This is a genomic window from Sporanaerobium hydrogeniformans (assembly GCF_002735925.1).
Lineage (GTDB): Bacteria > Bacillota > Clostridia > Lachnospirales > Cellulosilyticaceae > Sporanaerobium > Sporanaerobium hydrogeniformans.
This window is the reverse complement of sequence record NZ_PEDL01000001.1, coordinates 576715-621968: the sequence shown is the minus strand read 5'-3', so window position 1 is coordinate 621968 and position 45254 is coordinate 576715. Positions and strand designations below refer to the sequence as shown.

Annotated in this window: 50 protein-coding genes (1 of these 50 running past the window's edge); 1 reads left to right on the top strand and 49 read right to left on the bottom strand. The window is 40.5% G+C overall.

Annotated features, from left to right (window positions below; genetic code table 11):
• Positions 1–187, top strand: a 187-nt coding sequence (locus tag CS063_RS17560) for a hypothetical protein (RefSeq protein ID WP_180270651.1), incomplete at its 5' end; no start/stop codon positions are given.
• 7 nt (positions 188–194) lie between these two features.
• Here the strand turns inward: CS063_RS17560 and tnpB are convergent.
• The 49 genes from tnpB to CS063_RS02710 all read right to left on the bottom strand — a co-directional run.
• The gene (gene tnpB, locus CS063_RS02945) at positions 195–359 is read right to left on the bottom strand and encodes an IS66 family insertion sequence element accessory protein TnpB (RefSeq protein ID WP_099448180.1); all 165 of its coding nucleotides are present in this window, start codon (positions 357–359) and stop codon (positions 195–197) included.
• 140 nt (positions 360–499) lie between these two features.
• A complete protein-coding gene (locus CS063_RS02940; protein WP_099448179.1) occupies positions 500–2761 on the bottom strand; it encodes a hypothetical protein in 2262 nt (753 codons plus the stop codon).
• A gap of 476 nt (positions 2762–3237) precedes the next feature.
• On the bottom strand, positions 3238–3834 hold the full coding sequence (locus CS063_RS02935; RefSeq protein WP_408640883.1) for a recombinase family protein: 597 nt from the start codon (positions 3832–3834) through the stop codon (positions 3238–3240).
• A 21-nt stretch (positions 3835–3855) separates the two neighbouring features.
• Positions 3856–4014: a hypothetical protein gene (locus CS063_RS17795; RefSeq protein WP_308415408.1), complete on the bottom strand. Its 159-nt coding sequence runs from the start codon at positions 4012–4014 to the stop codon at positions 3856–3858.
• A gap of 84 nt (positions 4015–4098) precedes the next feature.
• Positions 4099–4656, bottom strand: coding sequence for a DUF3795 domain-containing protein (locus CS063_RS02930; RefSeq protein ID WP_099448178.1), 558 nt, complete (start codon positions 4654–4656; stop codon positions 4099–4101).
• Positions 4657–4718: 62 nt separating this feature from the next.
• Complete coding sequence (locus tag CS063_RS02925) at positions 4719–5066, bottom strand: hypothetical protein (RefSeq protein ID WP_099448177.1); 348 nt, start codon at positions 5064–5066, stop codon at positions 4719–4721.
• Positions 5067–5577: 511 nt separating this feature from the next.
• Positions 5578–6381: a lincosamide nucleotidyltransferase Lnu(B) gene (gene lnu(B) / locus CS063_RS02920; protein WP_002294514.1), complete on the bottom strand. Its 804-nt coding sequence runs from the start codon at positions 6379–6381 to the stop codon at positions 5578–5580.
• Positions 6382–6434: 53 nt separating this feature from the next.
• Positions 6435–7919: an ABC-F type ribosomal protection protein Lsa(E) gene (lsa(E), locus tag CS063_RS02915; RefSeq protein WP_099448176.1), complete on the bottom strand. Its 1485-nt coding sequence runs from the start codon at positions 7917–7919 to the stop codon at positions 6435–6437.
• A gap of 442 nt (positions 7920–8361) precedes the next feature.
• Positions 8362–9933, bottom strand: a complete 1572-nt coding sequence (locus CS063_RS02910) for a recombinase family protein (RefSeq protein WP_099448175.1) — start codon at positions 9931–9933, stop codon at positions 8362–8364.
• Positions 9920–10351, bottom strand: coding sequence for a recombinase family protein (locus tag CS063_RS02905; RefSeq protein ID WP_021401071.1), 432 nt, complete (start codon positions 10349–10351; stop codon positions 9920–9922). Before CS063_RS02905 ends, CS063_RS02910 begins: the two co-directional genes overlap by 14 nt.
• Positions 10352–11917: a recombinase family protein gene (locus CS063_RS02900; protein WP_099448206.1), complete on the bottom strand. Its 1566-nt coding sequence runs from the start codon at positions 11915–11917 to the stop codon at positions 10352–10354. It lies immediately after the preceding gene.
• Between the two features lie 52 nt (positions 11918–11969).
• The gene (locus CS063_RS02895; RefSeq protein WP_021401091.1) at positions 11970–12200 is read right to left on the bottom strand and encodes an SHOCT domain-containing protein; all 231 of its coding nucleotides are present in this window, start codon (positions 12198–12200) and stop codon (positions 11970–11972) included.
• 131 nt (positions 12201–12331) lie between these two features.
• Entirely contained in the window at positions 12332–13033 is a 702-nt protein-coding gene (locus CS063_RS02890; protein WP_021401060.1) for an N-acetylmuramoyl-L-alanine amidase, read from the bottom strand.
• Positions 13030–13440: a phage holin family protein gene (locus CS063_RS02885; protein ID WP_021401105.1), complete on the bottom strand. Its 411-nt coding sequence runs from the start codon at positions 13438–13440 to the stop codon at positions 13030–13032. Before CS063_RS02885 ends, CS063_RS02890 begins: the two co-directional genes overlap by 4 nt.
• 78 nt (positions 13441–13518) lie before the next feature.
• Positions 13519–15987, bottom strand: a complete 2469-nt coding sequence (locus CS063_RS02880; protein ID WP_456300486.1) for a glycosyl hydrolase family 18 protein — start codon at positions 15985–15987, stop codon at positions 13519–13521.
• A complete protein-coding gene (locus tag CS063_RS02875) occupies positions 15987–16568 on the bottom strand; it encodes a hypothetical protein (protein WP_099448173.1) in 582 nt (193 codons plus the stop codon). The genes CS063_RS02880 and CS063_RS02875 overlap by 1 nt, the downstream gene beginning before the upstream one ends.
• 9 nt (positions 16569–16577) lie before the next feature.
• Positions 16578–16772, bottom strand: a complete 195-nt coding sequence (locus CS063_RS02870) for a hypothetical protein (RefSeq protein WP_024400885.1) — start codon at positions 16770–16772, stop codon at positions 16578–16580.
• Positions 16773–16787: 15 nt separating this feature from the next.
• Positions 16788–19310: a phage tail spike protein gene (locus CS063_RS02865; protein ID WP_099448172.1), complete on the bottom strand. Its 2523-nt coding sequence runs from the start codon at positions 19308–19310 to the stop codon at positions 16788–16790.
• A 4-nt stretch (positions 19311–19314) separates the two neighbouring features.
• Entirely contained in the window at positions 19315–20088 is a 774-nt protein-coding gene (locus tag CS063_RS02860; RefSeq protein WP_024400887.1) for a distal tail protein Dit, read from the bottom strand.
• Positions 20089–20101: 13 nt separating this feature from the next.
• Entirely contained in the window at positions 20102–22660 is a 2559-nt protein-coding gene (locus CS063_RS02855; protein WP_099448171.1) for a phage tail protein, read from the bottom strand.
• A 214-nt stretch (positions 22661–22874) separates the two neighbouring features.
• The gene (locus tag CS063_RS02850; RefSeq protein WP_021401022.1) at positions 22875–23258 is read right to left on the bottom strand and encodes a hypothetical protein; all 384 of its coding nucleotides are present in this window, start codon (positions 23256–23258) and stop codon (positions 22875–22877) included.
• An 11-nt stretch (positions 23259–23269) separates the two neighbouring features.
• On the bottom strand, positions 23270–23872 hold the full coding sequence (locus CS063_RS02845) for a major tail protein (RefSeq protein ID WP_021401015.1): 603 nt from the start codon (positions 23870–23872) through the stop codon (positions 23270–23272).
• Between the two features lie 3 nt (positions 23873–23875).
• Positions 23876–24229, bottom strand: a complete 354-nt coding sequence (locus CS063_RS02840) for a hypothetical protein (protein WP_024400890.1) — start codon at positions 24227–24229, stop codon at positions 23876–23878.
• Positions 24226–24690 carry an HK97-gp10 family putative phage morphogenesis protein gene (locus CS063_RS02835; RefSeq protein WP_456300484.1) on the bottom strand — a complete coding sequence of 155 codons (465 nt, stop codon included), beginning with the start codon at positions 24688–24690 and terminating at the stop codon, positions 24226–24228. Before CS063_RS02835 ends, CS063_RS02840 begins: the two co-directional genes overlap by 4 nt.
• Positions 24650–24985 carry a phage head closure protein gene (locus tag CS063_RS02830; RefSeq protein WP_032507257.1) on the bottom strand — a complete coding sequence of 112 codons (336 nt, stop codon included), beginning with the start codon at positions 24983–24985 and terminating at the stop codon, positions 24650–24652. Before CS063_RS02830 ends, CS063_RS02835 begins: the two co-directional genes overlap by 41 nt.
• A gap of 3 nt (positions 24986–24988) precedes the next feature.
• A complete protein-coding gene (locus CS063_RS02825) occupies positions 24989–25297 on the bottom strand; it encodes a head-tail connector protein (protein WP_024400893.1) in 309 nt (102 codons plus the stop codon).
• Positions 25298–25314: 17 nt separating this feature from the next.
• On the bottom strand, positions 25315–25533 hold the full coding sequence (locus CS063_RS02820) for a Head fiber protein (RefSeq protein ID WP_024400894.1): 219 nt from the start codon (positions 25531–25533) through the stop codon (positions 25315–25317).
• Positions 25534–25548: 15 nt separating this feature from the next.
• Positions 25549–26748: a phage major capsid protein gene (locus CS063_RS02815; RefSeq protein WP_024400895.1), complete on the bottom strand. Its 1200-nt coding sequence runs from the start codon at positions 26746–26748 to the stop codon at positions 25549–25551.
• 12 nt (positions 26749–26760) lie between these two features.
• Positions 26761–27441: a head maturation protease, ClpP-related gene (locus CS063_RS02810; RefSeq protein WP_024400896.1), complete on the bottom strand. Its 681-nt coding sequence runs from the start codon at positions 27439–27441 to the stop codon at positions 26761–26763.
• Positions 27438–28694, bottom strand: a complete 1257-nt coding sequence (locus CS063_RS02805) for a phage portal protein (RefSeq protein ID WP_024400897.1) — start codon at positions 28692–28694, stop codon at positions 27438–27440. Before CS063_RS02805 ends, CS063_RS02810 begins: the two co-directional genes overlap by 4 nt.
• 72 nt (positions 28695–28766) lie before the next feature.
• The gene (locus CS063_RS02800) at positions 28767–29096 is read right to left on the bottom strand and encodes a hypothetical protein (RefSeq protein ID WP_021401040.1); all 330 of its coding nucleotides are present in this window, start codon (positions 29094–29096) and stop codon (positions 28767–28769) included.
• Positions 29097–29204: 108 nt separating this feature from the next.
• Positions 29205–30803 (bottom strand): terminase large subunit, encoded by a 1599-nt coding sequence (locus CS063_RS02795; RefSeq protein WP_099448205.1) that lies wholly within the window; start codon positions 30801–30803, stop codon positions 29205–29207.
• 65 nt (positions 30804–30868) lie between these two features.
• On the bottom strand, positions 30869–31054 hold the full coding sequence (locus CS063_RS02790; RefSeq protein WP_021401016.1) for a DUF5049 domain-containing protein: 186 nt from the start codon (positions 31052–31054) through the stop codon (positions 30869–30871).
• The gene (locus CS063_RS02785) at positions 31047–31505 is read right to left on the bottom strand and encodes a gamma-glutamylcyclotransferase family protein (protein WP_074441011.1); all 459 of its coding nucleotides are present in this window, start codon (positions 31503–31505) and stop codon (positions 31047–31049) included. Before CS063_RS02785 ends, CS063_RS02790 begins: the two co-directional genes overlap by 8 nt.
• A gap of 38 nt (positions 31506–31543) precedes the next feature.
• Positions 31544–32443, bottom strand: a complete 900-nt coding sequence (locus tag CS063_RS02780) for an amidoligase family protein (protein WP_012102990.1) — start codon at positions 32441–32443, stop codon at positions 31544–31546.
• Between the two features lie 145 nt (positions 32444–32588).
• Positions 32589–32816, bottom strand: a complete 228-nt coding sequence (locus CS063_RS02775) for a DUF4314 domain-containing protein (protein WP_039652078.1) — start codon at positions 32814–32816, stop codon at positions 32589–32591.
• A complete protein-coding gene (locus tag CS063_RS02770; protein WP_042679859.1) occupies positions 32813–33505 on the bottom strand; it encodes a virulence protein in 693 nt (230 codons plus the stop codon). The genes CS063_RS02775 and CS063_RS02770 overlap by 4 nt, the downstream gene beginning before the upstream one ends.
• A gap of 100 nt (positions 33506–33605) precedes the next feature.
• Positions 33606–34850: a site-specific DNA-methyltransferase gene (locus tag CS063_RS02765; protein WP_056975858.1), complete on the bottom strand. Its 1245-nt coding sequence runs from the start codon at positions 34848–34850 to the stop codon at positions 33606–33608.
• Positions 34831–36006, bottom strand: a complete 1176-nt coding sequence (metK, locus tag CS063_RS02760; protein WP_143452430.1) for a methionine adenosyltransferase — start codon at positions 36004–36006, stop codon at positions 34831–34833. The genes CS063_RS02765 and metK overlap by 20 nt, the downstream gene beginning before the upstream one ends.
• A 14-nt stretch (positions 36007–36020) precedes the next feature.
• Entirely contained in the window at positions 36021–36572 is a 552-nt protein-coding gene (locus CS063_RS02755; protein ID WP_009052899.1) for a P27 family phage terminase small subunit, read from the bottom strand.
• A gap of 111 nt (positions 36573–36683) precedes the next feature.
• Positions 36684–37043 carry an HNH endonuclease gene (locus CS063_RS02750; protein WP_039652074.1) on the bottom strand — a complete coding sequence of 120 codons (360 nt, stop codon included), beginning with the start codon at positions 37041–37043 and terminating at the stop codon, positions 36684–36686.
• A gap of 119 nt (positions 37044–37162) precedes the next feature.
• Positions 37163–37621, bottom strand: coding sequence for a hypothetical protein (locus CS063_RS02745; RefSeq protein WP_009052901.1), 459 nt, complete (start codon positions 37619–37621; stop codon positions 37163–37165).
• A gap of 4 nt (positions 37622–37625) precedes the next feature.
• The gene (locus CS063_RS02740; RefSeq protein ID WP_039652073.1) at positions 37626–38975 is read right to left on the bottom strand and encodes a DEAD/DEAH box helicase; all 1350 of its coding nucleotides are present in this window, start codon (positions 38973–38975) and stop codon (positions 37626–37628) included.
• Positions 38956–39237: a VRR-NUC domain-containing protein gene (locus tag CS063_RS02735; RefSeq protein ID WP_039652072.1), complete on the bottom strand. Its 282-nt coding sequence runs from the start codon at positions 39235–39237 to the stop codon at positions 38956–38958. Before CS063_RS02735 ends, CS063_RS02740 begins: the two co-directional genes overlap by 20 nt.
• A 257-nt stretch (positions 39238–39494) precedes the next feature.
• The gene (locus CS063_RS02730; RefSeq protein WP_099448169.1) at positions 39495–41840 is read right to left on the bottom strand and encodes a virulence-associated E family protein; all 2346 of its coding nucleotides are present in this window, start codon (positions 41838–41840) and stop codon (positions 39495–39497) included.
• The gene (locus CS063_RS02725) at positions 41837–42256 is read right to left on the bottom strand and encodes a DUF7768 domain-containing protein (protein WP_039652070.1); all 420 of its coding nucleotides are present in this window, start codon (positions 42254–42256) and stop codon (positions 41837–41839) included. The genes CS063_RS02730 and CS063_RS02725 overlap by 4 nt, the downstream gene beginning before the upstream one ends.
• Before the next feature lie 2 nt (positions 42257–42258).
• On the bottom strand, positions 42259–43050 hold the full coding sequence (locus CS063_RS02720; protein WP_039652069.1) for a phage antirepressor: 792 nt from the start codon (positions 43048–43050) through the stop codon (positions 42259–42261).
• An 86-nt stretch (positions 43051–43136) separates the two neighbouring features.
• The gene (locus tag CS063_RS02715; protein WP_099448168.1) at positions 43137–45071 is read right to left on the bottom strand and encodes a DNA polymerase; all 1935 of its coding nucleotides are present in this window, start codon (positions 45069–45071) and stop codon (positions 43137–43139) included.
• Positions 45068–45254: the 3' portion of a DUF2815 family protein gene (locus tag CS063_RS02710; protein ID WP_042679885.1), read on the bottom strand. The gene runs 374 nt beyond the window's last position; the window shows 187 of its 561 coding nt (coding positions 375–561); its start codon lies beyond the right edge, outside the window — the gene reads right to left on this strand; its stop codon occupies positions 45068–45070. The genes CS063_RS02715 and CS063_RS02710 overlap by 4 nt, the downstream gene beginning before the upstream one ends.

The window sequence follows — 45254 nt, the reverse complement described above, 5'->3', positions numbered from 1 at the left end:
TTTACTTAATGTTGATTTATATCAATTTTATGCAGTAAAGAAAGGGACATTACATAGCTATAGCAAACTCAGTGACATACTTTTAAGAATAGGTAATTTAGCTTTGCATGAGAAACGTATGAAACAAACTGCTTATTCTCGTATAGAAAGCTATTTAGAGGAACTTATTCAATTTGGAAAAACTTAGGCTTAAATTAACGCCTATGATTATAAAAAATAAAGGCACAGCTTTCAGAAAATGGATCTAATTTAAATTGCATGGTTACAAGAGCTACTAAACTATCGATTTGCTTACGAAAGTCAGTTGCCTGACAGGCAATATAAATGTGCTGTATATTTTGAATAAAGCTGTTTAACATGTTTTTTGCAGTTCATGAATAACAGCTACTGCAAACTCAATATCAGCTCTATTAAGAAGAGAAATCCTTATGTTTGCCGAAATATATCCAACGTTATTTGGATATTTTTTTATTTATCATATGGTACCAGGTACCATACACTACCACGATGGCGGTAGTACTTTGGCGGTTTTGTCACCCAAATAATCTTGTATGATCACTTTAGCTTTATAGTTGTCGATATTTTTGAATGCAGTTTTTCCTATTCTATCGTTTGTTGGTGATATATATGCAATTACGCCGTTATTGTTTTGCGCATAAACATTACCACTAAATACCGGTCTATTTTTGCCGATTGCGCCAAATTGCACTAGTGAATATTTGGCTTTGTATAGCACATTATTACTGACTGTTCCACCATTATTCCACAAAGGTCCCTCCCACCAGGTAATTGCATTTCCATCATACATTTTATCTATCCAGGTGTTGTAATGCTTGCTGCTACTCCAGCCATAACCACTGTACATAATGTAGTTGTCCGTAATGTTTATCCCACTAAACTTAATTTTACCTGCGTTACCCGCTTCTGTATCCTCATAATGTTCACCTACAAGTACACCTGACACACAACGTTCAATCAGGTTGCCGTCAATTGTCATACCATTACAGTTCCATGCCGTGTCAAAATAGTCGAATTCAACGGTAATGCCTCCATCGAAACAATCGTGTACATAGTTATTTATCGCTTTATTATTGTTTCCTTCCAGTCTTATTCCTTCACCTGAAGTCGGGACAAAAGGCTCACTGTATGCCGACAGCCAGGGTTCGTCAGATGCAGCACCCGCTCCGATTATATGAGAGCCACCACCGATCCAGGCCACTTCACAATTTTGGTATGTTATGTTATTTCCGCCTGAACGATCAAGCCCCATTGTACTGCGGTACATAACGCAGATATTATCAATTACGATGTTATTTCCTCCAAAGATAATACCTGTATAACCAGCCGCAGGCTGAACGGAGGACTGAAACTCAATCGATTTATAGAGCACTCCAGGATTTCCTTTGTCACATCGTAAATAGATTGAACCATTTGAGTCTACATTGTGTACTCCGAAGGGAATTTGATACCTGCTCATATCGAATGTTGAATAAAACTGTAAGTCATTCGCTAGCTCGCTGGCAATATTAAATTTTGTTTTATAATCTTTACAGGATAATGCCTCTTTACCGTTCCAATAGGAAAATACGCGTGTAGCATAACTTTGACCATCATTAAATACAATACCACCACAATCTGAAATATCTTTATAAAATTTCCATATTTTAACTCCTTTTTTATCGTACCACAAAAACCATTTCTCTTCGCCGGCACCATTTTCAGGGGAGCCGTAGATTCTAGGCTTTTTACCTTCTCCGTAAGCCGAATAAGTCACTCCGTCAACACCCCAGCACATGATACTTCCACGCCATAGACCACCGCGTTCAAGAAAAACTCCGTCACCTTTTTTGATGATCTGGTTGTCCAGCGCCCAACGGATTTTTTCAAGTGTTGCCCACGGTTTATTAGGTGATAGTCCGTCATTATTATCGTTGCCGCTATTGGAAACATAATATTTAGTGCCAGTTACAGTTACAGTTGTTGGACTACCTAGTATCGCTTGTTTTCGTTCCTCGGCTTTGTTGAGTATGATAATGTCGTCTGCATTTTGAACCCGCTCGGTAACAGGGAACACACTTTCAGAGGAATCATACAATCTCAACGCCGCGAGCAATGCTTCCGTATATAAAAGTTTATTATCGGGACGCATTGAGTTCTTTGCAGTGTCATAGTCAAAAAGAGTTTTGCCACTATAAAGTGACACTCTACCAAATGCATAGCGATATGCAACGCCACAATCGTCCCATTCATAGATATACTTGTCATTCTCAAATCCAACTCCACCATAAGGATAGTGGTTAGGAATATATTTATAAGGATTGTCTATTTTATCTATCTCGTCCCATACTTTTTCGCCAATCTTATCATTAATATTACTCCAATTAGTATAAAATTCAGCATAATCTCCACCAAGTGTATTGGCTGCGTTAAGGACAATCATCATTCCCTCAAACCGAGTCATAACCTTTTTTGACTTACGTGCGTTCGTGAACTTCGCTTTCCACCCAGCAAGTTTACTCTTGTTAGCCAATTTAACTGTCCTGTCAATCATACCCATAAATTGTTCATAGGTTACAGCTGGGTTGTCCGAACGGTATGTTCCGAGTCCGAGCGTCACAGCTCGAGCAAGTTCCGGATCAGAGTAAGATTTTGCTGCATACACCTGAGAGGGGGATAGAATGAGTACTATAACGAGAACTAATGAAACTATGCGTTTACGGAAGGACATATTTTTTACCAAGGTATGATTACACTTTTTCAAATAGACAACCTCCTATTGTGTAGTATATTTTGAAAAATTTTAACATTTCTTACCAATAGTGTCAATATGTACATCTACTACAGAAATAATAATCTCAAACTTTCATATACATAATATTTCAAGCCCAGTGTTGCTTTTTATTCTTTACAAGCCTTGGACCCCAGTATTCTCAAGGTTTCAGAGTCTCATTTTTTCGACATCAATACCAAGGTTTCGACATGTAATTTTTAGGCTATTTCCCACGCTTTGATTTTTACTGTGAAAATGCAGTATCTATGCAGGTTTAACATTCTTTTTGTCTTATCGAAACAATCAATCTCGATTAGGCTATTTTACTTTTTAGAACTGAATTTTTTGTTTTTCCTTTGCTTTCCATCCTGAGCTTGCGTCACATTACTTCGGCGAGCCTTTTCGATCTGCACTGCTTGATAGGTTTCCTTTGATATAATTGCAGGATTATTATTTTCCGAAACATACTATATTTCATGATTTCCAGAATCTAAGAGTCGAACGGTTCCAGTATATTTCTCAAGACTCAGCATTACATCAATGGAACGCTTACACCATTTATCTTTTCCTGATGGGGACTTAATTCCTCGTTGCTCCAATTCTTTAACAACACCTATAATACTTTTACCATGAAGGTAAAGATCGAAAATCAGCCTTACATTTTTAGCTTCTGTATCATCAATAATTAGACAACCACCAGCATCATGTGAGTAACCGTAACACTTTCTATCATACAGCTTTGAACTGCCATCAGCCACTTGCTGTTTGATACCCAATTTGATGTTTTCACTTCTTGATTCATTCTCTGCTTGTGCTATTGCTTCTGTGACAGATATTATTACGTCAGTATTTGTATTGGCAGTATCCAAATGCTCTCCATCAAATATTACACGAACACCAAGAACCTTTAGCTGATTCAAAGCCTCCAATATCTCAACAGTGTCTCTACCAAAACGGCTGATATTCTTGGTCAAAATAATTTCTATTTTATGTGCCTTGCAGTCTTCAAGCATACGAGCAAATTCTTTTCTTGCTGTGCCAGCTTTTCCGGATGCAACATCCATATAAACATCTACCAAAAGCCATTATGGAATAGAGGCTACCAATCGTGTAAATGCAGATACTTGTACAGCAAGGCTTTTTAATTGCTCAGCATCGTTTGTACATACCCTAGCATAAATAGCGATCCTTTTTTCTCGCTTCGGTACAGCAGATATGAAATGTATTTTAGGACTTCTCAACATACTGCACCTCTTTGGTATAAAATAATCTTCATGCTTCTGTTTGAAAAAACGGATTATTCGTGCTTGAAATTATGCTCTTTTTGATTATTTGCCTTTTGAAGGCTTTTTATTTAACTTTAGGATAATACCTTTCTTTAATGCTACATCTTCAAATTGCTTCGCAGCAATTATTGCTTTATCTTTGATTGTCATGTTCGGTGAAACTTTACTATCAATTTCTTGAATGACTACTTTGATGTCGGTAAGCTCTAAAAGATTAATAGCTAGACCAAATAAGGTTTTGCGTCTACCATCATTATAATTTTCGAGTAAGTACAGTAGAATTTTAGCTTTCTCAGATAATTCAGTATGATATGAACCAATACCAATATTCTTTACTTTTTCCATATCTTTGAGTTGATGACGGTGAGTTATAAAAGAATCAAACTCTTCAATTCCGTTATACTTGTCACACGGGTATTCACTACACTTAAAACAATAATCTAACCCGCCATATTCTAAACTACAACGAGCAATGGAACAGCCTTGATTTCCTGCTCCTCCACCGCAACCGGGACAATAATTATCTATCTTCATTGTACAAAGAGCACAGTTTAATCCACAAAGTGAAAACATCAAATCTTCTCGCTGAAAACCTTTCATCGATATCACTCCCCCACAAAAATACTGCTGAAATGTTGCAACTTTCTGTCTTGCTCATTTTTCTACACAATGTTTTCACCTAAAATAATTTTAGGCATTGTTGTCAAGCATCTGTTCCATCTTTTATAAAAATGTTCCAATCCTAGTTTTGACACTCTTGCATGAGTTTCTTCATCTCTAACAGTCCAATGTAAAACATATGTTACTTTACCCATAAACCTTGTCAAAGCAATTGGTAGCTCCCCTTGCTTTACTGCATTGAAATCGGCTTGACGATGTGTACGCTTGATATATTTCACATCAACGACACCCTCCTGTGTCATATAGAATTCTGCAACTTCTTTCATGAGTGCTTCGATTTCATCTTGCTTCTCGATCTTTGCTTCATAAATACAGATTTCATTAAACATTTAATCACCGCCTTACTTAACTAATATAAATAATTTTCACTTGTAAATTCAACTTCATCTACTTTTCTATACTAGTAGCCTAACTAACATTTTATTAATTAAGTTATATGATATTTAGGCTATTAAAGTGTTTTATTATAACATGTCTATCTCCACAACCTACCGAAAAGCAATCCTATCTACACAACCTTATGCTTTTTGAGAAGTGGATTTATTCCCGTAAACAAGCCATTAGACGCAATTCTGAAACTACCCTAAAATGGCAAATGCCCTTGTTTTCTACACTTTCAAGCCCTTTACTTTTCCGCCCTTGACATCATTACTACTGTCTCAACGTGGCTTGAGAGGATAGAATGAATGTCATTTGATTATGTCCGTTCTCGGAAACATATCTACTGCGTTTTTTACACTATCGGTAGACGGAAACATATCCATAGGCTTCGCTGTTTTTTGAAAAACTGAGGTATGCTGTTAATTTTCAGTACCCAATACTGTAAATAACGTTACTCTCCTATTCACTAATGTAATTCAACAATCTTTCTAAAATGTCATGTGTAACTTTTAAGTTGTATTGTTCAATAAGGTGACTTTGCAAATCCATAACTAATAGCAAAGAATTTTTATAGGCTTCAAATAATTCTACCTTATCTAATCGAGCAGTGGTCTTTGCAAATTTTTTATAATTTTCAAGGCTAATTTCTTTTTCAAGGTTTTTACTCATGTTTAGCCAATTATCAGCATTTTTTTCTGCCATACGTATAAGTTGTAGTGTATTTTTTTGAAGTTGTGATAAGAGTTCTAATGAACGAGCATATTCTCCTCTTTTTAGAACGTTGATTCCCATCAACCATAGATTAGAGAAATTACACAACAAAAAATTAGCATTTTCTTCAGTAAGTCTATTTGGTCTTGCACCACTTATCTCTGATAAATAATTTTCTAATTGCCCTGTTTCATCGTAAATAAGCATAGCCTTCGTATCAGGAATATAACCTGAATCTTTAAACGAGGGGATTATGTTCATATCTTTTTCAGAAAGGAAATGAAATTCCCCACGTATAAGATTATCAAAAATAACTACCTCTGTTCCGTACTCATTTTTATAAAGCATCAAGTACGGAGCTACGTCAAACAACCAGTTGGATGAATCAAAGTTCGAGGTTATACTATCTTTCAAAAATATATAGAACTCTATATCAGAGTATTGGTCACCTTCTCCTTTGGTAAACGATCCATACATCATACAAGCTGTAATTCGTTCATCTGACTCAGTAAGATTCTTAACGTTTGCAATTAATTCTTTTTGTTTTAACATTTCTTCACCCTTTCATGTAAATATCTTTTAGTTATTGTGGCAACTCAAAATCTCTACAAACCTAAATTAATATTTTTCGTACAAATATTATTGCAAAAAGCATCATCATGCTCCACAAACAATAGTGTAGGACAATATTCCAAAATCATTTTTTCAATTTGGATACGTGAAAAAATATCAATATAGTTCAATGGCTCATCCCATATATACAAATGTGCACTTTCACAAAGGCTTTTAGCAATTAGTACTTTCTTTTTCTGACCAGCACTAAAATCCACCATGTTCTTATCAAACTGCTCTCTATTAAAATCCAGTTTACGAAGAATCGTTTTAAATAGAGTTTCATCGATCTTATTATTATAGACAAATTCAGATAGATTACCTTTTAAATATGAAGTATCTTGCGAAATATAAGAAATTTTTAGTCCACTTGCTAGCATAAAATTTCCGGTAAATTTAATATCATCTCCATTAATCAATTTTAGGATACTAGACTTACCACTCCCATTTTTTCCGATAATGGCAACTCTATCACCAATATTGACTCTGAAATTAAGATTACTGCATACTTCTTTATCTCCATAAGACAATGATAAATCATTCGCTTCTATTAAGCACTCTTTGTGAAATTCAAGTGGTGAAATTTTTAAGTCATCATATTGTTCAATGTTGTGGAGCAGTTCTGATTTTTGTAAAACGGCTTCCTGATGTCTTGACTCAATATTTTTGGCACGTTTCATCGCTTTTGCAGCCTTATGTCCAACATAACCCTTATCCAGTTTTGAACCAGAATTTGTTGTTCCATATTTACTTTTTTCTACTTTATTTGACCAGTTTGAACTACGTTTTGCTGCATAAGACAACCTTCCTATTTCTTTAAGGAGTTTCTTGTTTTCTGCCAGTTCAAAATTATCTTGTAACGTTTTGTTCTCCCACCAAGAAGTAAAATTTCCCTTTTGGATTTCGATATTCGTTTTATTGATAGATAGTATATGGTCAACACATTGATCAAGTAAGCTTCTATCATGAGATACCAAAATAAACCCCTTCTTGCGTTTCAAATAGTTTTGCACTACATTACGTGCATCGATGTCAAGATGGTTTGTAGGTTCATCAATAAGCAGGAAACAACTCGCTGTAAGGAATAAAGCTGCAAGAAGGACCTTTGTTTGCTCACCATTTGACAATGTATTAAACGGACGATATAAAGCATCTTCTTGAACATCAAGCAATGATATTTCACGAAAAATCTCCCAATCCATACATTCCGTACAAATACTCTTCATTACTTCAATTGTATATAGACTCTTATCTTCCACATCATAAGGAAAATACTCAAACTTAACTGTAGAACTTATATTGCCGGAATACGCATATTTGCCAAGCAGTAAATTTAAGAAAGTAGTTTTACCGCGTCCGTTTCTTCCAATAAAACCGAGTTTCCAATCTGTATCTATCTGAAAACTTACATTTTCAAAAATATTGTCATAACTTCCTTCATATGAAAAAGTTAGATTTGAAACATTTATTAAGGACATATATTTCTTCCTCCTTTACATTATAAAAATTTTATAAGCAAAGTCGGTTTTCGGCATTAATTACTCTATAATGTTATCCAACTCTGCAAGGATTTTGTCATGAATGACATAGTATCATTGTCTATCACGTTTATCTTCCTTTCTTTTACAAATATTAAAAGCCACAAGAAAGTAAATTCTTACGGCTCAAAAACAAATACTATTATTACCTTTTGTTATACATAACATAAGGTTACTGTAATGTATTATTGAGTGTAGAATACTTAACTTTCTTGCAATTTGCATAACAAAACAAACGGTTCTATAGCCGTTTCTTTAAATATCTTATTATGCATCATATAATTAGCAAGAAAAGTTATACATTCTTCCACCTCCAAGTCGTTTTATTATATCATATTATCTTTAAAAATCCAATATAATTCTTCTGTTCTCTTTCTAAAGATTACCCTTCTACATCAATCTCGACTCCTGATTTGAATTCAACGGCGAACTTATCATGAAATACCGTAACTTTTTCTATAAGCCGCCTTACTAATTGCTCATCATACTCCTCTAACTCGCAGGATTGCTCATTCAAGAAATCACTCATTTCAGCGATTCGTTGCCTTTTCCCTTCTCGATCTGCATTCTCAACCAGTGCATTTTGCTTCTGCTCCCGCAAACGGTATATCTCTTCCGCCACTTCCTCATAATCTGTTTTGGAATTGGCAAGCCGCAAAAGTTCGTTTTGCAGTTCTTCCAGCTTGACGTCAATATCATTGGTAATTTTGTCGTGTTCTTCATTTAAAACTGTCTCGATATTGGCCTGTAAAGTGGAGAGAAAGGTATCCTTACTGGCCAGCAACTCATTGATGGCTTTTACAACTGCTGCCTGTAGCACTTCCTCATTAACTGTAGGGGATGTGCAATCAGACCCTTTTTCCTCTAGGCGGCTGACGCATCGCCAGACAATAGACCTGCAGCCTCGATTGTTCCAGTGGACTCTTCTATATATTTCACCACATTCTGAGCAGTAGACAATACTGGACAGAGCGTACTTGCTGCTATAAACTCGCTTCTTACCATTCTTTCCAGTATAAAGGTTAGCCCGCCTTACCAGTTCTTCCTGCACCTGCATGAAAATTCCACGCGGGATGATAGGTTCATGACTGTTCTCAACATAGTACTGAGGTACGATTCCATTATTGACTACTCGCTTTTTGGAAAGAAAATCAACGGTGTAAGTCTTTTGAAGCAAGGCATCTCCTATATACTTTTCATTCTGCAGTATTTTCTTAAGCGTCTCGGGTCTCCACTTAGGCTTTTTAGCTGCAGTGAGAATACCATCCGCTTCTAGGCCTCTTGCTATTTGTAGGAGACTTGCTCCTTCAAGGTATTCTCGATAGATTCGCTTTACCACTTCGGCTTCTTCAGGAACAATAACAAGCCTTTTATTTTCGTCTTTGGTGTATCCTAAAAACCGGTTGTGGTTGACTTGAATTTCACCTTGTTGGAAGCGGTACTGAATGCCTAGCTTTACGTTTTGGCTTAAGGACTGGCTTTCTTGTTGGGCCAGTGAAGCCATGATTGTCAGCATGATTTCACCCTTGGAATCCATAGTATTGATGTTCTCTTTCTCAAAGAAAACAGGGATATTTTTATCCTTTAGCTGCCGGATGTATTTCAAACAATCCAGCGTGTTTCTGGCAAAACGGCTAATGGACTTGGTAATGATCATGTCAATTTTACCTTCCATGCATGCTTCAATCATCCGGTTAAACTCTTCGCGCTTTTTAGTATTGGTTCCTGAAATCCCGTCGTCCGCATAAATTCCTGCCAGCTCCCATTCAGGGTTCCCTTTAATGTAGGAAGTGTAATGTTCAATCTGAACCTCATAACTGGAGGCTTGTTCTTCACTATCAGTTGAAACTCTACAGTAAGCCGCCACTCGAAGTTTGGTTTTACTTTCAGTTTCTTGGTTATTACCCACACGAGCTCGTGCTGGTATAACTGTTACATTCCTACTCATCGTCATTATCAATCGCCTCGCTTTCTATAAGGCTATAAACATATTCTGCTTGTTTAAATGGGTCATCATAAAGCTCATCCGGTGTTGGCATGGCGAACTGGTATTTCTTAATACTATTTTCCTTTGGTTTATGCTCCCAAATTCTGCCGAGCATTTGTGCCCGTCTTAACTTTTCAGCCTCTACCTTTTCAAAAGTATCCTCATCAATAATCTTGGGATAATAGTCATCCCCAAGGTATCGCTTATTTGTGAGCATATTCGCAATAGTGGCATGATATCTAACAATCCCAGCTTTCTTAGCCGCATCCTTCAAGGAAAGACCTGAAAGATATGCTTTGAATAGCTTCTTTAGCTGCTCTGCTTGTAGCTGGTCAATCACCGCTTTTCCATCTTGAATCGTATATCCATATGGTACATGAGGCATCTATCTCTCCATCCTTTCCTTAAGTAATAAGCCGCACTTTAGGCTAAAGCCTATTTCTGTTGGCGAAAAAGCAACTATCTTTTCAACAAACTGCTCGAATACTTCCTTGTTAAAACTTTCAATATTCTTTGACTTTGAAACATATTTGATAAGTCTTTCTAATTCTGTTATTTTAGCCATTCCACCATTGATGAAACGGTAGAGTGCTTCTTTTTGATCTTTCAGCTTCTCTGCTTCAGAGCGAAGCTCATTGTTTTGCTTATTAAAAAGAGCAGGCTCCAAGTATCCCTTTGTCATGAGGTTAATCAATACCTGAAGTTGCTCTGTATTTTTCTCCATCTTCGATTCAATTTCCTGAACCCGAATCAGATTATCTGAATAATTCATGAGTTTCAGTTTCTGAAGCAAAGGCCTCAAAACAACTTTGTGACTAAAGATGAGCTTATTTATCATCGTCACAAAGCCTTGATGGATGCTATCCTCCCGAATGTAAATCATGGAGCATTCCTCTATATTAGTGATATGTTTGGAGCAACACCAGGCAATATATTTATTGTTCTTAGTTCCATGGATTCTTCGCTTGAAAGTACTCCCGCATTCAGAACATTGAATCTTTCCAGAAAGGGGATAGCGATTTAAATACTTGCTATTGCCACTCTTGATGCCTTTTTCTTTTCCTCGCTGTTCGATTGCAAGATTCACTGCCTTAAACTCTTCATGACTAATAATTGCCTCATGATTATTTTCGATAAGAAACTGATCCTTCTCTCCCTTATTGGTTCGTCTAGTGAAATTATCGTCAGTGTATGTTTTTTGAAGGATTACATCTCCAGTATATTTTTCATTCCGTAAAATACCTCGGATAGTACTTCCTCTCCATTGACCGCCTTTTTTAGTACGTACACCCTCATCGTTTAATTCTTGTGCAATTTTCTGCGTTCCTTTACCTGCTAAGGCATCTGTAAAAATCCGTTTAACAACCTCGGCCTGTTTTTTATTCACTACAATCTGCCCATCTATATAATCATAACCGTAGGGAGGATAAGAAAGCTTGTAGGTTCCATTTCTAAACCGTTTTTGAATGGACCATTTATTATTCTCAGAAATTGAGATAGATTCATTCTCTGCTAGGCTACTTAGAATGGTCAGCATAAGCTCACTTTCCATAGACTGTGTGTTGATGTTCTCTTTTTCAAAATAAATGAACACTCCAAGATCAGTTAGCTTCCTTACAATCTCTAAACAGTCTATTGTATTTCTGGCAAATCGACTGATAGATTTTGTAATTACAAAATCTATCTTCTTGTTCTCACAGTCAGAAATAAGCCTAAGTAGTTCTGTTCTATTCTCTTTCTTCGTGCCTGAAATACCCTCATCAAAATAAATGCCAACAAATTCCCAGTCTGGGTTCGCTTTAATATAAGCTTCATAATGGACCTTCTGTGCTTCCAGGCTGATTAGCTGTTCCGTATTATCTGTTGATACCCTAGCATAAGCAGCCACCCGCAGTTTTAGCTTTTTTTGAAGCCGATTGTTCGTTTCTTTTATTTTTGTTACCTTTTTCACCACATTCACCTCCTCAAGGTATGTGACATATTACCTCTGAGTGCCCAGTATATCAAGGAATATCGGGCATTATCTGTGCTAATAACGGTGAGAAAGTTTCGCGATTCAAACGCATAATTTTGTTAAACTCTACCTCTGTAACAAGACCCTTTTCAAGCATTTGACGCAGCAGTTTTTCCGCTCTATAATAATCAAACTCTCTTTGAAGCTTCTTAGTACTTAAAGGTGTCTTTTTAGGAATAGCTAGTGGATCTTGTTTATCTGTAATTTTAGTTATCTGCATATAGGCAACCTCCATTTCTACAGGGAGAACCCTGCACCTATATGCAAAAAAATTCGGTGATTCGAACCCCTAAAAAAGCAAAAGACCCGAAGAGCTGTTACACTCCTCGGGTCATTAAAATTAGCTGTTCGTTAATCATACTTAATAAAAGCATCGGTAAAGCCAGCTTTCTTAGCTTTGGCAAGTTGCGCTTCCGCATTGGCTTTTACAGAATAGGCACCGATTTGAACACGATAATATTTCTTTCTCTCCTGTTCTGCAGGCTTCTCTCCTTCACTTAATAGCTTTTTCACATCCGCTCTGAAGGTATCCATGCTTTTTCCATGCTTTGGAAACCAGTTTCTCGGATCTCCATGATTACTTGCGATTCCTTTTTGATATCCTTCATAGTGGCCAATAACATCTTTTTCGGTCAAGTTATAGAGCTTGCAAAGATACACACACAGTTCTACCGCTTCCTTATAAACTGCATTAAAATACGAGGCATCGGTCAAACCGTCCTCGCAGATTTCAAAACCAATATGAGTATCATTTGCCTTTCCACCTGCATGCCATCCACGATGGTTCCATGGCAGGGTTTGATAAGTGGCAATTGAACCATCCTTAAGCTTTCCAATGAATGCATGGACACAAACTTGCCTTCCACCTGGTCTATCCTGATTCCAGTGATTGTTGTACTCGTTTACACCCAACTGGCCATCGTCCGGTCCAACGTATCTACGAAGATACGGATTATTTGCACCAGTACTATGAACCATTATGCCCTTCGGTGTAATCTTTCTGCCTGCCTTATAACACGCATTTTCAGTTAGAATAAGTTTTCTCAAATTCATTGTTCCTTACCTCCTTTGTTATGCAACTGTGCAAGAATATCTTTTAGCTTTTCTGGTATTGGCAGTCCTAGTCGACCAACATTTTCTAGCATGGATACTCCCTCATTGGAGCAGTAGAAAAAGATAATGGCTGTCCGGAGCACGCTTCCATCTCCAATAAGGTTTATGTCAATCATATGTCCAATTCCGACCAAAACAAAAATAAGCACCTTCTTAAAGATGCCCCTAAATCCGATCTCACTAGATAGCTTCTTATCAACAATGGCACACATAACACCAGTGATATAATCAGCTATCATCAATGCTACTAATGCATATAAAAAACCATCAAAACCACCTAAAAACCAGCCCAAGAATCCACCAAGTGCTGTAAGGGCAGCTTGTACCCAATTCCATATTTCCTTCATGATTTTTACCTCCTTCGTGATTGGTGAAGATACAAAAAGAGTGCCTGCAATTTTTCGCAAACACTCCTGAATCGTTAATTATATTTGTTTAGGCAGTGCCTCCCATAGCCTCATATCCTCCTGTCCTAAAGACCATATGGCAATTCCTCTAAGTTTCCACCGATATGCCGCTTCGTTTGCCCAATAGACAAGGCTGTCTACATCCTGATAATAAAGAATAGAAAAACCGTCAGCATCTCCAAGAAACAAACGTGAAATCCAGACATTGATGTCCTTGGACACGATTTTTACTGAATAATCATTTCCACAGACCAATGGCAAAAGGCCTGAATGGAAGAAATCATAATCCATAGAGATGTCCTGGTTTCGTGTAGAAGCTTCCTCCACATCATTGTTAACTGTGAAAACCTGAAACTCACTATCCCATGTTACACCGGTTCTTGCCAGCCGCCCATACTCAGTTGTGGTTCCATCCGGGAAGGTTACATCAAACCTTTCATAAGGTTCATAAGTCCAGGCATCTCCCAGTCTAAGTAATTCGCATAGAATACGTCCATCAGACCGAACCCCGGCATACCCTCCTGAAAAACCACTAAGCGTCGCTGTAAAGCGCAAAACATTGCTTGCTCCGGAATAAACCCTCACAGAGTTTCCTCGTATCCTCATTTCAATGGTGTACATTCTTGGATTTGAGCGAAGATCTGCTGATGCCGTTTTAACGATTTCAGTTGCATAACTGCCGATTAGAGAAGAACCATTATATAGTTCAATACGCTGTGTATTAAAGTTTAAACAGCAAAAGACATTACCACAAAAAATGCCTGCACGACCACTTCCCTCTGGAGTAAAAGCCAACCTTGCCCGCAAATGAACATCTGAAAACCCGCTATACTTCCACGCCAATTGGCCATACCCGTCAAGCTGCGAATAGGGACGATTGGCGAGATCATTTTGATTTTGCCATATCTGCCACTCGCCGCTTAGTGCTATCCAGTAGCTGGAGGGAAGTGGATTGTCATCTCTGAAGTCTTCATACCAAATTAGTGCTGAATCAGGCTTTCTGCGTAGCACCTCAGTGGTCAATTTAAAACCTTTATCGGGTTCAGCCATTAAACCGTTCACATCTTTAAATTTGCGAGGAGATAGCATAAACTCTGCCTCTCCAGCAGAAAGTTCTTCAGAAAAACTCGAACATACTCGAAATCCATAGAACTGCACACCTGGTACTGAGGCACTAACGCTGACAGTATGGGTACCAGCTGAAAGAAATACACCAGAAACCAAAGAAAGCCAACAAGTTGTTCGCCAGTATGGCCACCACAGCCTATTCTCGCTAAATACCTTACTTGTCCCGTCAAGTGAAACATGAATACTATTCTTATCCCAGAAGGGAAATGAGATGCGAATGGCTACATCATAAATACCAGCAGATGCAATTTCAAATTCGTATTCGGCTTCACCTTCTTCACCAAGTGTTATCATTTGAGAAGAAACCGATACATTACCAGTATAGCTATCAGGAGTTCCGCCACTACGATCTACATATATCGTGCCAAATTCAGTTTTTTGCTGCTTGCTATAGGCAGTCAAATACCTGCGTCGGTTATAAGTTTCAACCAGTAAAGGATAGGTTCTTGAAACTGCATCCCAGCCTTCCATGTAGTCATACACATGTGGCAAGGCCCAAGGCACCTTATCATAATCATCCCAATACGCTATGATAGGAATCATGGGCTGTGGTGGTCCATCATCTGTAAAGTTATATCCCCCTGTCATCCAAAGCTGTGCGGCATAATATGTGTTTGAAATCCCACGATAAGTGATGCCCAGATTTTCTGGTGTATCGTGGATTCTCCAGTTCCAACCATATGCAGGCAGTCCTAAAAATATTTTTTCAGGAGTCATAACCCGGACTGCATAATCATAAATGCCTTCCAACCAATCCCTGGGAGATACCGGGCCCGGTGCAGAGCCTGCCCATGCCATGCCATAACTCATAATCGCTACTGTATCACAATAGGGATTCAAGTCTTCATAAACACACCAGTTTTCGCCACCAACCGATCCTTGTACTCCAGTCATGCCTGGTAGACAAATATTTACGAGTTTCGAAGAATCATAGGCTTTGACAGTGTTATATATGTCTCGAAATAGAGCATTAGCAGCATCCTTGTTTTCATAGCCACCTCCACGTTCCAAGTCTATATCCACTCCAGCACACCAAGGATACTTATTCATGATGCGAATAATCTCAGTAAGAAATTTATCCTTTGCACCATTGGTATTATTTCTAAGGGCTGTAAAAATAGAAGCCGTACCATGATTCATGATTGTAAGCAGCCATTTGATATGAGGCCAGCGGTTAATGTAAGTAAGCATACTGGATATGCTTGTTCCTGTTTCTGTTATGGTCCCGGTGATATCCACTTCAAAAGTGAAAATACCCACCGTATCAATTCGATCACCATAGTCTCGTAGTGCCTGATACATGCGGGCATTTCCCATGAAGCTCCAAACCATGCACCGCTTACCTTTTAGGTAATCAATCAAGGGCGCTCACTTCCTTCCTGCATTTCTTGAAATTCGAACAATAGCCGAGCTGATTTTCTGTCCTCTAGCTTCACCACATGTTTGCTATCACCCGATGCTGTATATTGAAAAAATCCTTCCTTATCAGTTGGGTTTCCATTCTTTAAACACTGTCTGGTTGATGCTAGTAGTGAAAAGGTATCGTCTGGGCTAGCAGCCTCTTTCAATTTTACCCTATGCGCCCCTGCCCCTTGAGACAATTGGATACTGCCTGCTTCCATATTCTGTATAGGATAGATATGACAGTCAAGACCAGCGGAAGTTGAACCCAGATTGAAGAGGATAACCGTCTCTCCGCTACGAACCACTCCGTTATAAAAACGAGCAGGAACAATAACACCGCCCTCTCGGTATTTTTGAAGCATCGTTTCTGTATTAATTGTATAACCAGTTAGACGATCACCTTCCTGAGCCTGAATATCAGTGAAATAAACAGTACCTGTGCAATCTTCAAGAAGTAGTTTCACTGTTACGCTTACTACTCGTTTATCCTCTTTACAATGAATCGTCTCAGCAAACCTGGTAAATGTAACTGACATCTGCACCACCTACCCATCCAACGTCCACTTAATTTCTGACACATGACCAATCCAGCCCGTAGCAATGGAGCCACCTTGCAAAAGCATATCTGTAAAGAACACCTCACCAGAACAATCAGTAATGAAAAGACGGATGGTAAGCGACTTTATCTTTCCAATACCTCTCGGTGTAATAGCATGTGCTGTCTGTGAAAAATAAGCCATAGCACTGCCTCCTTCCTAAAAGAGATCAATAAACCTGGTTTCTGTCGACCCATCCTCATATTCAATGACAACTTCAATCCCAACTTGCCCGTTTGGCCCTTTCTGAAGATTTTCCGATGCAATCTGCGCTGAGAAAGTGTAACTCTTCCTACTGGCAGGATAAACGGTCTGGGATAGACTTTTCGTCATCCCTAAAACGCCCTCAGCTTTAAAAGAAGCTGTTCCTGATACACCATTATTAGGGTCAACTGTAAAACCTGAACTTAACCAATAGGTTAGACCATCATCAGCTCGTGAATTTCGTAGATGATTAAAAGGCACCAAGTCTTTTAATTCCTGACGGTCAAGAACATCAGTGGAAGATAAAATATCGGCTGCTTTATCCCATCCAGCAGAGGAATCTCCTAGTTCTCTTAAAGTTGTTGATAGCTCCAGTACTGTTTTCCACGGCTCTTGTAGATTGTATTGTCTGCGAACCACACGAGTTTTGACAGATAAATTCAAATCTTTATCATCTACGGTTACTATATCACCAAGCTTCCATGCTTCATGCTCATAGCCTGTCAACACCGATAAATCCATAGCTGAAAGAACATACGAGACTCGTGGCTTTGCATACTGAGCCAGGCGCATATTGGCAAACTCAAGCAACTGATAGGGATTACTAAACGAGGAAGCATCCAGCGTTCCTACTCTAACTTCTGATGAATAGCTATAATCCTCGACATACTCCTTATTACCATTGATGGAGGCAAACGTCATGCCACCTTTACCATAAGCATAAAGCCTGGTAATTAGACTTCTTGTATCCACCACGCGCTGTATGCTTTTCATGTTTTTTCTATAGCAGAATAAGGCCCCACTATCCGTACCGCTAAATGTCAAAAGGTGTACCAGCCGATTGGCACTATCGAAAATCAAGTCACCGCCATGAATATTCTGTATGGCTCGAAGGATAGATAAAGCATTCTTCTCTGTTGATTGCCATGTTCGTTTTGTACTGACAGTGACATTTCCTAATGACCAGCCAGTACCAAGTAAGGCATAGCGCATTGGAACTTCCGGTGTCTCTGCGACAAACTCCATGGGCTCTTTCTCAGCGCTAAAGGAAAGATCATAAAAGGCAGCTTCCGCATACACCTGAGTTACAACTCTACCATCTGAACTTTTCTCATCTGTTATGGTTCGAATACGATAAACATCATTGACAATCTGTACCTGCTTTTCATTGTCTAAAGCCTCTCGCTTGGAATCATGAAATGGCAGTTTAAACTCCAAAATATCGGCGCCATTCACCTCACTTGTCACTATGATATCAAAGGCATTCTCTAGCACTGCTTCCCAAGCACCGTTAGTATCCAACACAACTGGTCTGGCAAATCCAAGTCTCTCATAAGGTGGTTTTGGTATATCATGAAGCTGTATTTCGAGAAGCTTAGGAGTTTTGCTAGTATCTTGAGTAGATAGTGTAATTCGATAACGGATATATTCTCTGTTAGGCGACTGCAGTTCCCCGCTTGCTCCAACGGCCTGCCATTCAGTCCAGCTAGACAGATCGTCTGATGTAGAAGTTTCCACTATTCTTATGGCTGTTATACCTGCGGTGTATTCACTTGTAACTGATACCCTGCCCGTTCCTGCAAGACTACAGGCAGCTGCTATCGTAAAAAGCTGACCACTTTGTGCATAGACTCCGCTTGTTGCTTTCAACATGACAGAGCCAGGGTCCGCAAGAGCATCTACATCAGCAGCACTGTCACCACCGTTTGCCAAAATTGAAGATTTGAAATAGGAAATAAGATCCTCCATGGTAAGTAAAGAATCTTTTTCATAAAACCAGTCATCAAATCCTCCTGCGTAATAATAGGTATTTGCATGCATCCCCATCACAATATCCGCAACACAAGATTGATTTAAGTCTCCAGTGAATGTTCGAACTGGAGATTGCCAAACAGCGCCATCACTTCGGTCACAAAGTAAGTTCTGCACCCTTTTGTTGTTTACCTCGATAATAGAAGCGATAAAGTACCACCCGTTATTCTTTAGGGTAATAGTAGGCGTTTCGGTCTGATCATATATCAAGGAGCCTGAGGCATTATACAGCATTAATCGCAACCTTCCCTGAAATAAAGAAAGATAAAAAATTGGCTGACCAGGTCCTTGTCTAGTATTAAAAATCGGGATATACGTCTGCCCTACAGAATAAGTAGTTGGATTTATCCATCCGCCAACAACAATCTTTTCACCTAAATCACTAAAAAAGCTACCGTCATTGGTAGTCACTAAATGAGTCTTTTCACTTGTTGGATTAATGATATTCTGCCTGAAAAATCTTCCTAATCTACCGGATAACAAGTTGGCGGATGTACCTGACCATCCGGATACAAAGAAGTTTCTGTTATGGCCGGAATCATCTGTAAGCATGTTGTTGCTATCTGGTGAAGCTTCATTAAATCGCCATAGAGCAACTGTCTTCTCGCTTACAGGAAACTCACCCGTAAAATCTGTCTGTGATGTTAAGATTGATTTAATTGCCACCAGATCACCTCCATCTGCTTTTGGCCAGAATCTTCAGCTCCGAAAATGTTGCTCCCACCGCTGATACTGTTATTTCATTTTCACCTTTGTGAAGTATAGGGAAGTTTAGCTCATCCAGGACTGGAAGCCCATTTCGAAGTGTATTTCCGTTGGCATCGGTTATTTTTGCTGTCACTAATCCGCTATCAATTACAAGCGCTTCATCTGCCGTCAAAGCTCCAACCACTCGAAGCTCCTCTCCATTCGTGGTAATGGAAATATATGTGGATGTAGATCCACTTATTGTGCCCTTAAGTTGATATATCGGTTCTGAATCTGCATTCCCGGTTATTCTTTGGATCTCATGAGTTCCAACACTTGAAATCGTGAATTGTTCATCTGTCAACGCATAGGCGTGAGGATCAGGACAGATAAACTTCAACTCAAAGGCACCTGCAGTTCTAAGTAATCTCTCGCAGTCCACTTGTTCAGTGAGGCGAGCATAAAAGTATCGATTCGGAATATCCTCTAATACAAGCTGTTTAAGACCGTTCATAGGGTTGAGCCACTCTGCAAGATCATCTAACACGCCTACTAAATCCTCAAAGCTCTTTTGAGGATATATGCTGCAGCTAATCGTAATGATCCGCTCTGAGATATCACAACCAAAATCAGCAACCCCTGCCTTTCCCGGAACAACCTCATACGTGTTTCTTAAAGCGGGCGATGCTTGCCAACTTGTGAGCCTTGCTTTTATTTTCATATTCTTTGAGTTAATACCGTTATAAATAAAGCCCATACATCGCCCTCCTTTACGCAGTTATAAATCTTCCCTGAGCTCGAGATCCTGTCTGCATCAAATTGTATAACTCCTGTGAAATCTTTCTAATATCGTCTTCACTTCGAACAATCATCTGTTGTATCGTAATTAATGACCCTCCAAATGTTCCATATCCGCTACTAATACCGGCTCCATTCATATTCAGATTAGGGTTAATGTCAAAATCAGTAGGGATAGCGTTTTTCATATCCTGGCTAACACTATTCATGGCTTTTTCAAAACCGACACCAATACCCTCTCCCATGTTTTCGCCAATTCCAGCAAACAATGTAGATGGCGATCGAATTCCAAAGAAATTTTTTATTTTATCTACAACACCACCAAAAAAGCCTGAGATTTTATCCCAAAGCCAGGCTCCGGCATCTGAAATACCCTGCCACAAACCTTTGATTAAATTGGTCCCAACCTGGGCAATTTGCCAAATAGATCCTGTAAAACCTTTAACCAGTGCTGTAATAATTTGTGGCACTGCTTTAACAACCTCTACTATAATTGTTGGAAGGTTCTTAATCAGCGAAACCAACAGCATGATTCCTGCTTGAATGATCTGTGGTATGCTGCCAATAATAGCATTCACAAGGGAGGATACAATCTTTGGTATAGCAGTAATAACTGTTGTAATAATTAGTGGTAGATTTTGAATCAGTGCCACTAGCAGTTGAACCCCAGCATCAATGAGCTGTGGGATTGAGCCCAAAATCGCTGTGATTAACCCGTCAACAATCTGAGGAATTGCTTCTACAATGGCGGTAATGATTTCTGGCAAAGCACCAATTAAAGATGTCAGAAGCTGAATACCAGCCTCGATTATTTGAGGTATTGCGCCTATAACAAAATCTACTATTCCAGTAATAATGGCTGGCAAAGCCGCAATCAGCACTGGAAGGGCATCTAAAATACCTTGAGTTAATCCAAGTACAAGTTGCAGAGCTGCTTCTAAAACCATAGGAAGATTATCCAAAATCCCTTGTACGATTTGTACCACCGCTGATACTGCAGCAGGAATTAGTTGTGGCAGTGCTTCTGCAATTCCACTTATTATGGTGCCAATCATTTGAATACCTGCTGTAATAAGCGCTGGAAGTGTTTCAATGATTCCATTGACTAATGTCATCAGTAGCATGACTGCAGCTTCTGTTATTTGCGGTAATGCAGAGGTAAGCCCTTGAACCAGAGAAATAATAATCTGCGAAGCAATATCTACTACAATTGGCAACTGCTCAGATATAAACTGAACTGCTTCCTCTAAGATTCCTCCAAAAGCATCAATTAAGCCTTGAACACCGTCTTTTTCAAATGCTCCAGACAATTCATCGACCCAACCATTAACCATGGGAAGAACGGTACCGGAAAGCATAGTTGTTAAGCCTTCAGCAAGTTGGCCCTTCAATGAAGCAACACCATCTTCGAGAGTTGCCATCTGCCCAGAAAAGGTTTTTGACTGAGCTTCCATTGACCCATAGAAACGCCCACCTTCCGATGTAGCTGAGGCAAACGCTTCTGCGACCATATCTGCAGATATTGCCCCTTTGGACATTTCATCCTTAAGTTCACCAATGGATTTTCCTGTCTTACGCGAGATTTCCTCTAGTGGGTTAAATCCTGCATTAATCATTTGCATCAAGTCCTGTCCGGTTAACTTACCAGTAGAGGACATTTGTGCAAATGCCAGTGTCAGGCTTTTGAACTTCTCGGCATCTCCCTGAGATATATCACCCAGCTGCTTCATGCGTTTTTGAGCTTCTTCTGCAGACATACCAAAGCTCATAAGGGTTTGAGCTGATTGGGCAAGATCCTGCATTCCAAATGGTGTAGCTGCTGCTTCTTTTTTCAGATCATTAACCAGCTTTTGAGCTTTAGCCTCATCACCAAGCATGGTGGTAAAGGAAGCTGTGTAGTTTTCCATTTGAGCGTTGTACTCAACGCCATCTTTCATAGCGCCTATAAAGGCCTTTCCAATTCCCGCAATGGCTGATCCTAAAGCTTTTACCCCACCAATTATGGCTTCTGATAGTAAATTTGCTTTAAGTACATCTCCAAAAATAGAGGTTTTTTTGCTAGCATCATCCATTTCATCGCCAACATCATCAACATTATCTGCAAGTTCATTGGCTGCATCAGCGGCATCTTCCATGTTATCAGCACTGTCATCTGTGGCGTCGGCATGGTCTCGTAGCGCTTTATGGTTATTTTCAAGTTCCCGCTCCATGCCATTAAGTTCAGCCAAAGCTTTATTTAGTTGAATCTGCCAGTTTTGAGTTCTACGATCGTTTTCTCCAAAAGAAGTAGAGGCGTTATCTAGGGCAGCTCGTAGTGTCTCTATTTTTTCTTTTTGTGCATCAATGGATTTTTCTAATACTTCATTTCGCGCAGTTAAGGCTTGGATGGATTTATCATTTTTATCAAACTGGGAACTGACTAGAGCCATCTCACTACCTAATACTTTAAATGCTTGGTTAATGTCACGAAGTGCATTTTTGAATTCCTTTTCGCCTTCCACTCCGATTTTTAAACCAAAATTATCTGCCAAGATTACCGCCTCCTTTCTTTGAAAGATCAAATACCATAAGGAATAATGTCATCGATGTAAATCTTCCGTTTTGGTTTGGACATTCCAAGAAACTGCTTATGGCACTCCCATAAATCCATAAGCAAGCCAATAGGTGTAAGCCATGTTTCCTCTTCGGTACGATTTAAATGAACTGTCCCGTAATATAAAAGCCGGGTAAAGAGTTCATTCTCGTTTACCCGGTTTGCACGTTTTTTGAGTCATCTTCAGATTCTACATTTCTCTTGGTTCCCTTAAACATTGCTTCTGTCAAAGCGTTCTTATAAGTAGCTAGTTCCAAAGGAGAGGTTAGAAGTTCAACTTCTTCTTGAGTAAGCAGCGGCTTTTTATTATCTGGATTTCGAAGGTTGTGAATGAGTAGGCTCTGATTGGCCATTAAAGTTATCAACCAGACTATTTCATCCAGTGCCATTTCGAAGTTCTCAGACTTCATTAATTTCTCACCCAAATTTTCAAGACCGCCATATCTCCCAGCAATTTCTTTTGTAGCTTTAGTGGTAAGAATAAGCTCATACTCCTGCCCGCCAATATTGATCTTTGCACTTCTTTCGTTATCCATTCCAATCCCCCTTATTCTCCACTTCCGCCAGAAGCAGCAAATGTAGGCTCATACACTTCGCTATACCAACCATTAATAATTGCCTGGGTTACGCCCTCATCACCCTCGTTTACTTCTGCTTTCCATGGATGCTTACCCTGACCATCCAGCTTATTTCTACGAAGTACTGTTCCTTCAATGGTCGGAGTTGAGAAAGTAATACTATCACCTTTGGTCGCCAAGTTTGTTGCAGGAATTCCAAACTTCACACGATACAGCCAAAAGTATCGGTATTTACCGTTTGCTTTTTGTGCTCTAAAGCCAATTGCAACAGGAGCCCCTCCATCCTCACTGGTTGAAATGAGTACATGGTTGTCATCAATGGTTGCTCCTGTTAAATCTCCTGCAGCTGCTACCCCTATATCATCAATACCGAGAGTTAGGGTACCACTTTTAAATTCTTTGACAATTTCAGCGGCACCATCATCGGCATAAAGAGTGGCCTCAGCAAGCTCAACGGAAAGTTCTGCACTGATTGCTTTTGCCAGCGGCATCGGTGTATCATAGGTTTCATCACCGTTGTCATCTTCGGTGATTTTTGCATAATAAAGTCTATCAAGACCGATTGTAGCCATGTTTTATTCCTCCTTTTCCAATTGAAATTCATATGGTTTAGCCACATCTATGGCATAATGATGATAATCGGTATCATCCTCATGTCCGATGTATCGACGATCCGTTATCGTAAAATCCGCACCTAGAAGAGTGCGGACAATTGCATTTTTTATAGCTGTATAACTACCTTTAACAAATAAGGAAAGTCTGGCTTCCTGTACTTCATATCCCGGTGTGTTATCCGCATGAACCTCAAACAAATCAATAAGAGGTGTAATCACAAGATAAGTATCAGGAGGAACACCAGAAAATCTTCCTGTTTCTACTGGGATACCGCACAAATCTGCTATGAGATTAAGCTCATTTAATATACTCATAAGTTTTCGACCTCCTGCTCAAACCTCTTCTTCATAGCGTCAATACATGCTTTTCTTGAAGCCCTTCTTGCAGGCTTTAAAAATGGTTTTGGTGGCTGACCCGATTTTCCGTATTCGATGATATTGGCAATCTTAGCGTTACTTTCGCCGCTTCTTCGTGGCTCCTTAAAACCTATCTTCACGTTGAAATTGCCATTTCGGTCCACTTTAGCAGGAGAGAGACCCAACGAACTAATAAGCTCACCTGTAGACCGACTTTTTTCTTTTGTTCCACTACCAACTACAGCTTGCAAATTAGATCTAACCTTTTCCAAAACGATTTCCCCGCCTGACTCAAGTACCTTTGGAATGATTTCATCCGTCTTATCGCCAAGCTTTGAAAGCTTTAAAAGAAAATCCTCAGGCATTTTCACTTGTACCTTAGCCACTTGACCCCACCACCTTTTTTGCCAAGGCTTCAATATACATGCCTCGACCTTTTACATCTTCAACATTTGTAATCTCATAGCGGCCATCATTACACACAATCACCATATTGGTAGATACCTCAACATCAGGTATCTTACGAAAACGAAACAGCGCAGTTGCTTCAGAAAATGTCGCTCGGTTAGCCCACTTTTCATTTCCATGACGATCTTCCTTATAAGCACGAACGGAAGCGAGGATGGTGTCCTTAGATTTACCGAAGCCTTCACTGTCTTTCGTTCTTTCAACAGAAATGAGATCGATAAAGGTATTCATTTTTCCAAAACTCATACTCTACACCTTCCAATCCCGGTCAAGCCTGAGCAGTAAATTTACAGTGTTCCAAACCTGCTGGCCTGCCTGCACGTTATCAGCAAAAAAGCCGCCAGTGCTACCATCCCTACTTTCATAGAAGTGAGATGACAGCATAATGACGGCCTGCTCGGTAGTTGGCGGCATTGTGTTCTCATTATAATGACCTTCCGGTACATGCTGGTAACTCTCGGCATATGCGATAGCGGTGGTGATGTACATTTGAAGAAGTTCATCATCGCGATCGTGCTCAAGAATTAGATTTGCTTTAACTTTTTCTAAAAGTGTCATCACCATCACTATCCTTTCTAAGGTGTATCTCCATTCATGATTCCTGCAGTTTTCAGCTTACTGAGCAAGGCATTAAAGTCCGTCACTAGAGCTTCTACAGTATCCGCAGTGCTTGCCGGTTGATTTTCAAGAACAGGGAGCCCAGTTACTTTGGCTCCCTCTTCAATGACAAGTTCTCCACCAATAACGGTTTTTTCTCCACCTTGTTCGGTGTAGTTCTTTGCGTTATAGCTCATAATTTGCACCTCCCATTAAGCTTTCTGCTGAAGAACTTTGATGGCTTCAGGTAAAATGAGCTTTCCATCTACACGCTGGCTCGCAAGGAAACCAACCTGCCCAGTAGTTGCAAAAAGCTCGTTTAAACGTTTGAAAGAACGCCCCTGTCTGTCAGCAATCCAATAGTATCCGAAATCACCGAAGGCAATCGTCTTTGCTCCGGCTTCAATAATAGGAGCATAAGCAGAAGTGTAAACCGGACGATTCAGCAACGTATCTGGAGTACCTGCTGTTAAAGAAGGCTGCCACAGATATTGACCTTGACCGTCTTTCAGTTTACGGATTGCTTTTACTGTTGCATCATTCATCAAGAATACTGCGTTCTTTCTGTAAGGAGCCTTTAGGGAATAAACAAGATCGATAATCTCATCTGCCGTAATGGCAGTTGCAGACCCGGCTGTCACTCCAAGCTGTGCACCACCAGTAGCGTTGAAAATTCCTGTAGGTTTCCCATCTGCATCTCCAACTAAAAAAGCTTCTTCTTCCTTAGCACCGATTCTACGGGCAAATTCAGTGGAGATATAATTCTCCAGATCAAATACACTGTCATTGAGAAGTTCATCAGAAACTTTAATCATTGTACCCAGCTTATAGGCACCGATAGATGTCTGGCCAAATACAGAATCGCTCTCATCAAACTCCTCACCTTCATCAAGCCAAGCCGCTGTACCCTTAGTCACAACAACAGGGATTTTGCGGTCACCGCTTGAAGTCTGAATAATTTTTGCCAGTTTACGGAATACATTCTCTTCCTCAAGGGTTTGAACTAAAGTACGCTCAAATTCATCAGGAACAAGATATCCTCCCTCTGAATCAGTGCCTACAGACAAAGCATTTAGCACATCATGACGAGGAGTTTTGCTACGCATTACGTTCCAGAATGCCTTTCTGTACTCATCACTGGCTCTTCCGGTCTTTGTATCCATCCCCGGAATAGCTGGTTTTTCGGTAAGAGGTGTGTTTACAGGCTTATTAAGCTCTGCTTCAAGAGCTTCTTGGCGCTCCAGTCTTGCAATTTCCTTACCCAGATTAATAATGTCTGCTTCCATTTTGTCGTAGGTTGCGGCATCCTCTGCGGACACAAGTCCATCACTACCACGCTTTGAATCAAGAAATGCCTTTGCTGCTTCCCATGCTTTTGCGCGCTTTTCACGCAGTTCAAGAATTTTACTCATTTTCATTTCCTCCTAATATTTCAATAAATTAAGCCGCTCATAAAGCGACTCGGCTGACTGTTTTACAACTGGTTTTTGAAGCTTATTCATTAGTGAATTAGTCACTGCTCTTCTGCTGAAGACAAAGCTATCTTGTAGTGCACTCTCTCCTGGTTTGAACATAATGTCATCTGCAAAGCCAAGCTCGACTGCCTTATTGGCATTTAGCCAAGTTTCAGCATCCATCAGTTGAGATAACCTTGTTCTAGACAAATCGGTTTTAAGTTCATAAGCGTTGATGATACTTTCCTTAACTTCATCCAGCATCTGCATTGCCTTTTGCATCTCCTCGCTATCGCCAATGGCTATGGTGAAAGGATTATGGATCATCATCAGTGATGTTGGAGACATTAAAACTTCCGTACCTGCCATGGCAATGACTGAGGCGGCTGATGCTGCAATGCCATCAATCTTTATGGTGACATTGCCTTTATAATCCATCAGCATGTTGTAAATCTGTGATGCCGCGATACAATCACCACCAGGTGAATTAATCCAAACTACTATGTCACCCTCGCCACTCATTAGCTCTGCTTTAAAAGCAGCAGGGGTAATATCATCATCAAACCAACTCTCCTCAGCAATTGCACCGTTTAGATAGAGGGTCCGTGTCTGTATATCTTCATCACGCACCCAATTCCAAAATTTCTTCATTCATTTTTTCCCTCCAATCCTTCTCTATTTGCGAATATGCCCGCATCCGCAAGCTTGGTCATATTGCCATTGATCAGATATAAGTCCCCGCCAAGCTCAGGTGGGATTCGGTCAAGGTTTTCTAGCTCTCGGATATCATTGGCACTCATCCAACCATTTTGTCTCGCGGTTGCATAACCGTTCATCCGAGAGACATAATCACCTCGAAGCAGTCCATCCACATTAAACTTGGCAAAATAAAGCTTCTTTTCATCTGGTCTTAAAAGTGCTCGGCTGATGGCCTGCTCCCAACGTATCACCCAAGGGTCCAAAGTGTATTTCACAAACTCCAGTGACTGTTGCTCAATATTAGAAAAGCTCGATTTTTCCAAGTCCCCAACCATATGTGGAGGTACGCGGAAAATCCGAGCGATTTCATTAATCTGAAACTTTCTTGTCTCTAAAAACTGAGCTTGTTCTGGTGAGATACCAATAGGCTGATACTTCATCCCTTCCTCAAGCACTGCCACACGATGGGAGTTGCTGCTTCCTTGATAGGCCGCATTCCAGCTATCTCGCACTTTTTGTGGGTCTTTAATCGTTCCAGGATGCTCAAGTACACCTCCCGGAGCTGCTCCATTTGCAAAAAACTTAGCTCCATATTCCTCACAGGCTATGGCCATACCAATGGCATTCTTGGCCATTGCAATCGGAGAATACCCTACTAGTCCATCAAATCCTAAGCCAGGAATATGAAGCACATCGCTTGGCCTTAGTGTGACCGTCATTCCATTCATCGTAGGTGCTTCATCGGAATATCTGGTATAGGTATAATAAAGAGCACCACTGGAATCGCGGTCCACCGACATTCGATTTGGCATTAACGGATACAGTGCTATGACTTCACCTTTTCCATTTCGAATAATCTGTGCATAGGCATTGCCCCATAATAAAAGATGAGTCATCAACGTCTCCCGAAAAACGAAGGAACTCATCTCTGGGTTAGGTTCATCATGTAATACAAAATACAGCGGATGAGAAAGAGCCTTTTCCTTACCGCCGCTTGCATTGTATTTATATAGGTGGAGGGGTAACCCTGCCACAGCCTCTGCAAGTATTCTTACGCATGAATAGACCGCTGTCATTTGCATTGCTGTATGTTCGTTTACAGGCTTACCGCTGGTTGTTCCACCAAAAAAGAAGCTATAATTGCTTCCTGTGGTTCGATCCTTCGGTTTATCACGCGCCTTAAATAGCTTTGAAAAGAGGCCCATATACATCACTCTCCTTAAAATTGGGCATGAAAAAAGCACCTCGCGTTTGAGATGCCTTTCCTAAAATCATTATTATAACTTTAGATATTCTTCTGCATCTGATCCATTGTTTCCGAGATGCTTAACACCTTTAATGGTTCCATTTGCAACATTGTCATATAACCATCTTCCAAGTAGTGTTGGAGGAGTATCTATTAAATCTCTTAGAAAGAACTTCTGTCCAGAAGGTAAAGAATCTATTTTCTTTACCATTCTTTTATAAAGATCTGCGTAAGTACTTTTTCCCCGCAATGCTCTAACTTTACATAACTCAGCGATATTGGGATAACCTTCAGATGCTGCCTCAGCAATTAATTGTTCTTTTTCAGTATCACTTATCGTAAATTGTACCCTGTAACTCATTTTCAACCTCCTTTTACGGACTTGTGTTCAGACTTCTGTTCATAAATCTATAATATCGGAGATTGTTTTGTTTTACAAGTAAAAACGTTATAATAATAAATTTGCAGATTAAAGAATCAATAAACCTCTTCCATCATAAACAGAGTTACCTGTTCCACCTTTGCGGATCGCTCGGTCAAGAGCCATAATGGTAGCGACAGCTCCATCTATTCTCTCAGTTGACTTTTCTTTATCTGGTTTAATATTACCGGCAGGATCTGTTCGGATAAAGATGTTATCCATCATCCATCGGAGCACCGGATGACCACCATGCGCCAGTTTCTCTTCCAAGGTAAGCTTCATAAGCTCCTTCGTTGGCGGACTCATATCTTTAAAACCTTGACCGAAAGGAACTACTGTAAACCCAAGGTTCTCTAAGTTTTGTGTCATCTGCACAGCTCCCCACCGGTCAAAGGCAATTTCTCGAATGTTGTACTTTAAGCCCAGCTCTTCGATAAAGTTTTCGATGTATCCATAATGCACCACGTTTCCTTCAGTGGTGTGTAAGAACCCCTGCTTCTCCCAAACATCATAAGGAACATGATCACGCTTTACCCTTTGGTCCAGATTATCTTCCGGTATCCAGAAGTAGGGAAGAACGATGTATTTATCTCCTTCATACTCAGGCGGGAAGATAAGTACGAACGCTGTAATATCTGTAGTAGATGATAAGTCCAAACCACCGAAGCATTCTCTTCCTACAAGGTTTTCTGGATTTACAGCAAATGAACATTTATCCCACTTCTCCATAGGCATCCAGCGCACCGACTGTTTTACCCATTGATTCAAACGAAGCTGCCTGAATAGGTTCTCTTCGGCAGGGTTTTGCTTTGCGCTTTCACAAGCAATCTGTATCTTTTCAATGTCCACTGTAATACACAGAGAGGGGTTGGCTTTCGCCCATACCTTTGGATCTGTCCAGTCATCATCTTCGTCAGCACCGTAAATGACAGGATAGAATGTAGGGTCAACCTTTCGCCCTTCCAGGATATCTTTGGCCTTTTGATGCACCTCGTAGCAAATGGAATGGGTATCATTCCCAGCAGTTGTGATTAAGAAATACAGTGGTTGTTTTCTGGCATCACCGGAACCATGAGTCATGACATCGAATAGTTGGCGGTTAGGCTGAGCATGAAGTTCATCGAAAACTACGCCATGAACATTTAGGCCATGCTTAGTATAAGCTTCTGCAGACAAAACCTGATAAAAGCTACCAAGGGGTTTATAAACAAGTCGTCTTTGCGATAGTACCGGTTTAATCCTCGCTTTCAGAGCTGGACATTGTTCTACCATATCCACTGCTACATCAAAAACAATGGAAGCTTGCTGTCTGTCAGATGCACATCCGTATACTTCACCGCCATGCTCAAAATCACCACAGGTAAGCAGTAACGCAACCGCTGCTGCAAGTTCAGATTTCCCTTGCTTTTTAGCGATTTCGATATATGCCGTATTAAATTGACGGTAACCATTAGGCTTTATAATCCCAAACACATCGCGGATAATCTGTTCCTGCCAGTCTATAAGTTCAAATGGTTGCCCATACCATTCTCCCTTCGTATGTTTTAAGCAATTAATAAAAGACACCGCAATGTCTGCAGCGTCCTTATCATATACCGAACCATCTGCCTTAAAGATGGTCGGCTTATATTTTTTTAGTTTACGTATGGCCGCCACCTCCTTATGGCTACGAAAAAAGGAACCCCGCAGAGTTCCTTCAAAATTTGTTTAGGTTATTCTGTTTTCGCTTCCCCTGTCAAAATGAAATGGACATATTCTCCTTTGTTCTTTTCAAGGTAATCTACTAGCTCCGTATAACCTGCTCTTAAAGCAATACTTGTCACAACCGGAAGATCAAACATATTCGTTTCACCTGTTTCTCGAATGGCAAGTATTTGTTGCATAATTATCTCATTCATTGGCTACCTCCTCCGATTCTACTGAATCGGTTGTCGCTTTGCGCAGGATTTCCACATCGAAGCCTGCACTCTTATAGCCTTCTAAAATTGTACTGTAATAATAACAGCTCGGCTGTCCAAGCGGCCTCCCATCATTCATGATGTATACCATCGCCTTAACGGTTTTACCCCCCAACTTCACTTTTATTGTTTCCTTGCGATAAAGGAACGGCCATCCCTCGTAACGGTCAAGTGCCGCTTCATCGACAGGTGTGATTTCCCACACTAAAACGGGTACGTTGCCACCCTTAAAAGGCTCGATAGTCGCCACAGCGCCTGCGTGTGCCCCTCTAAATAATAAACGGTGGTCATTGATTTGACTTGCTCCTACCACCTTCGCTGTGGGGCATCTGTTGGCCATTTGTTTCAGGTTAAGGTTGGAGCCATAGGCAAGATATAATTTTTTATTCATTGTAATCCTCCTTCTTAGCTTTGTGGGTTAGGGGCAGCTCAGGCCGCCCGAAACCGCCATGCAGCTGAACCCGAAAGTGCTGCGGTCAAATGCTCTCTGCAGTTTGCAAATTCATCACCAATGAAACCAATCCGGTTTAGGTAGGTTCTCATGGCAAATTTCTCGTTCTCCACCTGTGGCTTCTTTGCTGATGCACACTTTTGTGTTAAGGCTTGATGGTTGATGGCAAGCGCTAGAACAATGTAGCTTCTCATCTTTCCAGCATGAAGCTCGCTGTTAAAACCTCTAAGTTCAACTGTATGGTTTCCGGTAAAAAAGCTGTGAAGGTTGAGGAAATGGTAGCGGCTGTTGTGGTAATGAGTGCTTCTACTCTCGCTGTAACCCTCGTACCAAATGTCCTCAATTTGTCTCATGGTTTTAGGCTTTTTGTGGTTCATCTTCTCAACCAAAATGCTGTCCATCTTTTTGCAGTAGCGCATTCGCTCCGGTGCAATCTGTAGTGCTTTATAAAATAAGTCATTTTTACTTGCAATGATATTTATAAAGTTTCGAATACTTCTTGGGGTATGTTCAGCACCGTCTAGATGAATGTGAATGCCGCAAGATGTATTTGTAAAGGCTCCAGCTTTGCGAAGCTTTCTTACTATCTCCTGCAAAGTTTCAATGTCCTCCCGGTAAGTTAGGATTGGGCTAACTAGCTCAACGCTATAATCTCTACCTGCAGCTACTTTTCTTCTACCTTCTTTTCTTTGACAGTGAATGCTCCCATCATACATAAATCTCCAAACTCTACCATCTGGAGTTTTTACCTTCTTAGTGTCGTAGTAAGTCCCGCCTTCACTATAAGTGCCTTGCAAAAACTCTGCAGCAACTCTGGCTGCCCTTTCCCTTGTAATCCCTGTAAATTCAATCTCGATTCCGAATTTTGCACTTAACATCGTACCTCACTCCTTTTAAAGTGTGTTTATCCTTTTGGCATGTACATATATCACTCTAAAAGGGTTAAATAGCAAGACAATTATTCGATATAAGGAGCATAATTTACACAGTTTTTCTTTACTTTTTCAGGATAAAACGTGTGCTTTATTCTTCAATCCTTCTGCAGGAATCCTCGCCATATACAATACCTAATGAGCTTCCAGAGTCCCAATTCACATGGATGGTTCCAATATCATCTACACTAATGACAGTTCCTCTCGTCCCAGGTTCCAGTTTGGTATAGGGATCATTCATCTTTACTAAAACCACTCGTGTTCCAGGCCTATAGATACTTCTGAGTTGTTCTAAGACATTAGGGTTAATGGTTTTCAAATTCCATCTACCTCCTCCTGCTTAGCAACTACACTTTTAAATGCAGAACTTCCGTTCAGTTTGGAAAGGAGTATCTTTCTTGCGGCCTTGTATTCTTCACCGATAAATCCTAACCTTAACAGAAAACAACGAAAGGCATACTTTTCATTATCCACTTCCTTAGCTGTGGCAGTGATTCTCTTCTGTTTTTTTGCCATATCACAAAGGGCTGTAATGAAATGCGTGTAAGCTTTAACTTTCTCAGCATCTTCATCAAAGGAAAACCAAGGGAATCGTAGAGTTTCCTCTGTTTGCTCAATAGGTAATTCCTCTACTCCAAGTGCTTTTTTAATGAGATCTCCTTTACTTTCCAGAATCTTTTCCAAGTTACTTAAGGCAATGTCGGTGAAGTTTTCCTTAGGTATTTCAATTACCAACAAATCTGTATTATCTGTAAGCCCCTGTTCCAGGCCTTCTGGTTTCACATAAGTAAATCCTCGACTATTGAGTTCATCAAGCAGTTTGACCGCTTTTTCGCCCACAACACCCTCATCAAAAATAAGAGCACCTTCCTTATCCACTTCAAATCTGCCTATTTGATAAATAAATGTTGGTGCGCCTTTGTATTCAGGCTTTTCACCTAGTACTTCTCCAATCGCAGTAACGAGGGCCTTTCTCTCACCACCAGTACGATTAAATTCAATTTTCATCCTACATACCACCTTTCTTATTTGGTAGTACCATATATCACTCTAACGCTACACAATAGCAAGTTATTTCTGTGCAAAAATGAATTTAAAACTTGCTCTATCAATCTAATTCATCAGAAGATGTGGCTGCCACATTAAATGGAATCTTCTCTTTTTCTCGAATGACATATACCTCTTTATCTGTTCCAACCTGCTCGATGTAACGCTTCACAATAACATCGCAGTACTTTTCATCCAGCTCGATGGTATAGCAAATTCTATCGGTCTGTTCACAGGCAATCAGCGTCGAGCCAGAACCTCCAAAAGGATCAAGTACGATACTATTAGTAAGGCTAGAATTCATAATGGGGTAGGCAATTAAAGCAATGGGCTTCATAGTCGGATGATCTGCATTCTTTTTCGGCTTATCAAATTCCCAAATGGTTGATTGCTTACGGTCTGAATACCAGAGATGCTTCCCCTTCTTTTTCCAACCGAATAGCACCGGTTCATGCTGCCACTGATAAGGGGATCTTCCAAGAACCAATGACTGTTTCTTCCAAATACAAGTACCGGAAAGATAAAAGCCTGCGTCAACAAAGGCTTTTCTAAAATTAAGTCCTTCTGTATCAGCATGGAAAACATATATACTTCCATCTGATGCCAATACCGATTCGATATTCTTAAAGGCATCTAATAAAAATTGATAAAATGCGTCATTGGCCATATTATCATTTTTGATTTTCCCAGCGGTTCCTTCATAGTTGACATTGTATGGGGGATCAGTTACCACCAGATTGGCGACCTTTCCTTCCATTAAAATGTTATATGTTTCTTTTTTTGTGCTGTCTCCACATACCAGTCTGTGCTTACCAAGTATCCATACATCTCCTAAACGCGAAACAGCGGGCTTACTCAGCTCGCTGTCCACATCGAAATCATCTTCTCTTATTTTGTCTTTCAACGTATCCTTGAAAAGATCATCTAGTTCTCCGGGGTCAAAGCCTGTCAGCGATACATCAAAGTCTGCAGCATTTAAGTCTGTAATGAGAAGTGCTAGTTTCTCCCTATCCCAATCTCCATTTATTTTGTTCAATGCAATATTGAGGGCTTTTTCCTTTTCCTCATTCATCTCAACAACTACGCAATCCACTTCTTCCATACCCATGTTCAGTAGGATTTTCAACCGCTGATGGCCACCAACTACTCTGCCTGTGGTCTTATTCCAAATAACCGGTTCGACATATCCAAACTCCTCAAGAGAGCGTTTAAGTTTCTCATATTCTGGATCTCCTGGCTTTAAGTCCTTTCTAGGATTATAATCAGCAGGGATTAGTAGCTCCGTTTTAATCTTCTCTATTAGCATACTTTTCCACCACCTCCCTTAACTTGCTGTATCTATTAACATCCTCCCAAGGAAACAGGTAGCTGTTAAAATGCCCGTAAACCGCTGTATCCGAGTAGAGGATATTTCTTAGATGCAGCTTTTCAATAATTGCTGCTGGTCTAAGGTTAAAAACCTCCTGAGCTGCAAGGGCTAAAATCTCATCAGGAACTGTTCCGGTTCCAAAAGTATTTATAGAAAAAGCTACAGGATTTGCCTTGCCAATGGCATAGGAAATAGCCACTTCACATTTCTCTGCCAAATCACACCACACAATATGTTTAGCAATATACCTAGCCATGTAAGCTCCGCTTCGGTCAACTTTGGTCGGATCTTTCCCACAAAGTGCTCCGCCACCATGTGATGCAAGTCCACCATAAGTATCCACCATGATCTTTCTTCCAGTTAAACCTGTATCTGCAGCAGGTCCTCCTAATACAAACTGTCCAGATGGATTAATAAGAATTTCTGTTTCATCATCAAAAGGGAAATCCTCAAAACACTGCCATAACACATTATTTAGAATATCTGATTTTAACTCTTCCTGAGTTTTATTCTTTTCATGCTGAACTGACACTACAATGGTCTTAACTCTCACTGGAACATCATCATGATACTCAACGGTCACCTGTGCTTTTCCATCGGGAAGGATACCTTTAATAATTTTACCTTTCCTTGCCTCATCTAGTCTCTTTACAATTCGATGAGATAAGACAAGGGGAAGGGGAAGCATTTCTCTGGTTTCTTTTGTGGCATAACCATACATAGTACCTTGATCACCAGCGCCGATGGAACCATATTGTTCGTTTATACCATTTCGTGCTTCTAGTGCAGTATTCACACCAGCTGCAATATCAGAACTCTGATTGTGTACATATACATAAATTAAAAATTTCAAAGGGTTATAACCTAGTTCTTTTAGCACATTCTTAACAATGCTTCTGATATCAATTTTCTCGCTGCAGGAGATCTCACCCGCCACGATAATTTTCCCTTTAGTAGCCATAACCTCACACGCTACGCGTGTCGCTTTATCTCTTCTAAGGCATTCATCCAAAATATTATCAGCAATAATATCGCACAGTTTATCAGGATGTCCTGCACATACACTTTCTGCTGTTAAATATCTCTTACTCATCTCACATCTCCTTATTATTTACCTCTACGGGCAGTCAACAGTCGTTCCATCACATCATCCTGTGGATTTGTACCGGAATACTCTGTCGCACAGTTTTCACGAACAATCTGATATATTTCCATCCAGAGTCTGTTGGTTTGACTCATAAAATTATGGCTCATGGAAACGTATGGACTTTGGATAGCGTTGCCAGTAGTTGGATGCTTAGCAAGAAAACCAAACTCACTTATTGCTTCCTCACACTGTATCCACCTAGCAGCACTCATGGCATATCTTTCTAATAGCTGTGGTAGAACTAGATGTGCACACCCTCGCTCCTCAAGCCATTTCCACGTAAGCTCATAAATTTCGCTGGCTACTAAGGTTTTACCATCCTTTTGTACTGCTGAAAGCATAGCCCTTGGCTGTGGCATCTCCTGCCCTTGAAGTTCTGCGGTATTTTTAAATTCAATAACTTCCAATTTTCTTTTTCCGGGATTTCCCTCAGCAATTTTATCTATAAGTGCTTTCTTTTTCTGGCCAGATCCAATACGGGCACCACCTCGATTTGTACCATCTTTGGCCATTAACTCACCTCTTTTCTTATTAAGGGGGTATTACCCCGTTTGAAACTGCGACTTTTTGCACGAAGCCCCACGCCCGTTGACCGTTTAAAAGCTGTAGAGATTTGACTCCCCCTACCGGGATGGCCAACGGTCTCCATCTCTTGCTGTGATAGCTGAGTGACAAGGAGTACAAAGAGCCATTAGGTTGCTTTCATCGTGTGTCCCACCTCGTGCCAAGGGAAGGATATGGTGCACTTCAGTTGCTGGTGTCAGCTTTCCTTGTCTTTTACACTCTTCACATAGTGGATGGGCTGTAATGTAACGGTCACGTATTCTTTTCCATGCACGACCGTAACGCTTCCTCGTTTCAGGATCTCTCTGATATTTTTCATAACGAGAAGCTTCTTTTTTTGTATGCTCCGGACAAAAGCGTCCATCTGTCAGTTCCGGACAACCAGGATAAGAACATGGTCTTTTTGGTTTCTTTGGCATTTCGCACCTCCTTTGGACATACAAAAAGCCCTCGTGGTATTTCCACGAAGGCTCTCTACAATTTTTCACAATACCATTGTATTATGGATTTCTAATAAAATCGTCCAAGATATTACTCATTACTTTCCATAGAGTAGTAGTGCTAAATGTTGAAGCGCTCGATTCTTTTTGTTGTATGCTGAAGAACGTTCTATATTGAAATGATCACAGATGTTATACACAGCATCAATCTGCTTTTGTTCATCATCCAAATAAAACTCCTTTAACACATACTGCTCGTCTTCTGTTAAAGCATCCCATGCGGGTTGAAACCAATCCATGTATTCCAGTGCTTGACGATAACGTTCTTTCAATACATCAATTTCATTGATGCAGGCAATGAGCCTTTTCTCTCCTGCTTTTGGATCATGGGTCGATGGCATGCCATTGATAACTGGAGAAGCTGGGGAGCTCATTTCTTCGTTGAGGGTTGCAATGTCCTCATCGGTATGTTCTATGATGTACTTCATGCTGCTGTAATCTTTTAAGGCATTAATTGCCGCTGCTCTTTTATCTAAATACTGCCAGACAATGTTCATCGTATCAGACCTCCTTTAGTGTTGCTTTTACCGCATCTATCAGTGCGGATTGAGTATTGTTTTTATCATTTAGGGCTTTCATTACACGCTCATCAATGGTGCCTTTGGCAATCAGGTGATGGATCACTACCGTTTCATTTTGTCCTTGACGCCAAAGACGGGCATTGGTTTGCTGGTAAAGCTCCAAGCTCCAAGTCAGGCCAAACCATACAAGAGTTGAACCTCCAGCTTGCAAGTTCAGTCCATGGCCTGCTGATGCTGGATGGATGACTGCAATGGGGATTTCTCCATCATTCCACCTTTTAATAGAATCGCTAGTGGATAATACCTCAACTTCAAAGCGCTTTTGTATTCGTGATAAATCATGTTTAAACCAATAAGCAATTAGAACTGGCTTGCCATTAGCAGCTTCGATTAAGTCTTCCAGTGCATCCAGCTTACGGTCATGTATATGAATAACTACACCTTGATCATCATAGACTGCTCCGTTTGCCATCTGCAGGAGCTTTCCTGAAAGAGCTGCTGCATTGGCTGCAGTAATTTCCTCACCTTTAACAGTTGTAATTAAATCACGCTTCATAATGTCAAGGATTTCCATTTCTTTTTCAGAAAGCTTTACATCTACTTCGTTTATAACCAACTCCGGCAACTTCAGGTAGTCTGTCCCTTTCATGCTAATAGTGATGTCAGATATGAGCCTATAAATAGCTTCTTCTGCTCCCGGTTTTGGTTTGTAGGAGAAGATCACTTGCTGATTGCGTTTATCTGGTACGAAAAAGTCCTCTCGATATCTGCCAATAAACCTGCCCAATCGCTGTCCCATATCCAGCAGGCGATACTCAGCCCATAAATCCATCAGTCCATTGGATGATGGCGTTCCGGTAAGCCCTACGATCCTTTTAATCTTTGGCCTAACTTTCATTAAACTTTTAAATCTCTTGGCTTGATGGGATTTGAAGGATGACAGCTCATCGATTACTACCATGTCAAAATCAAAGGGTATGGCACTTCTAGAAATTAGCCATTCGACATTTTCTCGATTGATGATGTATACCTGAGCTCTTTTCATAAGGGCTGTTTTCCTCTGTACCTCAGAGCCAACTGCTACGGTGTATTTAAGACCTTTTAGGTGATCCCACTTTTCAAGCTCTGCAGGCCATGTATCTCTGGCTACTCGAAGAGGTGCAATGACCAGAACCTTACGAACAAGAAAACTATCCAGTGTTAAATCAAAGATGGCAGTTAAGGTAATGACACTCTTACCTAATCCCATATCTAAAAGCACTGCTGCTATGGGATGGGTGAGGATATACTCAGTGGCATAAACCTGATATTCATGAGGCTTGTATTTCATGAAGTATCCCTCCAATCTGTTCTATGTGATCCAGGCAGAATACCAAAAATCCAAGTGATTCTAACTGTCTTTTTCGCTTTTCCTGTAGAGGCCTTAAGGTTTTACCTGGAGCTTTTACCTCCACAAAAGCTATTTTTTTATCCGGCAAAAGAATCAATCTGTCTGGCATTCCATCAAAACCTGGTGATGCAATCTTCAGTGCAATGCCGCCTATATCTTTTACTGCTTTTACCAGTTGTTGTTCAATCCATTTTTCTCTCATATAGCCTCCATGTTCCCTAAATCCAAAAAGTCTCTATACGCGCGTATATACGCGTCTGCAGGTAATTTCTTCTTTTTGTCTTTAGGATTATTTTTAATAATTATTTTTGGAACAATGGAACATAAGTTATAAAGTAGCCTACTTTACAAGGGGCTGCCGCCTGTTCCGATGAGGTGTACCAAAAGACCGTTTTTGTTTCACCGGAACAGGTGAAATCTGTTCCCGAGAAAAAATTGTTCCATGTGTTCCAAACTAAATTATGTTTTGGGAACATAAACCCATTGTGGTCCATAAAGCGGGATACGTTCTTTTTTCACGAGTCCAGTCCAGCCTCCGATACTTGCCATAATTGCAGATATCTCATTGCCATCCATTCTTCGGAGATTGGCTCGATCTTTGCCAAAGCACTCACACCAGATTTCCATATTAGAAACCGATTTTCGTTTCCAAACACCAACCCTTTGGCTTTCACCAAACTCAGTCCCGTTGATATAGGCTCGACGTTCATATAGATCCATGGTGTCCCAATCCTCAGGTAAAAGCATATCAAGGTACTCTCTAACCAAACCTTCTCGCTCATCGGACTCCATAGCTTCTCGCTGTTCTTCTTTTGCAAGCTTTTCAAGGCTAGCATCAAGGTACAATTTCTCTCCAGCCTTTACATAGGTAAGAGCCTCAGCCCATATCTGCAGAATTTCATCCTGCTCTAACTGCCATGACTTTTTTGTACCATTTCCCGGGGTCTTTACCGGCCAAAAACGACGGTTTCCTGTGGTATCCCGTAAATAGCCTTTTTCAGCATTAGTGGTGCCAAAAAAGACACATTGTCTTAAGTGAGGAGTAGCTCTCTTGCCAAAGCTAGCTCGATAAATATCATTCTGGCGAGATAAGAAGCTTCTAAGTGTTTCTACTTCTGCTTTTTTTAGTCCAGCCAGCTCTCCAATTTCTAAAATCCAGTAACCTTGTAACTTTTCTGCGGCGGTCTTATCCTTGGTATCTGACAAGCTCAAACTATCTGAAAACCAGTCTCCACCCAACTTGGCTATGAGAGTGCTTTTTCCAACTCCCTGCGGGCCATTAAGAACCAACATGGAATCGAATTTGATACCAGGAGTTAGCACACGAGAGATAGCTGCACATAAAGTTTTTCTTGTTACAGCCCGAACATAAGAGTTATCTGATGCACCTAGATAATCGATGAGCAGGGTATCTACTCGCGGTACCTTATCCCATTCAGGGAGTGCATCAATAAACTCACGAATAGGATGATAAGATCGGTCGTCAGCTACCTTTGCTACCGCCACATCATAGTTTCTTGCAGAAAAGGTTCCGTAATGGGTGTCGATGTAACTAATCAACTGAGCATCGTCTGCATCTCTCCAGAACTTTGATGGATGCGGCCAAGGAACATCACCTTTTATTTCGAGACTATCTGATAGCTGATTAAACACAATGCTTTTCAGGTTTGGATCATTTTCGAGTATTAAAATCAAGTTTCTAAGGGTATTTTTAACTGATCCTGTCTTGTCAAGCTCCAGTTGCTTTTCCCAATCTTCATCAACAAACTCTTTTTCTGCCTGAGCCTTTCTTTCTTCAGCAAACTGCTCTTTTACCCGTTCATCCTCTAATGCCAAATCTGTCATGGCTCTAAATGAAGGTAGTTTACTTGGCGGTGTATTTTCTGTCACCTTTTCATCTAGTTCCCGAAACTTATGCACTCGGACCAAATCAAATGCGTTTAGCAACATTCCACATGCTGGATCAGTAGCATGATGGCTATAAGCAAATTTACCATCATAGATTACCAAGCCCGCTGAAGAATCTGCTGGAATATAATCAAACCTGCCATTCATAGCACTTGGCTCATATACATCCGCCAAAAATGTATTGATAGCTTCTTCAATGGTATAAGCTCTACAAAATGCCCCGACAGCACCCTCTTTACTTAAAGGATCTGCTTGCTTTGTGATTTTCCTTTGTACAACCTCTGATTGTCTTGTGGATACAGGCCACATGGATGTATCCCGCCAATCTGCATATTTGGAAAGATAAACATCAGGATCTAAAAGCTCTCCATCCTTTTCTTTAAAGACAAATTCTCCATCAGACGGTGTGGATGGCCAATACATTAACCTAGATGGCTCATAAGTGGTATCATCGAATAAATCAATCCCAATCTCCTTTGCAACCATCCGGCCAAGAGCTGGGTATTCATCCTCTGTTACTTCTCTTTTAATTGGAATGATAAGTCTTAATCGCGGTGCATCTGGTGTATGTTTATGGGTTGAATAGATGCAGCATTTGAAATCATGTAATGCTTCAATTTGATCCCAAATCCTCGGTTTGGCATAATCCATATCTAATGTCAGAAGGGAGCGGGAGAGGACATAACCATTTCTGCGCTTTCCTTCACGAAGAGCTCCTCCCACAAATCCACCGACGTCTTTTATTGAGTCCTGCTGAGCGCGACTCATTTTTCGGAATTCAGATACTGTTTCTGTTGTTCGTATAGTAGATTTAACTCGGGAGATGAAGTCCTCCCATGTGATGTCTTTGTTCTTCCACTTTTTATCCATTCGGCTGTTACCAACCGCTATCTTCATATCTTCTGCACCTCCCTGCAGTTTTCGGTAAAATACCGAATAGGAATACGATGCTTCGATGCTTTATCTATTTCTGCTTGCATTCCTTTTGAGATGTTGCGACCAAATACCCACAGTTCCTCGCACTTTCTAAGCCAAACCATTCCAAAGAATAGTCCTAGTTTTCTTTGTTCTGGATCGCTATCATCTAGAACTTGAGGGTATAGCAGATGAGGAGCAAAAGGAATAGTTCCTTGCTCAACTGCAAACTTCAGATATTTTCTGGCCTTCTTCAGATTTTTTTCTGTATCCCCAGCAAAAGGTGAACAAATAAAGACACAAGGTTTGTAGCATTTTACTTTTTCTTCACGCATGACATTTTCCAAGGCTTCTGCTGCAGTTGGATCTGGATAGCTATCGGCGTTATATCTATCCATAACTACATCCCCTCGAATTCAGACTCTTGTTCAATCAGTGGTAAAATGCCATGATCCTTTAGAAGCTCATAAATAAACAAGCGTCCTTTCTGAGTCCAATAGGTATGAACCTTTGAATGTATCGTTCCATCCTTTCCAGGGTACGTATGGGTTTTTGTTGTTGTATATCCATGTTGGGCATACTTTTGATATAAGAGCCAGATTTTCCCTTGACGGAACTGAACGCCAAGATCATGTAGATATTCATTGAACCAGCGACCAGACTTTCCATAATCCTTGGCGATTGTTGTGATAGACACCGCATCCTTGCAATTAAGCACCACATCGTAATAACTGGCTTTTGGTTTCATTTCTGCAATCTGCTGTTCCTGAATACTAATCGTAGTTGTTAGCTCGGCATTTTTGGCTCTTGCAGCTTTAAGTTCCTGCAATGCTTTAATTAAAAAGTCTGGATTAGCAAGCAACTCATCTGTAGCATAAAGTCCATGCCTTCTGATTGAAGGAAGAACCTCATGAGTTACCCAGCGCTTGAACTTTTTAGCTTCTGGCTTTCGAGAAACCAATATCACGCTATAAAGGCCACTTTCATTGATAATAGATACTTCCTGTTTTCCTCCAGGGGTGTCGATAATATCGACTCCCTTTTCATCACTGTCCAATCGAGATGTAACATCACGACTGTTTCCAATTTCTAGCACAGAACAGACATCCTTAAGTACCCACCAAGGATTACCATCCTTTAAAATTGTTCTGACATTGTTGCCCTCGTAGTTGAAAATCGTTAATTTGTTCATATCGAACCTCCAGCATATAGTTGTAGAGCGATAAAACATGCCCTCAGCTATAAGCAAAAAAAGAGGAGGCTTCGAACCCCCTCAAATTAATCTTTTTTATAAAAATCACATTCAAATCCATCAGCACGAAGTAGAAGCCCATGCGCCCAAGGCGGTACCTGACCCATAAGAACACAGACGTCTTGTACGCATATTTCTAAAGGAACCTCTAAAACTGCCTCATCATGGACATGCATGACAATATTTAGTCCTGCTTCATCCAGATTTCGCATGGAATGGCAAAGAAGATCTCTTGAAATGGCCTGCACGATGTTCTCAACAAACTTCGGACCATAGCTTTCAATACGCTCCCACTTCTTTGTGGCACCAACGCCTTCATACGTCACTGCTTCACTGCCGAATCTGTTAATCCCCATCCTTGGTTTGACATAGGTAAGCTGTCTCCCGGATGGCAGCCATATCAACAGCATTCCACTACGATATTCAAATCGGATACGATGAGTTTCTGTTCTGGATCTTTCTTTTACAGCTTTTTTAACTGCTCTATCGACATCCCACCAAAGCCTAACAATGTTTGGATTCGCATTTCTCCACGCATATACCAGTGGCTTTAACTCTTCTTCGGTAAGACCCATATCAAGTGCTCCCATTGCTTTTAACGCACCAACCGATCCACCATAACCCAAGGCCAACTCCGCAATTTTTCCTTTTTGTCTGAGTGGACTACCTTTTGTGACTTCTTCCAAGGGGACCCTAAACATCTGGGAAGCGGATGCTTCGTAAATCTTGCCATGGGTAGCGAATACCTCATTTCTCCATGTCTCGCCTGCGAGCCAGGCAATCACTCTAGCTTCAATTGCACTAAAATCAGCAACAATAAACTTATATCCTTTCTTTGGAACAAAGGCAGTACGGATTAACTCGGACAAAACTCCTGGAACAGAATCGTACAATAATTCCAAGGCCTCAAAATGACCACCTCTAACTAACCTTCGCGCCTGCTCCAAATCCGGCAAATGGTTCTGCGGAAGATTTTGAACTTGTATAAGCCTCCCTGCAAATCTGCCGGTTCGATTGGCACCATAAAACTGCAATAGACCACGTGCTCTTTCATCTGCACATACTGCATTTTCCATAGCGGTGTATTTCTTTACACTGGACTTGGCTAGTAGTTGCCTCAATTCCAGCACTTCACTCAGGTGATCTGGAGCTTCCTTTAATAGTGCCTTAACTGACGCCTTATCAAGACTATCCGTTTCCAGACCACTTTCCGATAGCCAGGTTTTCATCTGGGTCACTGAGTTTGGATTTTCAAGTTTAGTAAGCTCTTTTAGTCGGCTTGTGAATTCCTCTCGGGTTTGTTCATCACACTGGATAGCCTGCCTTACCAATTCTAAATCCAATTGAATACCTCGATCATTAATCTGCTGGTCTAGAATATAGTTCTGCCACTCCTCTTCTGGCATAGGGAACTTATGAAGCTTTGCCTGTATGGAAAGTTCAGCTTCAACATCTCGAAGGTTATATGCTTTGAAACTCTCCCACTTTTCTAAAGCATGCTCCGGTAGATTGCGAGTTCGGCCTCCATTAGACTGAGTCGCTTTGCAGGGAACTGAGAAATATCTTATGAGTTCCTTACCCTCAGTCAGCTTTTTCTTATCAGCTCCTGTTACAAGAGCCGCTCCTTCTAGCGATAGAGGAAGTCCTAGGTAGGCAGACCACACCATCGTACAACGCCATGAAGCAGGCTCAAGCCAGACACCAAAATGACGAGACAAGCAGATTCGTTCAAATTGAGCATTAAATGCCCACTTTATAATCTGGCTATCTAGAACTGCATTCTGGATTTCTTGTGGGATCTTTTCGCCACATGCCAAATCAACTACCTGTACAGGACCACCATCCACACTGTAGCCCAAAAGTAGGATTTGAAAATCCGGTGCTTCAGCGTAACGATAGACCCCGCTTTTGGCGATGTCTACGCTACTATATGTTTCTATATCTATGCTGAGGGTTCTCATGATAAAAAGTCGTCATCCACGTCAGTGGCAAAGTCATCAGCTGCATTGGTTCTACCGCCTAAAGGCTCACCATCGCGGATTTTTTGAATGTTTCCAAGGCCACACGCTATACCCTTATTTCCATTGGAGTTAAAGGCGTAGAAGTTGATACTCACTCTTGCATAGACACCGGAGTACACTTCT

Coding starts and splice junctions, on each gene's coding strand:
- CS063_RS02825 (WP_024400893.1), bottom strand. CDS start 25,297: ATGACACTTTTAGAAAAAGTTAAAGCAAATCTAATTCTTGAGCACGAT.
- CS063_RS02720 (WP_039652069.1), bottom strand. CDS start 43,050: ATGAACAAATTAACGATTTTCAACTACGAGGGCAACAATGTCAGAACA.
- CS063_RS02715 (WP_099448168.1), bottom strand. CDS start 45,071: ATGAGAACCCTCAGCATAGATATAGAAACATATAGTAGCGTAGACATC.
- CS063_RS02925 (WP_099448177.1), bottom strand. CDS start 5,066: ATGTTTAATGAAATCTGTATTTATGAAGCAAAGATCGAGAAGCAAGAT.
- CS063_RS02810 (WP_024400896.1), bottom strand. CDS start 27,441: ATGAAGAAATTTTGGAATTGGGTGCGTGATGAAGATATACAGACACGG.
- CS063_RS02885 (WP_021401105.1), bottom strand. CDS start 13,440: ATGAAGGAAATATGGAATTGGGTACAAGCTGCCCTTACAGCACTTGGT.
- CS063_RS02870 (WP_024400885.1), bottom strand. CDS start 16,772: ATGGCTTATTTTTCACAGACAGCACATGCTATTACACCGAGAGGTATT.
- CS063_RS02875 (WP_099448173.1), bottom strand. CDS start 16,568: ATGTCAGTTACATTTACCAGGTTTGCTGAGACGATTCATTGTAAAGAG.
- CS063_RS02755 (WP_009052899.1), bottom strand. CDS start 36,572: ATGGCCAAAGATGGTACAAATCGAGGTGGTGCCCGTATTGGATCTGGC.
- metK (WP_143452430.1), bottom strand. CDS start 36,006: ATGAGTAAGAGATATTTAACAGCAGAAAGTGTATGTGCAGGACATCCT.
- CS063_RS02745 (WP_009052901.1), bottom strand. CDS start 37,621: ATGAACATTGTCTGGCAGTATTTAGATAAAAGAGCAGCGGCAATTAAT.
- CS063_RS02770 (WP_042679859.1), bottom strand. CDS start 33,505: ATGAAAATTGAATTTAATCGTACTGGTGGTGAGAGAAAGGCCCTCGTT.
- CS063_RS02905 (WP_021401071.1), bottom strand. CDS start 10,351: ATGCCTCATGTACCATATGGATATACGATTCAAGATGGAAAAGCGGTG.
- CS063_RS02790 (WP_021401016.1), bottom strand. CDS start 31,054: ATGAATGAGATAATTATGCAACAAATACTTGCCATTCGAGAAACAGGT.
- CS063_RS02765 (WP_056975858.1), bottom strand. CDS start 34,850: ATGCTAATAGAGAAGATTAAAACGGAGCTACTAATCCCTGCTGATTAT.
- tnpB (WP_099448180.1), bottom strand. CDS start 359: ATGTTAAACAGCTTTATTCAAAATATACAGCACATTTATATTGCCTGT.
- CS063_RS02845 (WP_021401015.1), bottom strand. CDS start 23,872: ATGGCTACAATCGGTCTTGATAGACTTTATTATGCAAAAATCACCGAA.
- CS063_RS02830 (WP_032507257.1), bottom strand. CDS start 24,985: ATGAGTTTTGGAAAAATGAATACCTTTATCGATCTCATTTCTGTTGAA.
- CS063_RS02735 (WP_039652072.1), bottom strand. CDS start 39,237: ATGAGAGAAAAATGGATTGAACAACAACTGGTAAAAGCAGTAAAAGAT.
- CS063_RS02815 (WP_024400895.1), bottom strand. CDS start 26,748: ATGAGTAAAATTCTTGAACTGCGTGAAAAGCGCGCAAAAGCATGGGAA.
- CS063_RS02725 (WP_039652070.1), bottom strand. CDS start 42,256: ATGGATAGATATAACGCCGATAGCTATCCAGATCCAACTGCAGCAGAA.
- CS063_RS02785 (WP_074441011.1), bottom strand. CDS start 31,505: ATGAATAAAAAATTATATCTTGCCTATGGCTCCAACCTTAACCTGAAA.
- CS063_RS02780 (WP_012102990.1), bottom strand. CDS start 32,443: ATGTTAAGTGCAAAATTCGGAATCGAGATTGAATTTACAGGGATTACA.
- CS063_RS02730 (WP_099448169.1), bottom strand. CDS start 41,840: ATGAAGATAGCGGTTGGTAACAGCCGAATGGATAAAAAGTGGAAGAAC.
- CS063_RS02930 (WP_099448178.1), bottom strand. CDS start 4,656: ATGAAAGGTTTTCAGCGAGAAGATTTGATGTTTTCACTTTGTGGATTA.
- CS063_RS02935 (WP_408640883.1), bottom strand. CDS start 3,834: ATGGATGTTGCATCCGGAAAAGCTGGCACAGCAAGAAAAGAATTTGCT.
- CS063_RS02890 (WP_021401060.1), bottom strand. CDS start 13,033: ATGAATTTGAGAAAACTTATTCTAACTGAAAATGCGTGTTATAAGGCA.
- CS063_RS17795 (WP_308415408.1), bottom strand. CDS start 4,014: ATGTTGAGAAGTCCTAAAATACATTTCATATCTGCTGTACCGAAGCGA.
- CS063_RS02805 (WP_024400897.1), bottom strand. CDS start 28,694: ATGGGCCTCTTTTCAAAGCTATTTAAGGCGCGTGATAAACCGAAGGAT.
- CS063_RS02840 (WP_024400890.1), bottom strand. CDS start 24,229: ATGAGTATATTAAATGAGCTTAATCTCATAGCAGATTTGTGCGGTATC.
- CS063_RS02860 (WP_024400887.1), bottom strand. CDS start 20,088: ATGGGCTTTATTTATAACGGTATTAACTCAAAGAATATGAAAATAAAA.
- CS063_RS02895 (WP_021401091.1), bottom strand. CDS start 12,200: ATGCAGATAACTAAAATTACAGATAAACAAGATCCACTAGCTATTCCT.
- CS063_RS02820 (WP_024400894.1), bottom strand. CDS start 25,533: ATGAGCTATAACGCAAAGAACTACACCGAACAAGGTGGAGAAAAAACC.
- CS063_RS02850 (WP_021401022.1), bottom strand. CDS start 23,258: ATGGATAACGAAAGAAGTGCAAAGATCAATATTGGCGGGCAGGAGTAT.
- CS063_RS02750 (WP_039652074.1), bottom strand. CDS start 37,043: ATGCCAAAGAAACCAAAAAGACCATGTTCTTATCCTGGTTGTCCGGAA.
- CS063_RS02800 (WP_021401040.1), bottom strand. CDS start 29,096: ATGAGTTACAGGGTACAATTTACGATAAGTGATACTGAAAAAGAACAA.
- CS063_RS02910 (WP_099448175.1), bottom strand. CDS start 9,933: ATGACGATGAGTAGGAATGTAACAGTTATACCAGCACGAGCTCGTGTG.
- CS063_RS02740 (WP_039652073.1), bottom strand. CDS start 38,975: ATGAAATACAAGCCTCATGAATATCAGGTTTATGCCACTGAGTATATC.